This window comes from Atopobium sp. oral taxon 416 (assembly GCF_018128285.1).
Taxonomy (GTDB): Bacteria; Actinomycetota; Coriobacteriia; order Coriobacteriales; family Atopobiaceae; genus Olsenella_L.
Genome location: NZ_CP072380.1, coordinates 565396 through 623066 on the forward strand (window position 1 = coordinate 565396; position 57671 = coordinate 623066).

58 protein-coding genes, 1 tRNA gene and 1 pseudogene (2 of these 60 only partly in view) are annotated in these 57671 nt (G+C 56.8%); 51 read left to right on the forward strand and 9 right to left on the reverse strand.

The genetic code is table 11. The features are described from left to right. Window positions 1–1337, reverse strand: partial view of an RNA helicase gene (locus J4859_RS03055; RefSeq protein ID WP_212332715.1) — the 5' portion only. 1246 nt of this gene lie to the left of the window's left edge; 1337 of the gene's 2583 nt are visible here — the first part of the coding sequence; the start codon lies at window positions 1335–1337; its stop codon lies off the left edge, out of view. 108 nt (window positions 1338–1445) lie between these two features. Then, the gene (gene larA, locus J4859_RS03060) at window positions 1446–2708 is read right to left on the reverse strand and encodes a nickel-dependent lactate racemase (RefSeq protein ID WP_212332717.1); all 1263 of its coding nucleotides are present in this window, start codon (window positions 2706–2708) and stop codon (window positions 1446–1448) included. A gap of 140 nt (window positions 2709–2848) precedes the next feature. Here larA and J4859_RS03065 point away from each other — a divergent pair, with 140 nt between their 5' ends. Next, the gene (locus J4859_RS03065; RefSeq protein ID WP_212332719.1) at window positions 2849–3700 is read left to right on the forward strand and encodes an HAD family hydrolase; all 852 of its coding nucleotides are present in this window, start codon (window positions 2849–2851) and stop codon (window positions 3698–3700) included. On the opposite strand, the gene J4859_RS03070 is transcribed toward J4859_RS03065, so the two are convergent. Further along, window positions 3694–4179: a GNAT family N-acetyltransferase gene (locus tag J4859_RS03070; protein WP_212332721.1), complete on the reverse strand. Its 486-nt coding sequence runs from the start codon at window positions 4177–4179 to the stop codon at window positions 3694–3696. The two genes, J4859_RS03065 and J4859_RS03070, sit on opposite strands and share 7 nt — an antisense overlap. 9 nt (window positions 4180–4188) lie before the next feature. Beyond that, window positions 4189–4650, reverse strand: coding sequence for a hypothetical protein (locus J4859_RS03075; RefSeq protein ID WP_212332723.1), 462 nt, complete (start codon window positions 4648–4650; stop codon window positions 4189–4191). A 190-nt stretch (window positions 4651–4840) separates the two neighbouring features. On the opposite strand from J4859_RS03075, the gene J4859_RS03080 reads away from it, so the two are divergent. The 4 genes from J4859_RS03080 to J4859_RS03095 are packed head-to-tail and all read left to right on the forward strand — an operon-like array spanning window position 4841 to window position 9519. Further along, complete coding sequence (locus J4859_RS03080) at window positions 4841–6022, forward strand: hypothetical protein (protein ID WP_212332725.1); 1182 nt, start codon at window positions 4841–4843, stop codon at window positions 6020–6022. A 10-nt stretch (window positions 6023–6032) separates the two neighbouring features. Continuing rightward, window positions 6033–7625 (forward strand): VWA-like domain-containing protein, encoded by a 1593-nt coding sequence (locus tag J4859_RS03085; protein WP_212332727.1) that lies wholly within the window; start codon window positions 6033–6035, stop codon window positions 7623–7625. Further along, window positions 7622–9148: an AAA family ATPase gene (locus tag J4859_RS03090; protein ID WP_212332729.1), complete on the forward strand. Its 1527-nt coding sequence runs from the start codon at window positions 7622–7624 to the stop codon at window positions 9146–9148. Before J4859_RS03085 ends, J4859_RS03090 begins: the two co-directional genes overlap by 4 nt. After that, window positions 9145–9519, forward strand: coding sequence for a hypothetical protein (locus J4859_RS03095; protein WP_212332731.1), 375 nt, complete (start codon window positions 9145–9147; stop codon window positions 9517–9519). The genes J4859_RS03090 and J4859_RS03095 overlap by 4 nt, the downstream gene beginning before the upstream one ends. A gap of 79 nt (window positions 9520–9598) precedes the next feature. On the opposite strand, the gene pyrE is transcribed toward J4859_RS03095, so the two are convergent. Further along, complete coding sequence (gene pyrE, locus J4859_RS03100) at window positions 9599–10264, reverse strand: orotate phosphoribosyltransferase (RefSeq protein WP_212332733.1); 666 nt, start codon at window positions 10262–10264, stop codon at window positions 9599–9601. Window positions 10265–10427: 163 nt separating this feature from the next. Here pyrE and nhaA point away from each other — a divergent pair, with 163 nt between their 5' ends. Beyond that, the gene (gene nhaA, locus J4859_RS03105) at window positions 10428–11825 is read left to right on the forward strand and encodes a Na+/H+ antiporter NhaA (protein ID WP_249113734.1); all 1398 of its coding nucleotides are present in this window, start codon (window positions 10428–10430) and stop codon (window positions 11823–11825) included. A 13-nt stretch (window positions 11826–11838) separates the two neighbouring features. Here the strand turns inward: nhaA and J4859_RS03110 are convergent, their stop codons facing one another. Beyond that, window positions 11839–12117, reverse strand: coding sequence for a hypothetical protein (locus J4859_RS03110; RefSeq protein ID WP_212332735.1), 279 nt, complete (start codon window positions 12115–12117; stop codon window positions 11839–11841). 115 nt (window positions 12118–12232) lie between these two features. Between J4859_RS03110 and J4859_RS03115 the strand changes: the two genes are divergently transcribed. From J4859_RS03115 to J4859_RS03295, 37 genes are all read left to right on the forward strand, one after another. Continuing rightward, window positions 12233–13525 carry an aminotransferase class I/II-fold pyridoxal phosphate-dependent enzyme gene (locus J4859_RS03115; RefSeq protein WP_212332737.1) on the forward strand — a complete coding sequence of 431 codons (1293 nt, stop codon included), beginning with the start codon at window positions 12233–12235 and terminating at the stop codon, window positions 13523–13525. 165 nt (window positions 13526–13690) lie between these two features. After that, the gene (locus J4859_RS03120) at window positions 13691–14644 is read left to right on the forward strand and encodes a tetratricopeptide repeat protein (RefSeq protein WP_212332739.1); all 954 of its coding nucleotides are present in this window, start codon (window positions 13691–13693) and stop codon (window positions 14642–14644) included. A 17-nt stretch (window positions 14645–14661) separates the two neighbouring features. Continuing rightward, entirely contained in the window at window positions 14662–14973 is a 312-nt protein-coding gene (locus tag J4859_RS03125) for an STAS domain-containing protein (protein WP_212332741.1), read from the forward strand. A 37-nt stretch (window positions 14974–15010) separates the two neighbouring features. Continuing rightward, entirely contained in the window at window positions 15011–15820 is an 810-nt protein-coding gene (locus tag J4859_RS03130) for a twin-arginine translocase TatA/TatE family subunit (protein ID WP_212332743.1), read from the forward strand. Then, window positions 15820–16611, forward strand: a complete 792-nt coding sequence (gene tatC, locus J4859_RS03135; RefSeq protein WP_212332751.1) for a twin-arginine translocase subunit TatC — start codon at window positions 15820–15822, stop codon at window positions 16609–16611. The genes J4859_RS03130 and tatC overlap by 1 nt, the downstream gene beginning before the upstream one ends. Window positions 16612–16622: 11 nt before the next feature. Further along, the gene (locus J4859_RS03140) at window positions 16623–19157 is read left to right on the forward strand and encodes a DNA topoisomerase I (RefSeq protein WP_212332753.1); all 2535 of its coding nucleotides are present in this window, start codon (window positions 16623–16625) and stop codon (window positions 19155–19157) included. Continuing rightward, window positions 19154–19795: a dTMP kinase gene (gene tmk / locus J4859_RS03145; protein WP_212332755.1), complete on the forward strand. Its 642-nt coding sequence runs from the start codon at window positions 19154–19156 to the stop codon at window positions 19793–19795. The genes J4859_RS03140 and tmk overlap by 4 nt, the downstream gene beginning before the upstream one ends. Continuing rightward, complete coding sequence (locus tag J4859_RS03150; RefSeq protein ID WP_212332757.1) at window positions 19788–20921, forward strand: ATP-binding protein; 1134 nt, start codon at window positions 19788–19790, stop codon at window positions 20919–20921. The genes tmk and J4859_RS03150 overlap by 8 nt, the downstream gene beginning before the upstream one ends. After that, on the forward strand, window positions 20918–22453 hold the full coding sequence (gene ricT, locus J4859_RS03155; protein ID WP_212332759.1) for a regulatory iron-sulfur-containing complex subunit RicT: 1536 nt from the start codon (window positions 20918–20920) through the stop codon (window positions 22451–22453). The genes J4859_RS03150 and ricT overlap by 4 nt, the downstream gene beginning before the upstream one ends. Window positions 22454–22858: 405 nt before the next feature. Beyond that, window positions 22859–23287: a 6-carboxytetrahydropterin synthase gene (locus J4859_RS03160; protein WP_212332768.1), complete on the forward strand. Its 429-nt coding sequence runs from the start codon at window positions 22859–22861 to the stop codon at window positions 23285–23287. A 175-nt stretch (window positions 23288–23462) separates the two neighbouring features. Continuing rightward, complete coding sequence (locus J4859_RS03165; RefSeq protein WP_249113735.1) at window positions 23463–24461, forward strand: glycoside hydrolase family 5 protein; 999 nt, start codon at window positions 23463–23465, stop codon at window positions 24459–24461. Continuing rightward, window positions 24461–25312, forward strand: a complete 852-nt coding sequence (rsmI, locus tag J4859_RS03170; protein WP_212332770.1) for a 16S rRNA (cytidine(1402)-2'-O)-methyltransferase — start codon at window positions 24461–24463, stop codon at window positions 25310–25312. The genes J4859_RS03165 and rsmI overlap by 1 nt, the downstream gene beginning before the upstream one ends. 63 nt (window positions 25313–25375) lie before the next feature. After that, window positions 25376–26989, forward strand: a complete 1614-nt coding sequence (gene metG / locus J4859_RS03175; RefSeq protein WP_212332772.1) for a methionine--tRNA ligase — start codon at window positions 25376–25378, stop codon at window positions 26987–26989. 5 nt (window positions 26990–26994) lie between these two features. Beyond that, entirely contained in the window at window positions 26995–27885 is an 891-nt protein-coding gene (rsmA, locus tag J4859_RS03180; protein ID WP_212332774.1) for a 16S rRNA (adenine(1518)-N(6)/adenine(1519)-N(6))-dimethyltransferase RsmA, read from the forward strand. Between the two features lie 16 nt (window positions 27886–27901). Beyond that, the gene (locus tag J4859_RS03185) at window positions 27902–28960 is read left to right on the forward strand and encodes a TatD family hydrolase (protein ID WP_212332775.1); all 1059 of its coding nucleotides are present in this window, start codon (window positions 27902–27904) and stop codon (window positions 28958–28960) included. Between the two features lie 28 nt (window positions 28961–28988). After that, entirely contained in the window at window positions 28989–29723 is a 735-nt protein-coding gene (locus J4859_RS03190) for a ComF family protein (RefSeq protein WP_212332776.1), read from the forward strand. Window positions 29724–30105: 382 nt separating this feature from the next. Further along, window positions 30106–30996 (forward strand): ABC transporter substrate-binding protein, encoded by an 891-nt coding sequence (locus J4859_RS03195; protein ID WP_212332777.1) that lies wholly within the window; start codon window positions 30106–30108, stop codon window positions 30994–30996. Between the two features lie 120 nt (window positions 30997–31116). After that, entirely contained in the window at window positions 31117–31701 is a 585-nt protein-coding gene (hpf, locus tag J4859_RS03200; protein WP_212332778.1) for a ribosome hibernation-promoting factor, HPF/YfiA family, read from the forward strand. Between the two features lie 25 nt (window positions 31702–31726). Next, window positions 31727–32749, forward strand: a complete 1023-nt coding sequence (locus J4859_RS03205; protein WP_249113736.1) for a DegV family protein — start codon at window positions 31727–31729, stop codon at window positions 32747–32749. A gap of 23 nt (window positions 32750–32772) precedes the next feature. Continuing rightward, the gene (locus tag J4859_RS03210) at window positions 32773–33846 is read left to right on the forward strand and encodes an NAD(P)-dependent oxidoreductase (protein WP_249113737.1); all 1074 of its coding nucleotides are present in this window, start codon (window positions 32773–32775) and stop codon (window positions 33844–33846) included. Between the two features lies 1 nt (window position 33847). Continuing rightward, on the forward strand, window positions 33848–34414 hold the full coding sequence (locus tag J4859_RS03215) for a hypothetical protein (protein WP_212332780.1): 567 nt from the start codon (window positions 33848–33850) through the stop codon (window positions 34412–34414). Window positions 34415–34416: 2 nt separating this feature from the next. Then, window positions 34417–35442, forward strand: coding sequence for a hypothetical protein (locus J4859_RS03220; protein WP_212332782.1), 1026 nt, complete (start codon window positions 34417–34419; stop codon window positions 35440–35442). A gap of 77 nt (window positions 35443–35519) precedes the next feature. Further along, complete coding sequence (locus tag J4859_RS03225; RefSeq protein WP_212332784.1) at window positions 35520–36710, forward strand: purine-nucleoside phosphorylase; 1191 nt, start codon at window positions 35520–35522, stop codon at window positions 36708–36710. Between the two features lie 87 nt (window positions 36711–36797). Further along, window positions 36798–36873: transfer RNA gene (locus J4859_RS03230), tRNA-Thr, on the forward strand. 186 nt (window positions 36874–37059) lie between these two features. Continuing rightward, window positions 37060–38796 carry an ABC transporter ATP-binding protein/permease gene (locus tag J4859_RS03235; RefSeq protein ID WP_212332786.1) on the forward strand — a complete coding sequence of 579 codons (1737 nt, stop codon included), beginning with the start codon at window positions 37060–37062 and terminating at the stop codon, window positions 38794–38796. After that, window positions 38783–40435, forward strand: coding sequence for an amino acid ABC transporter ATP-binding/permease protein (locus J4859_RS03240; protein ID WP_249113738.1), 1653 nt, complete (start codon window positions 38783–38785; stop codon window positions 40433–40435). The genes J4859_RS03235 and J4859_RS03240 overlap by 14 nt, the downstream gene beginning before the upstream one ends. A gap of 17 nt (window positions 40436–40452) precedes the next feature. After that, complete coding sequence (locus tag J4859_RS03245; RefSeq protein ID WP_212332788.1) at window positions 40453–40845, forward strand: YbaN family protein; 393 nt, start codon at window positions 40453–40455, stop codon at window positions 40843–40845. After that, the gene (locus J4859_RS03250) at window positions 40842–41198 is read left to right on the forward strand and encodes a nitrous oxide-stimulated promoter family protein (RefSeq protein WP_249113739.1); all 357 of its coding nucleotides are present in this window, start codon (window positions 40842–40844) and stop codon (window positions 41196–41198) included. The genes J4859_RS03245 and J4859_RS03250 overlap by 4 nt, the downstream gene beginning before the upstream one ends. A gap of 870 nt (window positions 41199–42068) precedes the next feature. Further along, window positions 42069–42326, forward strand: coding sequence for a hypothetical protein (locus J4859_RS03255; RefSeq protein WP_212332792.1), 258 nt, complete (start codon window positions 42069–42071; stop codon window positions 42324–42326). A 919-nt stretch (window positions 42327–43245) separates the two neighbouring features. Further along, window positions 43246–43650 (forward strand): hypothetical protein, encoded by a 405-nt coding sequence (locus J4859_RS03260; protein ID WP_212332794.1) that lies wholly within the window; start codon window positions 43246–43248, stop codon window positions 43648–43650. Window positions 43651–43725: 75 nt separating this feature from the next. Next, the gene (locus J4859_RS17440) at window positions 43726–43935 is read left to right on the forward strand and encodes a transposase (RefSeq protein WP_371812281.1); all 210 of its coding nucleotides are present in this window, start codon (window positions 43726–43728) and stop codon (window positions 43933–43935) included. 37 nt (window positions 43936–43972) lie between these two features. After that, window positions 43973–44239: a helix-turn-helix transcriptional regulator gene (locus J4859_RS03270; RefSeq protein WP_212332798.1), complete on the forward strand. Its 267-nt coding sequence runs from the start codon at window positions 43973–43975 to the stop codon at window positions 44237–44239. Between the two features lie 508 nt (window positions 44240–44747). Beyond that, a complete protein-coding gene (locus tag J4859_RS03275; protein WP_212332800.1) occupies window positions 44748–45023 on the forward strand; it encodes a hypothetical protein in 276 nt (91 codons plus the stop codon). Continuing rightward, the gene (locus J4859_RS03280; RefSeq protein ID WP_212332802.1) at window positions 45020–45292 is read left to right on the forward strand and encodes a ribbon-helix-helix protein, CopG family; all 273 of its coding nucleotides are present in this window, start codon (window positions 45020–45022) and stop codon (window positions 45290–45292) included. The genes J4859_RS03275 and J4859_RS03280 overlap by 4 nt, the downstream gene beginning before the upstream one ends. A 70-nt stretch (window positions 45293–45362) precedes the next feature. Then, window positions 45363–45764 carry a hypothetical protein gene (locus tag J4859_RS03285; protein ID WP_212332804.1) on the forward strand — a complete coding sequence of 134 codons (402 nt, stop codon included), beginning with the start codon at window positions 45363–45365 and terminating at the stop codon, window positions 45762–45764. Next, a complete protein-coding gene (locus J4859_RS03290; RefSeq protein ID WP_212332806.1) occupies window positions 45757–46449 on the forward strand; it encodes a nucleotidyl transferase AbiEii/AbiGii toxin family protein in 693 nt (230 codons plus the stop codon). Before J4859_RS03285 ends, J4859_RS03290 begins: the two co-directional genes overlap by 8 nt. A gap of 121 nt (window positions 46450–46570) precedes the next feature. Then, window positions 46571–46750: a hypothetical protein gene (locus J4859_RS03295; protein ID WP_212332808.1), complete on the forward strand. Its 180-nt coding sequence runs from the start codon at window positions 46571–46573 to the stop codon at window positions 46748–46750. An 851-nt stretch (window positions 46751–47601) separates the two neighbouring features. Here the strand turns inward: J4859_RS03295 and J4859_RS03300 are convergent. Further along, window positions 47602–47748: a transposase gene (locus J4859_RS03300; protein ID WP_212332811.1), complete on the reverse strand. Its 147-nt coding sequence runs from the start codon at window positions 47746–47748 to the stop codon at window positions 47602–47604. A gap of 190 nt (window positions 47749–47938) precedes the next feature. On the opposite strand from J4859_RS03300, the gene J4859_RS16695 reads away from it, so the two are divergent. The 4 genes and pseudogenes from J4859_RS16695 (at window position 47939) to J4859_RS03320 (ending at window position 50512) form a co-directional block, all read left to right on the forward strand. Continuing rightward, on the forward strand, window positions 47939–48433 hold the full coding sequence (locus tag J4859_RS16695) for a DNA-processing protein DprA (RefSeq protein ID WP_212332814.1): 495 nt from the start codon (window positions 47939–47941) through the stop codon (window positions 48431–48433). Between the two features lie 37 nt (window positions 48434–48470). Further along, window positions 48471–48812, forward strand: a pseudogene (locus J4859_RS16700) (DNA-processing protein DprA); the annotation flags it as partial. Further along, entirely contained in the window at window positions 48809–49465 is a 657-nt protein-coding gene (locus tag J4859_RS03315) for a hypothetical protein (protein ID WP_212332816.1), read from the forward strand. The pseudogene J4859_RS16700 and the gene J4859_RS03315, both read left to right, overlap by 4 nt. Window positions 49466–49753: 288 nt before the next feature. After that, complete coding sequence (locus tag J4859_RS03320) at window positions 49754–50512, forward strand: ATP-binding cassette domain-containing protein (protein ID WP_256436905.1); 759 nt, start codon at window positions 49754–49756, stop codon at window positions 50510–50512. 567 nt (window positions 50513–51079) lie between these two features. Here J4859_RS03320 and J4859_RS16705 read toward each other — a convergent pair. Beyond that, a complete protein-coding gene (locus J4859_RS16705) occupies window positions 51080–51202 on the reverse strand; it encodes a transposase (protein WP_256436812.1) in 123 nt (40 codons plus the stop codon). Window positions 51203–51285: 83 nt separating this feature from the next. After that, window positions 51286–51525 (reverse strand): transposase, encoded by a 240-nt coding sequence (locus J4859_RS17445; RefSeq protein ID WP_212332818.1) that lies wholly within the window; start codon window positions 51523–51525, stop codon window positions 51286–51288. Window positions 51526–51883: 358 nt separating this feature from the next. On the opposite strand from J4859_RS17445, the gene J4859_RS03330 reads away from it, so the two are divergent. From J4859_RS03330 to J4859_RS03345, 4 genes are all read left to right on the forward strand, one after another. Then, window positions 51884–52480, forward strand: a complete 597-nt coding sequence (locus tag J4859_RS03330) for an AAA family ATPase (protein ID WP_212332826.1) — start codon at window positions 51884–51886, stop codon at window positions 52478–52480. A 115-nt stretch (window positions 52481–52595) separates the two neighbouring features. After that, window positions 52596–53756 (forward strand): iron-containing alcohol dehydrogenase, encoded by a 1161-nt coding sequence (locus tag J4859_RS03335; protein WP_212332829.1) that lies wholly within the window; start codon window positions 52596–52598, stop codon window positions 53754–53756. A gap of 497 nt (window positions 53757–54253) precedes the next feature. Next, window positions 54254–54703, forward strand: a complete 450-nt coding sequence (locus J4859_RS03340; RefSeq protein ID WP_212332831.1) for a hypothetical protein — start codon at window positions 54254–54256, stop codon at window positions 54701–54703. Between the two features lie 1288 nt (window positions 54704–55991). Beyond that, a protein-coding gene (locus J4859_RS03345) for a hypothetical protein (protein ID WP_212332833.1) crosses the window boundary here: on the forward strand, window positions 55992–57671 show its 5' portion. It continues 483 nt past the right edge of the window; the window shows 1680 of its 2163 coding nt (coding positions 1–1680); it begins with the start codon at window positions 55992–55994; its stop codon lies beyond the right edge, outside the window.

Here is a 57671-nt window from a genome sequence, read left to right on the forward strand (position 1 = left end):
GGCGTCAGGGTCTCCGGCGTCGCTTCGACGAGCCGGGTGAAGGTCTGCTCGTTCCAGGTGACGAAATCCTTCGGTGGAGTCTTCGTCTTGACCTTGCGTGCTTTCTTCGGGTCGCCGCCGCCTTTGAGGAGCGCCCGGGCTTTCTCGATCTCGTAGGGAGTGGCCTCCGCGAGGACGATCCCCTCCGTATCGAACCCCGCGCGGCCGGCGCGCCCTGCAACCTGATGGAACTCACGCGCACTGATTCGGCGGCATCGGCGCCCGTCGAACTTGGTGAGCTGCGCCAGTATCACCGTGTGGATCGGGACGTTGATGCCCACCCCTAAGGTGTCGGTGCCGCAAATGACGGGGAGGAGTCCCTGCTGCGCGAGCTTTTCAACAAGCAGGCGGTAGCGGGGCAGCATGCCGGCATGGTGGATCCCGACACCGGTGATCAGCAGGCGCTTTAAAGCCTTACCGAAATTCGTGGTGAAGCGGGTGCCTTTGATCGCCTCTTTGATCTTGGTGCGCTGCTCTCTGTCGCTCACGCCGTAGCTGGCGAGTGCCTGGGCGCTCTTGAAGGCTGCATTTTGGGAGGAGTGCACGATGTAGATCGGGGCCTGCCCATTTTTGAGGGCGAGCTCCACGGTGGATTCCAGCGGGGTATCGACAAACTGATAGTGCAGGGGCACTGGACGTGGGGCGTCGTCGATCACATCGACGGGGCGCTTCGTGAGCTCCTGCAGCTTATTTCGGATTGCGGTGGTGTCCCCTAAGGTTGCGCTCATCAACAGGAAGTGGACATGGGGAAGCGTCAGCAGCGGTACCTGCCAGGCCCAACCGCGGTCCTTATCCCCGTAGAAGTGGAACTCATCCATCACGGCGTAGCCGATATCGGCGCCGGTACCGAAACGCAGGGAGTCCTGTGCCAAAATCTCCTCGGTGCAGCAGATGATCGGGGCGTCTGCGTTGATTACGGTATCCCCGGTGATCATCCCGACATTGTCCTTACCGAAGAGGTCGACGAGTCCGAAGAACTTCTCTGAGACCAAGGCTTTGATCGGGGCGGTGTAGTAGCAGCGTTCACCGGCGCACAGCGCGATGAAACACATGCCGAGCGCCACCATGGTCTTTCCGGATCCGGTGGGGGTCCCTAAGATCAGGTGGTCGCCGGTGGCGATATCCAGAAGCGCTTCCTCCTGATGGGGCCACAGCTCCAGGCCTTGTCCCTCCACCCAGGTGAGGAAGGTATCCAGGGCATCCTCCGGTCTGATGTGAGGATCCTCGACGTTCCAGTTAGGGCCCAACTCTCCCAGGGTGGGCCTCTCAGTTGCTTGATTCTCTTCGTTTGATTCCATCGGTCGCTAAACTCTTCTCATTGCGCCTCTATCAGGGTTAAGGATACGCCCTTGCGGGTGTCCGGCGTATGACTCCATAGTTTTAGCGTGCGAGGGAGTAGGTGCGCTCTACTGGGCGTTCAGCTGCATCAGGGGGAGCGTCGAGCCGCCGGCGGGCATCACAAGGATGCGGGGTGTGCGATGCGTAGCGCTCTTGACTGACCCACGTGCGGCATCCAGGGCTTTCTGTAGCGAGTGGTAGGGCGTCATAAAGCAGTCCAGCGCGGCCTCGTCAGGGAGATCGGACACCAGATAGACCGAGGCTTTCTGCTCGACGCGGGCGATTGCCGCGGCTTTGTGGCCACCGAGAACAAACTTCTTGTTGAGCCGATCGATCACATCTTGAGGAGCTTTCGCTTCGTGCATCCACTGCTCAAAGGTGGGGTTTCCCAACCCGTCCTGGCAGGAGCCGACGAGGATAATGATGCCGCCGTTGCGGACCGGATACTTGGCATTCTCGAGGGCTTTCTGCAGCTGGTAGAGATTGAGGTCTTTGGGGGCGCCGCCTTGGGAGTCCACCACGATGTCCGCCTGCTCTGAAAGCGGACAGCCAAAGAGCTCATCGAGCTTTTTGCAGGCGACGCGGTGCGCCTTGACGACCTCTCCGGCTGCTGCAAAGACCACATGGTGATCCTCGTCGAGGACAGCATTGACGATAAAGTTGAGACCGACGGCGCGGCAGGCTTCCTCCACATCGAGCCTCACGGGGCTCTCCATGTTGCCCGCGTGTGCGGCATCGTCGAGCATGAGGGAGTGATTCTTCTCGATCGCTGCAGAGGTGGAGACGCCGGGCATGATGGCCTTGGCGCCGCCGGAGTAGCCCGCAAAGTAGTGGTACTCGACATTGCCTAGGGCGATCCGGAACGTGGACTCAGCGATCGGCGTCAGGATATCGATCGGGGTGCCGTGCTTGGTGTGGCCGAAGGAGATAAACTCGTCGCCGCCGTTGACGATCGAGTAGTGACCATAGTAGGGCCCGAAGATCGTCTTGAGCTCTTCCTCAGTCTGGGGGCGATGGGAACCCAATGCCACAGCGAATGTGATGTGGGAATCTGCCACGCCGGCCGCATGCAGCTCGTCGAGGACCGGTCCCAAGAGGACCGGGGTAGGGAGCGGGCGGGTGCAGTCGCTCGTTATGATCATCACCTGATCGCTTGGGTGAACCAACTGATCGAGGCGTGGGGTGCCGATCGGGTGTGCGAGGGCGGACGTGACGGCCTCCTGCTCAGAGACGGACGATGTGAGCTCGCGCGCGTGCATCACTTCAATGAGCTCGTCGTCCGGGACCTCGAAGCGCTCTTCCCGCTGTCCGATTTTTACGCTGGTCTGCATAGCTCTCCTTCGGTTTGTTTTTCTCTATCCTACCCGTGCGGGCACATGGTGGTACACGTTGACCTTATTCGGTAACCCAGAGCTCAAACCTCGATTACAATGTGGGAAGGACACATTCAGCTAACGTGAGGGGAGCCACCGTGATTCGTTTAGCACTCTCAGATATGGATAACACCCTGGTCCCGTTCGGGAAGCCCTATGTATCGACCAGAACCCTCAAAGCGATCCACGCCGTGCAGGATGCGGGCATCGAGTTTGGCCCGGTGACCGGCCGAGATTACTTTGAGCTCTTCCGGTTCTTCCAGGGGGATATCCAGGGCTTTCAGACCGGGGTCATGTCGAGCGGGAAAAAGGTTTACGTCGACGGGCTGTGCGTCTATGAACGAGATATCGACTACGAGGCATTTGTGCGGCTCAATGACTGCGTGAAAGAGTTCGATGGCCTCTTCTGCGTCGGCTTCCCGGCCGACACCAGCATCGAGAACCCGGTGTGGATCGTGGATGACAACCACGATGAGGTGGCGCCCTTTGAAAGGAAGTTCGGCTTCAAGGCCAACTTCGTGGAGAAGCTGCCGCAGATCCCCTACATTGCGGCGACGATCGGGATGCCGATGGGAAAGCCCGGCTACAAGGTTGTGCAAGAGCAAGTCGCCCCGCATTTCAAGGAGTTCTACTTCGTGTCCGCCGCCCCCAACTGGTTCGACGTGGTACCGCGGGGCGTCAACAAGGCGAGCGGCCTCAGGATTTTGATGGGGGAGCTCGCGGTATCCTCCAATGAGGTCGTGATCTTCGGGGACTCCGCTAACGATGTGCCGGGGTTCAGGCTCGTGGGCAACACCGTGGCGGTGGCTAATGCTACCGATCAGATCAAGGAGCTTGCCCGCTACCACATCGGCACCTCAACAGATGACGGGGTCGCAATCGCGCTTGAGGATATCGCGTGCAATGCGAAGCAGGGGCAGCTTCCCGATTTTATGCGCAACCCTCAGTGATTGTCCTTATTCAAGATCTGCTCCATGCATAGGCAGTAGGTCTGAAGGCCTAAGTGCTGGTAGAACTGGACGGCCTCAGGGTTTAGGGTCCAGGCGTGCAGCGTGAGGCGGTAGCAGCCCTCACGCTGTGCGAAGCCTGCCACGTACTTGTAGAGCGCTTTGCCGATGCCTTTCCTGCGTGACTTTTCGTCGACGCACAGATCGTCGAGGTAGAGGGTCTTGATGTGCGTCAGGTTGTTGGCCCCGGTGTTGTTCTGGAACTCGCAGAAGGCGTGGGCGACGACGCTTCCGTCCTCGTCGAGTGCCACAAAGATGGGGCGCTTAGGATCCCTGAGGAGGACTTTTAGGTCCTCACCGGTGTACTTCACGCTGTTCGGGACAAAGAGGTCCGGACGTTTGTTCGCATGGATCGCTAAAACCTGCTCGAGCAGGTGATGGATCGCGGGGATGTCTTGTTCTTCTGCAGGCCTGATCTGCATAGGGATCACCTACTTGCTGGTGTCTTTTATCAACTCGGTGTGGGCGTTCACGTAGTCGACCAGTTTGTCGAAGTTGGTGCTTGAGGAGTGGAAAGTCCTGACACGCCCGCGCAGGATCAGCTCAAGTGAGTGGGATTTCTCACGGATATCGACGGCAGTGACCTCGCCCCAGCCGAAGGTGCGGGTCTGCCCGATGCAGTTGGTGTAGTGCACGCCTTCCTCGTCGACACAGAGCTTGCGGTTGAAATAGTTCAGGATCTGGATCCAGGCCATCACCATCAGCACCGCGCAGAAGGCAGAGCCAACCCACCGCAGAAGCAGGAGCCGGAAGGATCCATTGAAAATCGGCAGGAACAAGAGAAAGATTGCGAAGGCTGCGACCAGAAGCACCCCGATCCCGTAGCGCAGATTGGAAGAGACGTGCTCGGTCGAAGTGATGCTTTCTGTGGTGTGCGTATCTTCCTCAGCCACGTGGTGCCTCGATAGATCTTTAAGTGCGCGAACGATATGCCGCTCACAGGGTGGTGCGTGTGCACTTTCCCCATACAACGGGTGCGCACGGTACCTGAAACAGGTACCATTGTAGCTGAATTACACTAGAGATACGACGGTGCAACAGAGAAGACGGCCACACAGGCTGTCGAAAGAGGCTATACGATCCATGGAACTCACGTGCGAAACCCGCCGGTATAAGCGGTTGATGGCGGAGGTACGCATACAGATTGTCAATGGGAACGACGAGGAGACCCGCGCGGCCTTGAAGGCCGTCGAGCCCTATCTGTCCCAGATCTCACCTTTCGAGAAGGTCGATCTTTTGGAGCGTGCCTGCCTCTGGTCGAGCAAGGAGATCGTGGATACTCTCTTCGATACGCTCGCTCCCTTTGTTTACCGTGGCTGGGCGCTCGCATTGGCGCTGCGCTCAGGCCGGGAGGAGATCGCGCGCGACCTATTGAGGCGCGGGGTTGACCTGCTGGAGGATCCGACGATCCCGCTCGGCACCCCTAACCGCGACGAGCTCGTGAGGCGTCTGACGCGAGGAGGGTTAACCGAAGTCTCCAAGGAGCTCTTCGAGAATCCCTTTGCGGTCTCGGTGACCCGCGGCGCCTTTGTGCCGCCTTCGAACTCTGAGGCGCTTCTGGGTGCCAACTACTCACGCGGCTACTCGATCGTCACTACGGTGGCGCTGATTGAGAAGATAGCAAGCGAGGGGCGTTTCTCCGCAGTGGTCTTCGACGACCTGCTGCGCACTGCCCTGCTTCTAGCTTCCTCGGCGCACCGGAACCCCGCCTCCTATCAGCCGGAGACTGCGAAGAGCTGCCTTAAGTTGGCCCGTGCCCTGCTCAAGATGTGCAGCAACAATAAGGGTGACACTGAACGGATCGATGCGGTAGCCGCCAGGTTCATTACGCCGGATACCGATGAGAATACGATGGCGTTTATCTGTGAGTGTGCCCCACAGGTCTTCTACCAGAAGCTTGCCGGGGCTGACTGGCTCCAGAAGAATACCGATCTGGTGAGGGCGATGGTGAACCACCTGACGCCAGGTACCCAGTACCAAAACGGCGTGTTGCTCAGGGTCCTTGCCCGGGGAGCCTGCCTCGACGAGCTGAAAGAGATGCGTCCCTGGAAGGACACCTTCACCCCCGCTAACATCAATGCGGCGATCGACGCCGCCAGTGAGGCAGGGCACGCCGAAGTCGCAGCGTGGCTGCTGACGGTGGCGCAGGGGGTCAACGACAGCAAGAAAGGTGCTGCGCCGCACACAGAGCCGCAGGCAAAATCTGATCAGGACGAGGGAAACGACAGGGACGACCTCGGAGATCTCTCGGACCTGCTGCTGTAAGGATATGGCCGTGGAAGTAAACGATGCACAAGGTATAGATCTCGCGACGCAGCGCAAAAAGCAGTTTGCGCTCGCAAAGCAGGTCGTGGAGCTTGCGAAGGGGTTGGTGGTCTCAGATAACCACTTTCTGGCGCTTGCAATCGGGCAATTGGACATTGTGATGGCGCCGGCGCCTATGCCCCTGAGTTTTGCAACTGACGGTGAGAAGCTCTACATCGACCCCACCCGGGTGCTCGACGACTTTGTCAGGACCAAGGAAGCCCCGATCCGTGACGTCGTCCACACCCTCCTGCACTGTATTCTGATGCACCCCTTTGTCACGAGGGACATTGAACAGGGCCCTTGGAGCCTAGCCTGCGACATTGTGGTGGAAAACCTGGTGTCGGAGATCTGTGGGCCGCGACCCGCAGAGCGCGGCGACTCGATCGAGCTCACGATCCAGCATCTCAAATCGAACATGCACCAGCAGCTCTCAACGCAGAGCCTCTATCGGGTGCTGCAGACGCGTAAGTACCGGCCCTACATTCCTGCCTGGGTCGATATCTTCCAGAGTGATATCCATGACCTGTGGTACCCAAAGCCCCCGAATGGGGAAGAGGAATCCGGCTGCGCGCACATTGAGCGCGATACCACCGATGAGGCCAACGAGTTTGTCGAGCACCACCACGAGCAGATGAAGACCGCCGGTGAGACCCGTGAGGGGAGCGAACGGCAGACGCAGACGAGCGGCTCCGGAACCCAAGCCTCAGAGGCTGAGGGGGGTAGCTGCACCGCGGAGCAGGCAGCGGAAGAGGCGGCGCGCGAACAGCAGCGCAAGCGTGACGAGCACGAGTGGATGCGGGTAGCCAAGACGATCAACGTCGACCTGCAGACTATCTCCAAGCAGCGCGGCGACGCCTTGGGCGATCTGATGGAAGAACTCGAGATCCGCACGCACCGACCGGTGGACTACCGGCAGTTCCTGCGCAAGTTCGCTTCGGTGCACGAGAGCATGCATGTCTCACAGGACGAGTTTGACTACATCTTCTATACCTACGGCATGCAGCTCTACAAGAATATGCCGCTGATCGAGCCTCTGGAGTACCGCGATGAGCGGACGATCAAAGAGTTCGTGATTGTCCTGGATACCTCAGGATCGGTCGCCGGTGAGACCCTTCAGCGCTTCGTCGATGTGACCTTCGATGTGCTGACTTCGAGTGGGGCCTTTGCTGACAAGGTCAACATCCACCTGATCGAGGCGGATGCAGGCGTTGAGTCGGATACGAAGATCACCAGTGAGCATGACCTGAAGCGGTGGGAATCCCACATCGCAGTGAAGGGCTTCGGGGGGACCGACTTCCGCCCGGCCTTCACCTATGTCAACGAGCTGCAGGAGCAGGGGGAGTTCTCCCACCTCGATGGGCTGATCTACTTTACCGATGGGTACGGAATCTATCCAAAGCGCCGTCCGCGCTACAAGACGGCCTTTGTCTTTCTGGATTCCACCTACCGAAAGGAACTAGTACCTCCCTGGGCGATCCAGCTTGTGTTGCCGCCGGAAGAATTGACGCGTGAGGCGGAAGAGCTGGATCGGGACACGACATACGTTAGGAAGCAAGCATGAATCTTAAAACCGCGACAGAGCAGATCAAAGGCGCCGTGCGGGCCTACCTGGCGAAGGATGACCAAGGTCTCTATCTGATCCCGTCCCAGATGCAGCGTCCGCTGATCCTGATGGGGCCTCCGGGCATCGGCAAAACCGCAATCGTGTCACAGGTAGCCCAGGAGCTGCACATCAACTATGTGTCGTACTCCATGACGCACCACACGCGTCAGAGTGCGCTGGGCCTGCCCTATATCACCGAGGCGACCTATGGGGGTTCGACCTACAAGATCTCACGCTATACGATGAGTGAGATCATCGCCTCCACCTACGACGCAATCAAGGCTTCCGGCATTCAGGAAGGCATCATCTTTTTGGATGAGGTGAACTGCGTCTCTGAGACGCTGGCGCCGTCGCTGCTGCAGTTTCTGCAGTACAAGACCTTTGGCCAGCATAAACTGCCGACCGGCTGGGTCATCATCACCGCCGGCAACCCGCCTGAGTACAACAGCGCCGCCCGTGAGTTTGATGCGGCGATGCTCGACCGTATGAAGGTGATCGATATTGAACCGGATCTCGATGTGTGGATGGACTATGCCCACGCCCACGGCGTCCACCCTGCGATCATCACCTACCTCACGAACAAGCCGCAGAACTTCTACCACGTACAGGCTCAGGTCGACAGCACTTCAATCGTGACCGCACGTGGCTGGGAAGACCTTTCCCGCATGATCCAGGCTTATCAAAAGCTGGGACTCAAGATCGACCTCGACCTGATCGGCCAGTACCTGCAGGATCCGGAGATCGCGGAGGACTTCAGCCTCTACCTCGAGCTCTTTGAGAAGTACCAAGACGACTACCAGGTCAACATGATCCTGGCAGGCTCCGCTTCAAACGACCTGGTGACCCGTGCAAAGCAGGCGCCGTTCGACGAGCGTGTGGCCCTCATCAACCTCCTGATCGATGTCCTGCTGCGCGATGCGCACAAGATCGCCTATCGGAAGCAGGCACTGCTTGAAGTCAGAAGCGTCCTGAAAGACCTCAAGGGCGCTGAAAATGGTGCGGCGATCCTGAAGGTGATCCAGCAGGCGGAGAGCCTGATAAATTCAGAGCTCAAGCGCCTGAAGACAGAGGGCGGGGCGACCGTCAGGCGCCAGGAGGTCCTCTCACGCGAGTCACGTACCTTGGCGCAGCTGCGCCAGGACGTCTCTCGTGCGATAACCCAGGGCTGCGGCGAGCTTTCCGGTGAGGAAGGCTATGATATCGTGAAAGGAATCTTCAACGGACTCGTGGGAGACCTTTCCGCTTCCTCGAAGAGCCTGAAGCACTCGATTGACGCTGCGATTGACTTTGTCGGTGCCGCCTTCGGAGACTCGCAGGAGATGCTGATCCTCACAACTCACCTCGCAGTGGACCACGACTTCACCCACTTCGTGGCGGAGAATGGCTCCAAGAAGTTTGTGGATCACGCCCAAGGCCTGATGTTCCACGACAGAAGCGCGCAGCTGCTCGAGCAGGCACAGAAGCTGGGGGGACTGTCATGAGTGAGCAGGATCCCAAGCACAGTCTCGCTGACGATATCGCGGCCAGCGGCCTGCACATGTCAAAAGAACTGAAGGAATCTCTGTGGGAACAGGATGTAGAAGAGGTACAGGGAACCGCACAGCCTGCTGCCTGCGGTGCGGCCTTCTCATCCTCCACACAGGAGGTCAGAGAGACCGTCACAACGGACACACAGGACACTGATCCTGGGGATCCGACGGGAACTGCCTTCTTCAAGGCGATGAATGCCTATCGGGCTGCCCGCAAAGAAGGGGACAAAGATAGACTTGCAGAGGCACAGAAACATCTGCAGGACGTGGTGCGTTCGGAGCTGAGCGGGGACGCTGGCTGCGAAGCTGTCGGTAAGAAATAAGGGGTATATGAACAGGCACCGCATCGAGAGATGCGGCTCCTGCCATTCCAGCTGTATTCGATGCTGCAAGGATAAAAACTTAGGCTCTCACACCGTACTTGGCATAGTACTCGTCGAGCGCATGATCGATCTTGGGGGTGATGAGCGTACCGGTGAGGGCTTCATGCACCTCCTGCATCGTGGTGATGCTTGCAACCGGGAAGCCGTAGCGCTCGTGAATCTCATCCTGCGCGCTCTTGACGCCGCCACGGCCAACCTCCATACGGTTGAGGGAGACGATCAGGCCCACAATCTCGATATCGGCGGCCGCCTTGATCTTCGGCAGGGTCTCATCGATCGATTTGCCGGAAGTGGTGACGTCTTCGACGATCACGACCTCATCCTCATCGTGCAGGGTAGCACCGAGGAGCTGCCCCTTGTCTGCCCCGTGGTCTTTGGCCTCTTTCCGATCGGCGCAGTAGGAAGCCTCTTTGCCATACAGCTCATCGAGTGCGATGCACGTGGTGACTGCCAGTGGGATGCCCTTGTACGCGGGGCCGAAGACGACGTTGAAATCGAGCCCGAAGTGCTCTTTGATCGCCTGAGCGTAGAACGTTCCCAATTTGTGGAGCTGCGAGCCGGTCGTATAGGCTCCGGCATTCATAAAGAAGGGGGAGATACGGCCGCTTTTGAGCGTGAAGGTGCCGAACTTCAGCACGTCGCTCTGAACCATAAAGTCAATGAATTCTCGCTGATAGTCCTTCATAGGGTGACCCTTTACGACGAAGTCTTTGCAAAACCGTATCCATTGTACGCACAAACCTCTCACAGTGCCTGGTTCCCAAAGGTCTTGACACTCCCTTTTGTACGGCGCTGCAAAATTCGGTAGGCTAGAGGGTGGCAGCTTTATATGAGAAGAAATGGGGAGTATGGCTAAACGCGACACACACAATCCCAGCGCTACGATGAACTTGAAACCGATCATCAGCGAATCGGAAGTTCTAAAGCGCACCCGCATGCGGCATCGGATGCACCAGGTGACTGAGAACTCAGTGATCGCTGCAGGGGTAATGGTGCTCGCCACGCTTGCGGCGGTGCTCGTGGCCAATACCCCGGCGGCCGACGCTGTTCAGACGGTGATGCAATGGCCGGTGGAGCTGCGCCTTGGGGATCTGGTCGGCAAGCTCTCCTTTGAGAGCTGCGTCAATGATTTTTTGATGGCGATTTTCTTTCTGGAAGTGGGGATCGAGCTCAAATACGAGATGGTTGTCGGCCATCTTCGCTATCCCCGCCAGGCGATGGTGCCGATGCTCGCTGCGGTGGGCGGCGTTGCAGTGCCCGCAATCATCTTTACCTGCCCCAACTGGGGTGGAGCGTCCCACGGCTGGGCGGTCCCGATCGCGACGGATATCGCCTTTGCCCTAGGCGTGATGTCACTGGCGGGGGAGCGGGTGGTCCCGGCAACGAAAGTCTTCTTCCAAACCCTGGCGATTGCCGACGATATCCTCGCAATCGTCGTCCTCGCCCTCTTCTACGGGCAGTCCCCGAATATCGCTTGGTGCGCCGCTTCCGGTATCGTCGTGGTGGTGCTGGCCTGGTTGAACCATGCAAAAGTCTATTCGCTCAAGCCCTACCTGATCATCGGCTTCGCCCTGTGGGTGTGCATGTACAACTCCGGCATCCACTCGACGCTGGCCGGGGTTATCTTGGCCCTCACGCTTCCCGTGAAGAGCGATGTGAAGCTTTTAAGCCTTTCAGATTGGCTCAAAGGGCAGTCCAGAGAGTTGGATGAGACCTACGATGAGGATTATGCGATCTTAGGGCAGCGGGAGTTCACCGACTCCACCTACCAGATCGAGCGCATTTTGCACCGTGTCACCCCTCCGCTGCAGCGCGCGCAGCGCTACTTCTCCACAGCGACCAACTTCGTGATTTTGCCCCTCTTTGCCTTTGTGAATGCCCAGGTCCGCTTGGTCGGGGTGGATATGGCAGCAGTTGTCAGTTCGCCGATCACCCGTGGTATCTACTTCGGTGCGGTACTCGGCAAGCCGATCGGGATCATCGGTGTGACGCTGTTGCTCGAGAAATTAGGATTTGCCCAGCTGCCGCGTGAGATGGATACGGTGCAGGTCGTGACGATGGGACTTATGGGCGGCGTCGGCTTCACGATGTCTATCCTGCTTTCGAACCTGGCCTTTGCCGAGCCTGAGCAGGTCCTGGCGGCCAAGTGCGCGATCATGGCGGCATCGGTGACTGCGGCGATCTCAGGGTTGGCCTTCCTCCACATCGCGGATGCGGTGCGGGGCTCCCGGCGATCACGGGTATAGCGCTCAAGCGTGATCAGGACAGCGTGCCGTAGGTATAACCCCAGCCGTGTGCGGTGATGATGGAATTGAGCTGCTCGACGAGGCGGGCGCGCTTGTAGTTACCTGCCGGCAGCAGCTGCAGGACTTCCATCAGATCCGGGTTCAGGTCATCCACTTCGCCGCGGGTGATCACATCGATGCTCGAGATGGAGCCGGACATATTGCCCTGGTAGAGCTCATCGACGAGCTTCTGGAGCTCTCCGTATTCGTCCGAGCGGGTGTTTTCATGTATGGAGGTGTATTTCCTTTTCATGAGGACATAGTAGCAGCTTTGCGTGAGATAGAAAACACAGGTTTTACGGAGTTGGTTTACTATGGGAGCACACCTAAAGCGACGGCACACCACCGTGCCTACAAAGGAGGACCGTATGAGCAGTGCTTTTGCAAAGCTCTCGGATGCTGAACTTGATACAGCGATCAGCGATCTCGAAAGACAAGCCCAAGATTTGAAGGCTCAAAATCTCAAATTGGATATGGCGCGTGGCAAGCCGTCTGAGGAGCAGACCGATCTCTCCCGCCCGATGCTTGACTGCGTCAACTCAAAGTCAGATCTCGTTGACGGTGGAATCATGGTGAACAACTACGGCGGACCGGACGGCATCCCCTCTGCGCGCAAACTCGCGGCAGAGTATTTGGATGTCGATCCTGCCAATGTGATCGTCAGCGGCTCATCCAGCCTGAACCTGATGTATGACCTGGTAGCGAACGGCTACATGCACGGTATCGCCGGCAACAAGCCCTGGAGTCAGCAGGGGAAAGTGAAGTTTCTGTGCCCCTCCCCGGGCTATGACCGCCACTTTAAGGTAACCGCTTCGTTTGGCATCGAGAACGTCCCGGTCACAATGGAGGATGACGGCCCGGATATGAGACAGGTCAAGCAGCTCGTAGAGGAAGACCCCACCGTCAAGGGCATCTGGTGCGTGCCGAAGTACTCCAACCCGACCGGTGCGGTGTATGCGGATGAGGTAATCCGTGAGTTTGCAGCGCTGAAGCCTGCTGCCCCTGATTTCAGGATCTTTTGGGACAACGCGTACAAGGTACATACATTCAGAGGCGACGGTACTGATCAGCTCAACATCTTTGATGCCCTGAAGGAAGCGGGACAGACGGATCTGGTCTACGAGTTCGGCTCCACCGCGAAGATCACCTTCCCATCCAACGGTATCGCCTTCGTGACCGCATCGCCTGCGGATATGGCAGAGATCCGTGAGGCCTTCTCGGTCATGCGCGTCTCCCCGGAGAAGATCTCACAGCTGGCGCACGTGAAGTTCCTGAAGAATATGGACGGAATCAAAGCGCACATGAAGAAGCATGCAGAAATCGTGCGCCCGCACTTTGATCTGGTCGAGAAGAAGCTCTCCGAAGGCCTGGGCGATCTCGGGATCGCGACGTGGACCCACCCCGACGGCGGCTACTTCGTCTCGTTCGACGGGCCGCAGAATTCGGCGACGGCGATCGTGTCGATGTGCGCGGGCCTCGGCGTAAGGCTCACCGCTGCCGGCGCGACCTGGCCCTACGGTAAGGATCCGAAGGATACCAACATCCGTATCGCCCCGACGTTTCCGAGCCTTGAGAGCTTAGGTGAGGCCCTCGACGTCTTCGTTGTGGCGGTCAAGCTCGTCTCTGCCCGCCTCGAGCGGGAGTCCCGTCAGACCAAATAGGCCTGAAAGGGTTGCGCACCTCACCGACGCTTCGGACATGGAGTAGTTGTATATAATTTCTAGATGCAATCCTGCATAGTATATATGTAGGATTGCACTGTTAGAAGTGCAGGCGTCGTATCATTCACAGGATAGCGGGGCGCGCAAAGAGGAGAATGTTAGAGGATGGCAAAGCAGTCAAAACATGTACGCAAACCGGCGAAGAAAGCAAAACACAAGCAAGTAGCTTCGCAGGGCGCCCATGGGACCGGAACGATCACCGATAGGGATCTGAAGCGCGCGGAGCGCTCCTTGAGCAAATCCAGAGGCCTCCAGACGAGCAAGTACAATACCCTCCATCTGAGCCTGCCCGTCAAGATCATCCTGATCATCTTTGTGGTGATCATCTCCATCTCGATGATGGTGCCATCGCTTGCCTCTGTCGTTGCGGGAAACCGGAAACAGGAAGAGCAGAAGCAACAGCGGCAACGGCAGAGCGAGGACACCGATGCCGCCGATGCCTCCGAGGGTGAGATCGACCAGCGCTACCAGGCGCTCGTCGGCGAGCAGCAGCAGAAAGTGGGTGAGGACTCCTCAAACCTTGCTGCACTTCTCAACGTGGGTAATACCTATATGCGGTGGGGTCATGCGCTGATGACAAGCGACCAGGCTTCAGGCGATGCCGACCACATCCACGATATCTTTAACAAGGCGGTCGCCGCGTATGACCAGTACCTGTCGCAGAATGATTCTGACGCCGTGCGGGTCAATCGGGCGTACTCTCAGTATTACGGGGGAGACACCCAAGGTGCGATCGACTCACTGGTGACGCTGACGCAAAACGATGCCAACTTCGGTCCGGCCTGGCTGGCGCTCGGTACCCTCTATCAGGGACAGGGCGATATCGATGACGCAAAGAATGCCTACAACCAGGCGATCGCGGTTGAGCCGAACGATGAGTATGGATCTAAGTCGGCGGCGCAGAGTGCCCTGCAGGCAATTGCACAGAGAGAAAGTGCAGCCCAATCGAAGCAGCATGCACAGGGCGATGGTGACAGCTCTCAGAGCACTCCTTCTGGTGACTCCTCAGGCGGATCGCTGCAGGGCGATCTCTCTGATGCCACCGGTACGGGTGAATAGAAAGGAAACGTACGGGTATGCCTTTACAGATTAGCGTTGCAGCGAAGGACACCGGCTCTAAGGTTACGGTAGCCGGGGAGGTGGACGTCTCGAATGCCTCAGAGCTCAGGGATGCCCTTAAGAAAGCTATGGCGCAGCACACAGGCGACGTTGCAGTCGATATGGCCGACGTCTCCTACATCGATTCCACCGGGATCGGCGTTCTCGTCGGAGCGGCTCACGCGGCTTTTGACAAGGGCACAAAGCTTATCATTCAGAAACCCCAGAGCAATGTTGAACGCGTCCTCAATCTGTTAGGGATTGAAGACCAGCTCAATATTGAACACTAACGTGTCGGAAGCGTGTGGCATGGCGGAGGTATAGCGCGTGTTTGGTATTGGTGAAACCGAATTTGTAATCATCTTGATCTTTGCCTTCCTGATCTTTGGCCCGGACAAGCTGCCCGGAATGGGGCGTACTATCGGCCGGGCGTTCCGTCAGTTCAGGGATGCGCAGGACAATGTGACAAAAGTGGTCCAGTCTGAGATCGTGGACCCGATCAACTCCGGCATGAATGAGCCGGCGGCAAAGAAGCGGGCTGAAGCTGCGAAAGCAGCGCAGGCCGAGGATGCGGACATCGAGTCTGCATCTGGTGCGGCTACGGCGAGCGCAACGGCCGCAAAGCCCGAAACCTTTGCGCAGCGCAAGGCGCGCCTCGAGCGTGAACGCAAGGCTAAGGAGAACAGCGAAGCTCAGACAAATGCCGCGTTCGATAGGAGCGATACGGATGAGGCAGGGGAGTCACGCCCCGGTGCGGATTCGGATGAGGATCTCCCTGCTGCGGCGAAGACCAGGCCGGTCAAGCCCTCGCTTGCTGACCTCTATGCGATGACTCCGAAATCCCATGCAGCGCTCGGCGCGAAAGAGGAATCTGTTGCAAAGCAGGCTGGGGCACCGTCTGCCGCTGAGGCGAAGCAGCCTCAAGCGGAGACACCGAAACCTGTTCAGGAAGAGCAGCCGGCTGCAGGGCAGGCAGCACCTGCCGATCAGCAGACATCTGCCCCTGCGGCGCCACAGGCTCAGCCGGCAAAGGAGAGGGTAGGCGAAAGCGCTTCAAAACCGGCCGGTGCAGCCCCAGAGTCTGAAAGCACTGCGACCAGCGAACCTGCTACCACAACCGGAGAGGAGGATGACTGATGCCGATCGGTCCAGCACGGATGCCCCTGCGCGATCACTTAGGAGAGCTCAGGCGGCGTCTCACGATTGTTATTGTTTCTGTGTTGGCGACGGCGGTCGTGATCTACTTTGCTACCCCGACGCTGATCGATATTCTGCTCGACCCATTGCGCAGCGTGATGGGCGCAGACGCAAGGCTGACGGTCCTCACGATCCTCGGTGGCTTTACGATCCGCTTTAAGGTCGCGTTCTTCTTCGGGCTGATCATCTGCACCCCGATCATCATCTGGGAGATCATGGCATTCTTTCTGCCTGCACTGAAGGAGAGTGAACGCAAGTGGGTCATCCCGACGGTGGCTGCCCTCGTTATCCTCTTCTTCCTAGGTATGATCTTTTGCTACTTCGTGATTCAGCGTGCCGCCTTCGGTTGGCTGCTCCAGCAGACGAACGAATTTGCCGATCCGCTCTACAACGCTGAGGATTACCTGGACATCTTTATGAAATTGGAGGTCGGTTTCGGGATCGCCTTTGAGATCCCTCTGGTGATCTTCTACCTCTCGATCTTCCACATCGTGCCCTATTCGAAGTTCCGCGCGAACTGGCGCTATATCTACATCGGTCTCATGACCCTGTCAGGTATCATTACGCCGGATGCCTCCCCGGTCACGATGCTGCTGATGTTCGGGGCTCTGATCGGCCTGTACGAGATCGCGCTTGCGATCGCCCGCCGGATTATCATCAACCGTGACGGCAAGGCGGCGCTAAAATGGACGCGCGAAGACTACGAAGAGCATGAATTTGATGAAGAATAGAGGATAGATCCTTGATACTGGTCGTTACCGAGAAAAATGATGCGGCGACGCAGATCGCGCGGCTGCTGAGTGAGTCGGGAAAACCGAAAGCTGACAGAGTCTACAGCACACCCATCTACTGCTTTAAGCACGACGGGGAAGATTGGGTGACTATCGGACTCAGGGGCCACATTATGGCTCCTGGTTTTCCTCACGAGCTGAAATACTCCAAGAAAGAAGGCTGGTACGGCTTAACTGACGGCGGGGAGAAGCTGCCGGCGCACCTGCCGGACACCCTGGCGAAGCCGCCCTACCCGAAAGCAAAAAACGGCCGCATCAGGAAACCGTTTGAAGCCGACGGCGTGGACATCAAGGGCTGGAAGATCCCGGCGCTGCCTTACCTGGTCTGGTCCCCGATCGAGAAAGTCCCCGCTGAGAAGGAGATCATCCGCTCGCTCAAGAACCTCGCCAAAAAGGCAGATTCCATCATCATCGCCACCGACTTCGACCGAGAGGGCGAGCTGATCGGCTCTGACGCGCTGCGCCAGGTGCGCCAGGTCGCTCCGAATACCCCAGTGTCCCGTGCACGCTATTCTGCTTTCACGAAACAGGAGATCACCCACGCCTTTACGCACTTAGTGCCGCTCGACCAGGATCTGGCGGATGCCGGCGAGAGCCGCCAGTACATCGACCTGATCTGGGGCGCCGCGCTGACGAGGTATTTGACGACGGCGAGATTCGCAGGACTGGGGAACACCCGCTCCGCAGGCCGCGTTCAGACCCCGACACTGGCACTGGTCGTACAGCGCGAAAAAGAGCGTGAAGCCTTTGTACCGAAACCTTACTGGGTTATTTCCGGAGAGCTCTCGCATGCGGATGACACCTTTAAGGTCCGCCACACGACGGCACGCTTCTGGGATAAGGACAAAGCCGACGTGGCCTACAGCGCTGTCAAAGACGCGAAAAAGGCTAAGGTCGTCGACGTCACGAAGAAGAGCCGCACCGTGCGTCCCCCTGCGCCGTTCAACACCACCTCACTGCAGGCTGCTGCAGCCGCAGAGGGGCTGGCACCGGGCCGAACGATGCGGATCGCTGAGTCGCTCTATATGCGCGGCCTGATCTCCTATCCGCGTGTCGATAATACCGTCTATCCGCATTCTCTTGACCTCAAGGAGACGGTCTTTGCGCTCTCGGGCGTCCCGCAGTACTCCAAGGTGTGCCGTGAGCTGATGGCACAGCCAAGGCTGACCGCGACCCGTGGCCGGCAGGAGACTACGGACCACCCGCCTATCTATCCGACCGCAGCCGCCGATCCCACTACGCTGACCGGTGCAGACTGGAAACTCTATAACCTGATCGCCCGTAGATTCCTGGCGACCCTCATGGGTCCCGCTACGATCGAAAGCACCAAACTCACCTTTGATATCGCCAAAGAGCCGTTCCAGGCCACCGGCGATGTGCTCGCCAAAGCAGGCTTCAGGGCGATCTACCCGTACGGCTTAAAGAAGGACGAGCAGCTCCCGCCCCTTAAGGTTGGGGACGTCTGCACAGTCGAGCATCTCAATATGGATGCCAAGGCGACGGAGCCGCCGGCGCGTTACAGCCAGGGCAAGCTGATCCAGGAGATGGAGAAGCACAATCTGGGAACCAAATCCACCCGCGCCTCCATCATCGATAGACTTTACGAGGTCAAATACCTCAGGAATAACCCGATCGAGCCTTCGCAGCTCGGTATGGCGGTGATCGAGGTGTTGCATACCTACGCCCCGCACATCACGACGCCGGACATGACGAGCGAGCTTGAGCAGGATATGAATCAGGTGGCCGAGGGCAAAGAGACCCAGGCTGAAGTCGTAGACCACTCCCGTGCACTGCTCGCAGGCATGCTCGATGCGCTGATCGTGCACGAGGAGGATCTGAGCGACGCAATTGCGGATGCGCTCACCGCTGACGCAAGGATCGGCGTGTGCCCGAAGTGTGGGCACGACCTGGTCGTGAAGAGCTCTGCGAAGACCCACTCCAGCTTTGTGGGCTGTACGAATTGGCCTGACTGTGACGTCACCTATCCGCTCCCCCGGGGACGCATTGAGGCCCTCGAGGGGGATGCCGCAGTTTGCCCCGAGTGTGGCGCGCCCCGCATCAAGGTACACCCGTTCCGCAGCCGCGCCTACGAGATGTGTGTCAATCCCAAATGTCCAACCAACTATGAACCGGATGTGGTTGTGGGAGAGTGCCCGGCCTGCGCCAAAGAAGGCAAGAAGGCTAAGCTGATTGCGCACAAGTCAGAGAAGACCGGCAAGCGGTTTATCCGCTGTGAGAACTATGAGGAGTGCGGGACGAGCTATCCGTTGCCGGCCCGTGGTAAACTGGAAGCGACCGGGGAGACCTGCCCTGCCTGTGGTGCCCCGTCTGTGATCGTCCACACCGCGCGCGGGCCTTGGAAGCTCTGCCCGAATCCGAAGTGCCCGGATAACCAGAAGCGTGTTGCGGCACGGGGTAGTAGACGGCGTGGAGGTACCCGTACGCGCAGAAGTGCGCGTACTTCCAGGAAGACGACGAAGGCATGAGAGACGGGCTCTTTATCAGCTTTGAGGGGATCGATGGGTGCGGCAAGTCAACCCAGGTAGCGCGGCTCGCTAAATGCCTGAAAGGCCAAGGCCATGAGGTGGTGTGTACCCGTGAGCCGGGTGGTACGCGCATCTCAGAGAAGATCCGCATGATCCTACTTAACCCTGCCAATACAGAGCTGGCACCGATAACCGAACTTCTGCTCTTGGAAGCCTCACGGGCACAGCTCGTACAGGAGGTCATTCTCCCCGCACTTGAGCGGGGCGCGATTGTCCTGAGTGATCGCTATGCGGATTCGACCTCAGCCTATCAGGAGGCGGGTCGAGCCCTTCAGCATGCAGAAGTGGTGCAGGCAAACAAGCTCGGCACCTGTGGGGTTGAACCTGACATCACCTTTCTGATGGATATGAACCCTCACGAAGCGCTCGCGCGCGCTATGGAGCACGGGGCAGACCGAATTGAAGCAGCAGGGATCGCTTTTCAGGAGCGGGTTCGGCAGGGGTACCTCACGCTGGTCAAAGAGTATCCTAACCGTATTCAGGTGATCGACGCCTCCATGTCGCTCGAGGAGGTCTCCATATCGATCGATCAGGTGCTTGCGAAAGAACTTGACAGACGCGAGGTTCACCATGACTGACGTGCAGGAGAAGCGGGCGCTACCTCCCGCGCTGGCACGGCTTCGCTATCAGCCCCTGGCTCAGGAATTTTTGGCCCATGCGGTGACCGAAGACCACATCGACCATGCTTATCTTTTCGTCGGCGAGCCGGGATCGGGGAGCAGCGAGGCGGCGGAAGCCTTTGCGCAGTGTCTGGTGTGCCCCCATGGGGGAGACGGTAGCTGCGATGAGTGCATCCGTGTCCACCATCACACTCACCCCGATGTGCACTGGATGAGTCCGGACAGTTCGGTGGGGTATCTGGTCGCGCAGATCCGTGGGGTGATCGAGGACGCACAGCTGACGCCGGTGCGCGCTAAGACTAAAGTGTACATCCTCACCAATGCGGCGCTGCTGCGGGGAGCGAGCGCCAATGCGCTGCTCAAGACCCTCGAGGAGCCGCCGGCACACGTGGTCTTTATCCTGATCGCTCGCTCGGCTGAGGCGTGTATGGAGACGATCGTCTCCCGCTGCCAGGTCGTTGCCTTCCGTTCCATCCCGCAGGAGGTGGCGGTCAAAAGCGTCGTCAATGAGACTGGCGTGAGTGAGCGAGACGCCAGAATTGCGCTGGCGGTCGCTCAGACGCCGGAGACTGCCGTGCAGTATCTCGGGGCGCCTTCACGGCGCGACCTGCGCGCTAAGCTGGTCCATACGCTGGGGGATCTTCACGGCCAAGACGACTGGGATGTGCTGTGCGCGGCGGACAATGTGGTGTCGATCGTGCAGGATCCGCTGGCCCAGATGCGCAAAGAACAGAAGGCGGCGCGGGATGAAGCGGCTGAGTATCTGGGTGCCACCGCCCTGAAGAAGCTTGAGAACTCACAGAAACGTGAACTTTCCGCTCGTGAGCGTTCAGGTATGATGGAGGTGTTCACCGTGACGCAGTCCGTGTTGCGCGATGCGCTCCTCGAGAGCGAAGCTTGTGAGCACGATCCTGTGAACAGTGACTTTACCCAGGTTGTCGATACGATCGCTGCCGCCGGCACACAGAAAATCCTTCGTGCGCTGCAGGCGGTCGACGAAGCTCGCGGCAATCTTGAACATAGCGTATCACCCCAGCTGACCTTAGAGGTCATGCTGTGTGCCATCAAGGAGGCACTCTCTTGACCACTATTATCCCCGTCAAATTCAAATATTCGCTCAGAGAGCTGTGGTTCGATCCCAAGAAGACCGGCGCCCAGCAGGCTGACCACGTGATCGTCGAGACCGAGCGGGGCACTGAGATCGGTCTGGCCGTCGGGGATACGACCGAGGTCGACGACGAGACCCTGAAGGCGACGATCGGTACCGCCCCGCTGCGAAATGTTTTGCGTATTGCCACCGATCAGGACCTTGCCCGGGCAGAGCACCTCTCGAAGCTCGGTGAAGAGGCCCTGCCGGTCTTCCGGAAGCGGGTTCATGAGTCCGATCTCGATATGAAGCCGGTCGGCGTGGAGTACCTGTTCGGCGGCGAGAAGGTCGTCTGCTACTTTGCGGCACAGGACCGTGTGGATTTTCGCCAGCTTGTGCGTGACCTTTCCCGTGACCTGCACCAGCACATCGATATGCGCCAGATCGGGGTGCGTGAGGAGGCAGCCCTGATCGGGGGCTACGGGCACTGTGGCGAGGAGCTGTGCTGCCGCCGCTTCGTGCACGAGTTCCAGCCGGTCTCGATCCGCATGGCAAAAGAGCAGGATCTCCCGCTCAACTCCTCAAAGATCTCCGGCGCCTGTGGGCGCCTCATGTGCTGCCTTCGCTATGAATTCGAAGCCTACCGTGACTTCAAGAGCCGGGCGCCGAAGCGCAATGCGGTGATCACAACCCCGTTGGGCAAGGCAAAGATCGCCGAGTATGACACCCCCAAAGAGGAATTGATATTGCGCTTCGAGAACGGCAAGAGCTTTAGGGTCGCGCTCAAGGATATGACCGCAAGCCCCGCTGCGATCAAAAAGGTGAAGGAACAGGGTTGCCCCTGCAGACCGGATACCGTGGAGCGCTCGGTTCTGGATCGACTTGAATCCCCGGATATCCAGATGGCGCTGGCGGAACTTGACCGCCAGCACGGTGTCGTCCCGCCAAAAGAGCGCGGTCTCGCGGCAGAGGATGACCTGCTGAACGGGACAACTACCGCCCGCCGCGGACGCACCGTCTCGTTGCGCCCGTCCCACATGGTGCGCGCAGAGATCCCTGAAGGGGAAGAGGCTCCTGCAACGCCGCGTCCCCGGCGTCGGAAAGTCCATGCTGAGCGCGATGTAGACAACCATGGGGAAGCCGCCCAACAGACCCAGGAGAAGGCAGCGGCGCATACCCGCCGCAGACGCCACCATGTGGCCGAAGGCGCGCAGAAGCCGAATGCCGTCGCACACGTACGGCAGGGTGACAGACAGAAGGGCCAGCAGAACAACAAGCCCGAGCGCACGCGCAGAGATGAGTGCCGGATCGCCCTGAATGCCCGCCATCTTCGTGACCATGGCGGCAATGCTGAGACAGCGCAGCGCTCGACGTCGAGACGGCGCCGTCACACGGCAGCGCCGCAGGCCCAACAGGCTAAGCCTCAGAGTCAGGGGAACAGCGCAGACCATCGGGCCCACCGTCGTCGGCACAGCTCCCCGCAGGGGAACAGCGGCAACAGTGCCGGTATCGGCACGCAAAAGAGGTAGCTGCATTGTGGCTTGTGCGTGAGCGCAAGCCACATCCATGCCGCAGCTCTCTGGCATACTAGAACATATGTTCTAGACTGAAAAGGTCGGAAGGGACTTGTGGCAGCTATGAATGCAGGATAGCAAAGAGGCGAACGGCATGTCGGCCTCATCGCCCAAACCGATGGGAAGGGGGAACCGTGCTGTTCATGACCCTGTGGGACCATGGGGGTGCACTGCGGTGTGGACAGGGCCCTCGAGGTCAGGCAGGCCTATTCCTCTGTAGCCGGCGGATGCGGCATGCGTTATACCGTGAAGGTCGAAGGCTACCCACCTATCTCCACTGTGAAGGGCTCACGTGGTTCGTTAAGGCAAAGGTGGGGCTGTAACTGAGGGCAATGAGACGTAAGGATCTGGGGGCATACCATGTATCAGCTCAAGACAGAAGCTTCCTTTAACGCGGCACACTTCCTGACCGACTACCACGGGAAGTGCGAAAACCTCCACGGGCACCGTTGGCGGGTAGTGGTCTATATCAGACAGAAGGAGCTTCAGGCCGCTGGCACGATGCGTGATATGGTCGTTGACTTCGGTGAGTTCAAGCGCCTTGTGCGCGCGATCGTCGGGGAGTTTGACCACATGTTCCTCGTGGAGGCAGGCTCGCTGAAGCCGGCGACGGTCGAGGCGCTCGAGGGGGAAGGGTTTGTCCTAAAGATGTTGCCCTTCAGGACCACCGCTGAGAACCTGGCGCACTATTTTGCCGAACGCTTTGTTAGAGCGGGGCTCCCTATCTCACAGGTGGATGTGTATGAGACGCCGCTTAACTGTGCTACGTACATCCCCGAGGGGGATTGAGTGCTGTAGCAGGTACCGGCTATGATCAAGTGGTAAACATTAGGTAAGAAAACGCGGTGAGCAGGATACCGAGCGTATACTTTTTTAGGAAGATAGACTCATACAGGTAAGGGACGGTGTAAACGTGGAGAGTCCAACGAAAATCCATGGGGTTAACTTGACAGGCTGGCTGACCTTGGAGTCATGGATCACGCCGGAACTCTTTGCCGACTCGGGGGCGCTCACGGAGCGCGACCTGGCGCACTCACTGGGATCTGAGCGCTATAAGGCGCTCGTCCGTGTCCACCGCACAGCCTTTATCACCGAGAGTGACTTCGCTTCGATTGCCCTGCGCGGCTTCAATGCGGTGCGCCTTCCGGTCCCGTGGTACGTCTTTGGAGATGAAGGTTCCAATTCGGGAATGTATCAGGGCTGCCTGGAGCAGGTTGACAATGCGATGGAGTGGGCCGAGAACGCCGGCCTTATGGTGCTGCTGGTATTCTCAGTGTCACCGGGTTCGACGGTGGCGCAGTCAGACCACGCCACGAGCGGCCAGGAAGTGGTTGCGCATCGACCTGAGGCGATCAAAATCACCCGGGAGCTCACGCACCGTTATGTGGGCAGCGATGCCTTCTTGGGCATCGAGCTTGCGGATGATCCGGTGGCACAGCGCCGTCAGGGGCTGCATCTGAGCGAAGGGATCCCCATCCATCTGCTGAGAAACTACTACCGTGCAGTGTACAGTGCCCTGCGTGAAGCTGAGGGCCCGAATTTTCTGATCGTGCTCCCCGATGCTGGCGCCGAAAATGGCTGGGATAAGTTCCTGGCCACGCACCGCGATCAGAACGTGTGGCTCGATTGCCATCTCTATCAGTACCTCGACGACCTGAGCGTCACTGCCAGTGAGCTGGATGTGCGCGATCTCGTGAGGAAATCCCTCAAGAAGCTGAACCGTGCGCGACGCTCACGCCTGCCGGTGATGGTCGGCAAATGGTCAGGGGCGTTGCCCTACGCTGATTCGGTTTCGACGCCGGAAGGGCGTATCGCGCTTGAGCGCGTCTACGTCTCAGAACAGCTCCATGCTTTCAGGGAGTGCCCCGCCTGGTTCTTCCAGACCTGGAAGACCGAAGGAAAGATTGCCGGCTGGGATGCTCGCATTGCCCTCTCCAGCTTTGAGCGGAGGCTGCTCGACTGATGGGTGGCGTTCTGTCGATGGTTGGGACCCCGATCGGAAATATGCAGGACGTCTCGCAGCGGGTGGTCCACACTCTTGAATCCGCAGATACAGTGCTGTGCGAAGATACCCGGGTGACCGGGAAGCTGCTCAGCCTCTTGGGTGTACACACCCGGCTCGAGCGCTGCGACGCGAATGTCCTGCCCTTGGAGTTGCCGCACATCTTGGAGCGGCTCAAAGCGGGGGAGCGTATCGCCTTCGTCTCAGACGCAGGCATGCCCGGAATCTCCGATCCGGGGCAACAGCTCGTTGATGCTGCACGTGCAGCGGATCTGCCGGTGGAAGTCGTCCCGGGTCCCACGGCCTCTGTCGCCGCGCTCGTAGCCTCAGGCCTTCCCTCGAACCATTTCTTCTTTGAGGGATTTTTGCCGCGCAAGGGCGGGGCACAACGTTCTCGGCTTGAGATGCTTGCCGCGATTCCTGCGACGCTTATCGTCTACGAATCACCGCGCCGGGTGGTGTCCACCCTGACCGTAATCGGTGAGGTGATGGCTGACCGTCAGGTGGCACTTGTGCGGGAACTCACGAAGGTACATGAGGAAGTCCTGCGGGGCACTGCCCAAAACCTGATTGAGACACTGAATGCACGCGATAGCCTCAAGGGGGAGTGCGTCCTTGTGATCGCCCCACCCTCTGAGGAAGAGCAGCGCGCACGGGCAGCAGTGCCCCAGATAGGTTTTGAAGAGGCGCTGAAGCAAGGCCTTAACTCCAAAGAATCGACGAGCGCGCTTGCCAAGCGTCTGGCCAAAACCTACGGGAAACCTCGCTCTCGGGTCTATGAGCTCATAGTATCTGTACGTGAAAAGCTATAATGGTGCGTGCTTGAACATTGGTACTATGTGTGCCCGGATGTGGCGCGCTGAGGAGTTTTTATCATGGCGAAAGAGCCTTCTTTTTACATTACGACCCCAATCTACTACGTGAATGCGGCGCCGCATTTGGGAACGGCCTACTGCACGATCCTGACGGATGTCCAGGCCCGGTTCCGTCGGCTGGAAGGCTACGACGTTAAATTCTTAACCGGTATGGACGAGCATGGGGAGAAGGTCGCTGATGCCGCCGAGGAGCACGGGATGACTCCGCAGCAGTGGTGTGATGCCCAGGCTCCGCTCTTCCAGAAGCTGTGGAAGACCCTCGAAATCTCAAACGATGACTTTATCCGCACGACCGAGCCGCGTCAGTACCATGCAGTCCAGTATCTCTGGGAGCGCATGGAGGAATCCGGTTATCTGTATAAGGGCTCTTACGACGGTTGGTACTGCGTGCCGGAGGAGACCTACTTTACCGAGAATCAGGTGAGGAAGTCCGACGAGGCGAGCCACACCGAGGGGCAGCACCTCTGCCCGGACTGCGGACGTCCCCTCGAGCGGGTGCAGGAGGATTCCTACTTCTTCAAGCTCTCCGCGTTCCAGGACAAGCTGCTCAAGCTCTATGATGAGCATCCCGACTTCGTGCAGCCGAGCTTTCGCATGAACGAGGTGCGTTCCTTTGTAGCGGGAGGGCTTCAGGACCTATCTGTCTCCCGTACGAGCTTCGATTGGGGTATTCCGGTCCCGTTCGATAGGAAGCACATGACCTACGTCTGGTTCGACGCGCTGCTCAACTATATGACCGCCGTGGGCTATGGCCTGGACGATTCGAAGTCCAAGGAAGAGTACGCCTACCGCTGGCCGGCGCAGTACCACATCGTCGGTAAGGATATCATTCGCTTCCACTGCGTGATCTGGCCGGCGATGCTGATGGCGATCGGTGAGCCGCTGCCCGAGCATATCTTCGCGCACGGCTTCCTCACCGTGAGGAACAAGAAGACCGGCAAAGCTGAGAAGATGTCCAAGAGCCGTGGCAACGGTATTGACCCACAGGAGGTTATCGACTTCCTGGGCGTCGAAGGCTACCGCTATTACTTTATGACCGACGTTGAGCACGGTGAAGACTGCGCGATCTCCTTTGAGCGTATGGAACAGGTTTACAATGCGGATCTGGCTAACAGCTGGGGCAATCTGGTCTCCCGCTCGCTCAACATGTCCGCCAAGTACTTTGACGGGAAGGTCCCGACGATTCCGGAGGGCTGGAAGAGCCAGGACAATCCGCTGCAGACGATCGCTCAGGGCATCTGTGAGCGCTACTGCTCCCACATGGAGAAGTTCGACTATGCGGGCGCTAAGGATGTGGCGATGGAGCTGATCCACGCTGCCAACCACTACATTGAGGACACGACGCCGTGGGCTGTCGCTCAGGATCCGGCGCGTAAGGATGAGCTCACGTCGATCATCCTCAACCTTTTGGAATCCATCCGTATCGCGGCGCATCTGATGACGCCATTCATGCCGACGACCTCCGCAGAGGTCCTGTGCCGCCTGAGTCTCGAGGATGAGGTTGGCTCCGATGAGACGCTCGCGACCCTGTGTGAGTGGGGACGCCTTAAGGGCGACGTACCTGCCGCAAAGGGCAAAGCGCTCTTCCCGCGCCTGCCCAAACTGGACAGATAGGATCTATGTATTCATACCTGGCAAATCCCCGTGCGACGCGTGAGGTGCTCGATCAGTTTGGCTTCACCACCAAACATCACCTGGGGCAGAACTTTCTGGTCAGCGATGCTGTGATTGGGCACATCCTCGAACTTGCCGATCTCAAGGATACCGATACGGTGCTGGAGGTCGGACCGGGGATCGGGACGCTGACCTGTGCGCTGCTTCCCCGGGCACAGGCGGTTGTCTCACTTGAGGCGGACCGATCACTTGAGCCGGTCTTGCAGGAGACCTGCGCGCATCGGCTCGATCACTTGCGGATCCTCTGGGGTGATGCGCTGAGACTGGACCCTCAAGATATTCAGAAAGCCTTTGCAGAGCTGGGGTGCCGTGAGGCTCCGGATGCCTTTGTCTCCAACCTTCCCTATCAGGTAGCGGCAACGGTACTCCTGCGCTTCTTCCAGGGATTAGATCCGCTAAAGCGTGCCGTGGTGATGGTCCAGTGTGAGGTTGCTGATCGCATTGTGGCTCAGCCCGGCTCCAAAGAGTATGGCGCCTACACGGTAAAGCTGAGGCTCTTTGCGCGGGTGACTGGCCGCTTCAATGTCTCACTGAGCAACTTCATGCCCCAACCGCACGTGGAGTCCTGCGTGGTACGGCTGGAGAGATGTCCTCAGAAGGCACTGACGAACGAAGAGCTGCAGAAGGTCTTTCAGGTGGTGAACGCTGCCTTCTGCCAGCGCCGCAAGACCATCCGTAACGCAATGAGCTCTGCCGGGTTTGACAAGAATATGCTCGATGTGGCCTTTGCAAAGGCAGGGATTGAGCCTTCCGCACGCGCGGAACGGCTCGAGGTTGATCAATTTATTGACTTGGAACGCGCCTTGGACAAGGCGGGATTTCGCATCACACCGTAAATAAAGGGGGATAGAGATGGCTCAGACTGCACAAGCTGTAGCACTCTTTCACGATAAAAAGGGAAGAGCGAAGGACTACCCCGTGGCTTTGTTGCCCCTGATCGATACGCATGGGCACCTCACTGACTTCGACGAAAACACGCCGACGCGGGCCCTTGCCCGCGCTGCACAGGCAGGCGTCTGCCATCTGGTCTCACCGGTGGATCCCACTGACGATGCGACTGACCCGAGGCATCTGATGTATGCCTTCCATATGTGGTGCAAGGATGCCCACACGCTGATCGATGCTCAGCGCCAAGCGGGGGTGAGCTTCCCCAAGTTTGAAGGACAGGAAGCCCACGGGCGTACGGCGGATGCCGCCGAAATCGCGCACTTTGTCCGTATCGTCGCTGGCGTGCACCCCTATGGGGCTAAAGCTTACCTGGAGGATCCCGAGGTGAAAAAGCATCTCATCTTCATTCTTAGATGTCCGGTGTGCGTCGGCGTGGGGGAGATCGGGCTGGACTACACCTGCGGCGTGGACCACGAGGAGCAGAAACGCGCTTTTATTGAACAGCTCGATACCGCGCAGGACTGGGGTTTGCCCGTCGAGCTGCACATCCGGGATGCACGGGCAGACAGCACCGCCGAGGCACACCGCGATGCGTTGAAAATTCTGAAGCAGGTCGGCATACCAAAGGCGGGCTGCGATCTGCATTGCTTTACTTCGACGCTGGACGTCCTGCGTGACTTTGTCGCGATCGGCTGCTCGGTGGCCTTTGGTGGGGCGCTGACCTTCAAGAGCTCTGATGAGATCCGTGACGCAGCGTTGGTGTGCCCGCAACATGCGCTGTTGTCAGAGACCGACTGCCCCTACATGGCGCCGGTGCCGCTGCGCGGCATGGAGGCAGAGCCTGCGATGGTGGCCTATGTAACTGCAGCGTTAGCGCAGCTGCGCTTGGAGCATGGTGAAGCCGACAGCCTCAACCAGACGTATCAGGCACTCTGGGACAACGGCAATGCCCTCTTCTTCTCCAACGCCTCGAAGCTCGATCTGTCAGATCAGGATGCATGGTATCCTTGCCTCACGAGCTAGATTCGGTAGGGGATAAGGGTATGCCGATATGGAGAAGGACCGCTCATACCTTGAGCGTGCATTAGACGCTCTGGAGGAGACACTGTGGCCGACACGGTGCGTCGGGTGCGACGCTGTGGGTGAGCTTCTGTGTGAGTCCTGCCGCAGCGAGCTTCCCTGGATCGATCAGAGTCGGGCGTGCTCGGTGTGCGGGGCTCCCTACGGGCGGATGGTCTGTACGGAATGCAAGCGTGACTGGCCGGGCGATGGGGTAGCCTGTGCCCTCTCCTATGAAGGGGTCGCGCGTCGCATCGTGACCACCTACAAAGACCACCATGAGACTCGGCTTGCGGCGCTCATCGCCCAAGGGCTCTGGAAGTTGTTGCAGGAACTGTCGGAAACGGCGGATGCAGAAGGCTCCCCGCGGCTTGATCTCTCCTCACTCGATGGGATCGTCGTGGTGCCGGACACCGCTGAGGCGCGGACTCGTCGTGGCTTTGACCATATGGAGCTCATCGGAAAGCATCTCTCACGCCTGAGCGGGCTGCCGCTTTTTGCTCTGCTGGAAAACAGGAGCACAGCGGATCTCAGACACTTGGGGAAGGAAGAGCGCGCTCGGCAGATGGAGAGCGCCATTGCGTGTACGCAGAGCACGTTTGGGATGCGGTTGTTGCTTGTCGACGACGTGATCACAACCGGCACGACTGTGAAGTCCTGTATGCGCTCGCTCAAAGCGCAAGGGGCGCTGTACGTCTTTACCGCCGCCTTCGCGCGGGTGTGGTAGAAGTGTTGGGCGTACACCGTTTTTGCCTGCTTTTAGCTGCCTTTGAGTCCCCGTTGACACTTCGTAAGCCCTTACCGGATCCTGTGCAGTTTGTGCGTAAGCGATAAATAGTATAATCAGTACATCCCTTCTAGGTCTGTGGTTGCGAGCGTGAGCACGTGCTCTAGTCCAAGGCAGACGAGGCCAAAGGGATCCACGTAAGTCGGTGTGTGCGCACGTCGGCGATCATGGTTCGTCCTAGAAGTAAGACGTACCGCCTGTCAGTTGGGGACATACCTCCCCCAGGCGAGAGAACACACGTGGGAATGCCGCAGCATTCGAAGCGAACGTTCCGGTACGCGAGTGTGGGGTCAAAAACCAGGTCAGCTGGAAGGGATAGTCCTTGGCAGAAAAGAGCAAGGTTGCCAGAGTGGCAAAGGAGGTTACCTGTGCTGTCGCACTTGTGACACTCTGCGTGGGGCTCTGTGCGTGCTCTGCGCGCTCCGTCATCGACTCAATCCGCGATGACAGCAGCTATCCCTCAGCCTCACAGGCCCGTATCGACGATGCTAACACCCTTGAGCCACAGGTAAGTGTCCCCACGATCAAAGAGAACGGCTACCTCACCGTCGGCATCAAGGCAGACACGGGCGTGCCTTTCAGTCAGACAGACAGCCAAAACCGCTATTGGGGGCTTGATATCGACCTGGCAAGCGCGCTCGCCTCTGAGCTGGGGCTACACGTTCGGTTTGTGGGTGTGTCCGATGCCACCGCAGTGCAGAAAAGCTGCGACGTGGTGATGAATGTTGAAGATGGCGAAGCCGAGGGGGTAGCGCAGACCGCAGTCTACGCACAGCAGTCGATCAGCTTATTCGGTCGCGGTAAGCAGGGCTCCCTCACGCAGGAAGAGCTTGTCGGCAGGACTATCGGGGCCCGTGATGCGATTGCAGTGCAAACTACCCTGTCTCAGCTCTTTCCCACCGCCTCAATAGAAGTGTTCGGCAACATGCAGGACTGCATGGAGGCGCTCGCCTTGGGCAAAGTGGACTATGTAGCGGCGGATTCTGCTACCGGCAACTATTTTGCGGAACAGACCGGAGATATCTCTCAGATCGGGACGATCGACGATCCGGTCGATATCGGCTGTGGCATCGTGGATTCAAATGCGGACTTGGCGCAGGCCCTGCAGACGTCGCTGGATGATCTCAAGGCGAGCGGAAAATACCAGCTTATCCGCAATCGATGGCTCAACAGTACCGAGGAGGCAGACGAGGAGAAACCTGCAGTTCAATAGAGCGAAGCAGACATTTTCAATCGTTGGGTGATACAGGAGGCTCATCACACCATATTTGGGTATCTAGTTAGTACATGCACGGAAGGGCGTGCATGCGCGTGTGATCCTAAGGAGGATGCTATGGCAGACATCACCGTATCAGGACGTAAGATCCAAGTGACCGACGCATTGAGAAGCTATGCGACCGAGAAGATCAGCAATGCCCTCAAGGTCTTCAATATTGAGCCTATGACCTGCGATATCATACTGCGTGTTGATCGGAACCGCTCCAATCCGGACAGAAAGACGGTCGAGGTCACCGTACACGTTCGCGACAGTGTTGTCAGAGCCTCTGAGAGCGATCCGGATATGTATGCCGCGATCGACCTGGCGGCAGAGAAAGTTGAGCGCCAGCTCAGGAAATACAAGACCCGCATTATCGACAAGCGTCAGCACCGCCAGAAGGTCCACAAGCTGACCTCTGCGGAGGACCTCGATAAGCTGATCGAGCCGAAGAACGATGACGACGATCTGCTGGTCCGGGAGAAAACCGTTAAGTTGATTCCGATGTCCGAAGACAAAGCCCTCGTAGAGACCGATCTGTTGGGCCATGATTTTTACATGTTCTTAAATGCAAATTCAGGACAGATCAATGTCATCTATCATAGAAAGAACGGTGGATACGGAATCCTGAAACCTGAGATCGAGGACGTGGATGAGCAATAAGCCGCAAGGCGCACCAGATACCAAGGTGGATAGTACAGAAGTCGCGGCACTGGTGAAAAATGTCACTGGTGTCGCGGCGCTCAGCTCATACGCACAGGCCTACCAGAAGCGCCTCGGGGTCACGATCGTGGCCGACACCGGCGCCGATTTCAACCCGGATGTGGCCAAAGCGCTGAGGATTGAAGTCATCCCCTTCCGCTATGTGGGGCCAGACGGGGAGCATGCGGATGATATGTGGCAGAGCATCAGCCCACACGACTTCTACGAGTACATGCGTAAGCACCCCGATGAGCGGTTCCGCACACAGGCGGTGACGCCGGGTGCCTACATGGAGATCTTCAAGGGCCTCTATGAGAGATGGCACCGCCCGATCATCTATCTGGGACTGACCGGGGGACTTTCCTCTTCGATCGATGCAGCTCGTCAAGGGGTTGAGCTTGTCAAAGAGGACTACCCCGAAGCCGAGATCTACGTGGTGGACAACCTGTGCCCTTCTGCAGCCGCAGAGCTCCTCGTTATCGAGACTGTCCGTCAAGCAGCCCTCGGCCTGACAGCCAAAGAGCTCGTCGCCTGGGCGGAGGATGCCCGTTACTTTATCCAGGGTTACTTCACGCTCGACTCCCTCCACTGGCTCGCGGCAGGCGGCAGAATTCCGCCGGCAGCAGCACAGGTGGGTGGCAAGCTCGATGTGAAGCCTGAGCTCTCCTACGATGTGAATGGATCCTTATCGCTTAAGGGCATGTGCCGCGGGCGCAGAAAGGCGCTCAGGGCGATCCTCAAGGATTTTGAAAATAACTACGCGCATGACCCCTCACTCCCGATGGTCATTATGGATGCGGATGCTCCGAAGGATGCCGAATGGCTCGAAAAGAAGATCCGCGAAATGGAGGGGTGCGCCGATATCACGGTCGTGAGAAGCTCCATCTCACCGGTCATCGGCTCCCATGTGGGGCCGGGCATGGTCGCGGCGGCCTTCTGGGGCACCGATCGGCGTGAGAAGCTTTCGTTGACTGATCGGATCGCACGCAGGGTCCGCGCAAAAGAATAAGCAGTTTTTCAAGGAAGATATACATGGCAACAAATACAAAGGTCGCTTTCATCGGTACCGGCATTATGGGTGAGCCGATTGCAGAGCACATACTGGACGCTGGCTATGACCTCACCGTCTACAACCGCACTGAGAAGAAAGCCGAACCGCTCATACAGAAGGGCGCCCACTGGGCACCTTCAGCAGGTGACGCCGCTAAAGGTGCGGGTGTGATCTTCACGATGCTCGGCTATCCCGACGAGGTGGAAGACACGTATCTGACGAAAAACGGACTCATCCGCCGTTCGAAAAAGGGCGCCTACCTGATCGATTTGACCACCTCCTCGCCGCAGTTGGCTCGGGATATCCACGACTCCTGTGAGATCGATGACAAGCATGCCTTTGACTGCCCGGTGACGGGAGGAGAGGGCGGCGCCAAAGCCGGGACCCTGACTCTCATCATAGGTGCGACCGAAGATACCGCAGAGCCGGTGCTGCCGATCCTGAAGACCTTTTCAAAGAAGATCTACTACTTCGATGAGGCAGGGAGGGGGCAGATCGCCAAGCTCTGCAACCAGATCTGTGTCGCCGCAAACCTGTTGGGCGGTGCGGAGGCCCTGGCACTCGCGAGGTGGTCCGGGCTCGACCAACGCAGCGTGCTCGACATGATCAGCGATGGCATGGGTTCCTCACGTCAGCTTGAACAGCTGCTGCCGAAAGCGATCAGCGGCGATTACAGACCGGGGTTCAAGAATATACATCTCAGAAAAGATCTAGCCTTAGCTCTGCGGCAAGCCGAGGAAAAACATCTGGAGATTCCTCAAACCGAAGCGGCCTTCGCGCTCTTTGACACGCTGGTACATATCGGTGGGGCGAAGATGGGTACCCAGGCGGCCTCATTGCTGTTTGAGGATGATGACACGACCAAGAAGGCAGGCCTTGACTGGGCGCTGCTCGAAGAGGCGGACGATCCGATCGACCCTGACGATGAGCGTGCGGTGCAACAGATTTCTACACCATCGAGTAAAAAGAGGAGCGGGACACAGAAAACAGCAGGTCCCCAACAGAATCCGAAACACGAGCGAAAAGGGCGCAGAGAGCGGTTAGAGAGGCAATGAGATGGAGCAGAAATCCCTGGAAGCATTGATCGAACGATTACATGCACATTCACGCAGGCAGCGCCAGAGCGCGGCACAGGGGATCTATGAGGGGATCAAGGACGATCCGAAGGAGATCCTGCCGTATCTCAACCAGCTGGAGGATGCGCTTGGCTATCCTGAAGCGCAGACCCGCTGGGAGATCTTTGATATCCTTACGCTGGTGGCCCCGAAGCACCCCGACAAGGTGGAATCGGCACTGGAGCCAGCGGAGAACTCGCTTTTCGATGAGGAGAGCGCTCCGGTTAGACTCGCAGCCTTCAGTTTCCTTGCAGTGTATGGGTCAACAAGTGAAAAACGTTCCGATACTGTGTGGCCTCTCTTGGATGAAGCCGTGCAATGCTACCATGGGGATGCTGAATATCGGGACATGCTCGTCGCACTGCTCGATATGGCAAAGGGCACCATCTCAGCAAAGACTGCTCAAGAGCTGAAAGAGCGTATCTCGTTCGACGTGAAGAGCGGATCGGGATACATTAGGGCGCTCTCTCAGGATATCGAAAAAGAACTGGACAGAAAGGCACAATAGGCATGGAAACTCCGAGCGACAACGAATCGAAACAAGAGCCAACGACGAAACCGGACACGCAGGAGGATACGGCGCAGGAAGCGCCCGAAAAAGACACTGATACGGACACTGCGGAGGCCGAAGAGCCAGAAAAGGTCGAAAAGGCCAAGCCTGAGCATACTGCGGACAAAAAGGCTAAGGCTCCGAAAGAGAACAAGCCGGCACAGAAAGTGACAATGCCGATCTACTTTGTCGCTATTATCGTCGCGGTATGCCTCGTGGTCGGCGGACTCGTGGGCCACTACGCCCTCGGCGGCGTGCACTCCCTGAATGTGACTGCCGTGAGTGAGAATCAGCTCGATACCCCGATCGCACGCTACAACTACAACGGCCAGCATAACGTCACCGTCCGTGACGTTATCTCCCAGACCTCGTCGCTCGACTCCGCGAAGAACGATGACGGAACGTACAGAATGCCGACCGCGGGGAACACGATCGATACCGCCCGTACCCAGATTCTGCAGGACATCGTCCAGCAGCGCAATATCCAGGTCTCCGACGATGAGCTCGACCAGTACGCTCAGCAGTATCTCGGCACCAACGATTACAGCCAGATTGCCTCTCGGTACAACATGGACGAAGACGCCGTCAAGAATGTTCTGAGACAGTCTGCAGCGCTGACCAAGCTGCGCGATCAGGTCGTCACCGACGTAACCCTGCCGGCACAGCCGACTGCACCGTCTCAGCCTGCGGATGGCCAGCAAGATACTCCGACGCAGGACTATGCGACCTACATCATCAACCTTGCCGGCGATGAGTGGGACTCCGACAACAACACCTGGAAGGATTCCAACAGCGATTATGCGCAGGCGCTCACAGACTATACGATTACGAATGACAGTGCAACCTATGCTGCAGCTCAGGCTGCCTACTATGTGGCGTATCAGAAGTACGCAAGCGCACGGCAGCAGATGAGCTCTGAGTGGACCAACTTCGTGAACGGCGAGCTCAGCAAGGCAAGCATTCAGGTCTATACGCTCGAGGCGTAAAATTCAGCCACGATATCACGTATGATGTTGGGTGGGCCGTTAAGGCCCATCCAACATCTTTATTTCAGGGGGTCTGCGTGCGCGTCGCAATCAGCCGATGCCTTTTGGGGGATAACTGCCGCTACAACGGGAAGACCAAACCGAATGCCGCGGTCATTCGGTCTGCCAAGAACGTGGAAGTGGTGCCGGTCTGCCCTGAATCCGCAGGTAAGCTGCCTATTCCGCGTCCCGCGGCGGAGCAGCGCGACGGTGGGGTGTACATGAGTGACGGGACCGATGTCACCAGGCAATTTCAGGCTGGGGCATGTAAAGAATTTGATCGGGTGAAAAAATCCGGGGCGCCGCTTGCCATATTAAAAGCGAAGAGCCCCTCGTGTGGATCCGATCTCATTTACGATGGTACCTATAGCGGTACGCTGACAGCAGGCGATGGGGTATTCACCCGTCTGCTTAAACAGGAAGGAATCACCGTGGCAACTGAAACTATGGTTGAAGAGATGCACCCCTCAGTAGAACACCCCGTAGCGATCGTGTTGGGGACCGGGCTGGGTTCCATCACAGATCTGGTACACGTGGTGCGAAGGATCGACTATCACGATATTGAAGGGTTTCCGGACAACGCCCAGCCGATTGAAGGGCACCGATTCGAAGCGGCGATCGGCGCGCTCGATGGGGTACCGGTGATCGTCTATCCGGGCCGTATCCACCTCTATCGTGGGTATTCTGCAGCAGAGGTCACCTCTCTTGTCCGCCATGCCTTCCGCCTCGGCTGTCGTGACATTATCTTTGCCGGCGCAACCGGCGCGATCCCCGGGAAGGTTGAGAAGGGTCTCGGCATTCTGACCGACCAGATCAACCTTACCGGCAGAAACCCCTTGGCTGAGTGGGAAGGGCTCAGGGACGTTGAATCTCCCTTTGTGGATATGAATGACCTCTACTCGCCCTATATGAGCTCGATCGCCCGCGGCGTAGCAAAAGACCAGAACATCACGATTGGTGCAGGCGTCTTTGCAGGTGTGCTGGGGCCCTCCTTTGAGACACGGGCGGAGGTTAGCGCGCTTCGCCAGCTCGGCGTCTCCTATGTGGGTATGTCCACGGTCAATGAGGTGATTATGGCACACGCGCTCGGTATGCATGTCTTAGGGCTGACCTTGGCAGCAAACTACAGTGGCGGCTGCGATGTGGACCATCAGAGCGTATTGGCGACAGCTAAGAGGTATGAGGACGACTTCCAGCGCTGGGTACGCGGGATTGTCCATCTGCTGTAGTGTCTCGGTGAATGGCCAGAAATTGGGGATTTTGGACTTGCAACTTCTCGCGCGCATCTCTATAGTTAGACAGCGTTGCAATTGTGTGCCAGCTTAGCTCAGTTGGTAGAGCACCGCTCTCGTAAAGCGGGGGTCATCAGTTCGAGTCTGATAGCTGGCTCCAGTGAAGGTCAAAGGCTACGGTCGCATGATCGTGGCCTTTTCGCGTATGTAGGGAGCTCTGCTCCCAACCGTGCATTTTTGGATGGTATTGTTCTCTGACCTCGACAACAGTCGTTTGTTCTATTAAGCTAACTTTGAGTAATAAGTAAGCTATGGATAACACATAGAGACTGTTGAGTGAGGGGCCATGATAGATAGGAGGCTTCTGACGCTGGTGCCGGGAGTGTTTCGTCACGTGATACTGGTGGTGGTCTGGCAAGTCGTGGGGCTTGCCGCCAATATCTGCCTGGTCTGGGGCGTGGCGACGGTACTCGCATCAAGTATTACCGGCACAGCAGTATCGCTTGCAGTCTGCGTGATGCTGATTGCGATCGCTGGTGTGGGGAAGTGCATCAGTTCCTACGGATGCGGAGGGGAGCGGGTGCGTGCCTCACAGGATGTGAAGCGGACACTACGGAATCGTATCTTTGAGAAGATGCTGCGGTTGGGCCCCACTTTCGATACAAAGGTCTCCACGGCGGAGGTCGTACAGCTCTCGGTTGAGGGCTGCGAACAGCTGGAAACCTACTTTGGGCAGTATCTGCCGCAGCTGTTCTACGCGATGATTGCACCCTTGATTCTCTTTGCGATGATTGCGCCGATGGATCTCGCTACTGCAGTGGTGTTGCTGGTCTTTGTACCGTTGATCCCACTCACGACTGTGGCAGTACAGAAGATCGCGAAACGGATCCTGTCGCAGTACTGGGACCAATACACGCAGCTGGGCGACTCATTTCTCGAAAATCTGCAGGGCCTGACGACACTCAAGATCTATGAGGCGGATGCGGCGCGGCACAGGGCGATGAACCACGAGGCGGAGCACTTCCGTATTGTGACGATGAAAGTGCTCACGATGCAGCTCAACTCCATCATCGTGATGGATGTTGTAGCGCTGGGTGGCGCTGCTGCAGGTATCTCCGTGGCGATTGGGCAACTGCAGGCCTCTACGATCACCCTTCAGCAAGCCTTGATCATCGTCCTGCTCTCAGCGGACTTCTTCTTACCGATGCGGCAGCTGGGCTCCTACTTCCATGTTGCAATGAACGGGATCGCCGCCTCACAGAAGATCTTTAAGCTCCTTGAACTGCTGGAACCAGAAGAGAAGAAGGAGCTGCCGGTCCCCGGCAGCGTACCCCGCTTTGAGCAGGTGAGCTTTGCCTACGACGGAAAACGGGATGTGATCCACGGTGTAACCTTACGGGTCGCTGAGAAGGGCGTCACGGCGATCGTTGGCGCTTCAGGATCAGGGAAGTCAACGCTGGCGGCGCTCGCCGCAGGAAAGCTCTCAGGCTTTCGTGGCTCCATTTGCTTCGGCGATAAAGACCTGAGTGGACTCAATCAGGCAGCATGTGCGAAACACCTCACCTATGTCGGGGCGAATGCCTACTTATTCTCCGGAACGGTCCGGGACAATCTGCTGATGGGAAATCCAAACGCAAGTGACCAGGAACTTTGGGAAGCGCTCGACGCCGCAAACCTCTCCGGCTTCCTTAGGACACAGGAAGGCTTGGATACCAAGCTCGAGGAGGAAGGCAACAACCTCTCTGGTGGACAGCGCCAGCGCCTTGCCTTTGCGCGGGCCTGGCTGCACGATTCCTCCGTCTATGTCTTCGACGAAGCGACGAGCAACATCGATGTGGAGAGTGAAGCCGTGCTGCTCGACTCCATCTATCGGCTAGCACAGGACCATGCGGTGGTCCTGATCTCACACCGACTCGCGAACGTGGTGAATGCACAGAATATCTACGTCTTGGACAAAGGCTACCTCATTGAATCCGGTACGCACCAGGAGCTATTTGATATCCACGGCGTCTATGCGCGGCTGTGGAAGACCCAACAGAGACTTGAAGCCTATGGAAGGGGTGAGATCTGTGAAGAAACTTAGGATCATGGGGCGAATGCTCGGGTTTGTACGCCCCCTGGCAGGAGTGATGGTGATATCAGTGGTGGCTGGCATCGCCGGCTTTGTCTGTGCGACCGCACTGCCGGTGGTCGGCGTTGAGGCGATGCTCGCCGTGAACGGCACTGCAACACTTATCTGGGGTATCGCAACCTTCTGCCGCGTACTGGTCATTCTGGCTATCGCCCGTGGTGTGCTCCACTATATCGAGCAGGAATGCAACCACTACATCGCCTTCAAGCTTTTGGCGCATATCCGGGACCTTGTCTTTGGGAAGCTCAGAACGTTGGCTCCCGCCAAACTCTCCGGCAGGGACCGCGGAGATCTAATTTCGACGATTACAAGCGATATCGAGCTGCTAGAGGTCTTCTTTGCTCATACGATCTCCCCGGTTCTGATTGCGATCGGTACGGGAATTATCCTGATGTCCTTTTTGGCAAACCTGTCATGGGCCTTTGCACTGATTGCCTTGGCAGGCTACCTTGCGGTGGGCATCGTAGTGCCGCTCGTGGTATCGCACGCTTCCGGTTCAGTCGGTGTAGACATCCGTGAACAGCAGGCAAGCCTCTCCAGTACCATGCTCGACAACCTGCGTGGGCTTGATCAGATCATTCAATATGGTATGGGAGTCAAACGGGGAGCAGAGCTCGATCAGAAAAGCCGTAGCCTTGCAGCCGAACAGAAGCGGCTCCACAGGGTAGCGCGTGGCGGCAGCATTGCGGTCAATGTGATTATGGTTCTGGACGCCCTGGCGCAGCTCTTTGTGGGAATTTATGCCGTCTCGCAGAGTATGGTCACCCCGGAAGCCTTTGTGTTGGCTGAGGTGACGACGCTCTCCTCGTTTGGCCCCTTTATCGCTTTAGCGAATCTGGGATCGACGCTGCAGCAGACCCTAGCTGCCGGAGAGCGGGTGCTGGCGATCCTCGATGAGGAACCTCTGGTGCAGGAGCGTGCTAAGGGTACCGAGCCGGTCTTCACCGGAGCCTCAGCCGAACAGGTGGGCTTCTCCTACGGTGAAGAGCAAGTCTTAAACAATGTGAACTTTATGGTCCCCAAAGGCGGCATCGTTGCGCTGGTAGGCAAGAGTGGTTCCGGTAAGTCTACCCTCTGCCGACTCTTTATGCGCTTCTGGGATGTGGACTCAGGCGCCATCTGTATCGGCCCAGACAATATCAAGGACATCACGAGTGGCTATTTGCATCAGCAGGAAGCGTTGGTCGAACAGCAGACCATGCTCTTCCACGACAGCATCCGCAACAACCTGCTGATTGCAAAACCGGACGCTACGCAGGAAGAGCTGGAGGAAGCCTGTCATAAAGCTTCCGTCCTTGACTTTATCGAAAGTCTGCCAGAGGGCTTTGACACGATAGTGGGAGAGCTCGGTGGCACCCTCTCTGGCGGTGAGCGCCAACGCTTAGGCCTGGCCCGTGCCTTTCTGCATGAAGCACCGTTTGTGTTGCTTGATGAGCCAACGTCGAATTTGGATGCCCTAAACGAAGGGGCAATCCTCAAGGCGCTGGATATGCAGCGCTCCAAGTGCTCCATCATGTTGATCACGCACCGTCCAAGTTCCGCCGCTATTGCGGACAAGGTAGTCTCAATCGATCGGGGCCGTGTAAGTTAGAGAGTGGGGAGGCGACTATGCGCTGCATCGTTTTTCTTGTCTTGGGCTGTTTCTTCTTCGTCCTCGGTACTGTCGGTATCGTCCTGTCCTTGCTGCCGACGGTCCCGCTGTATCTTCTGACAGTGTTCTTCTTCAGCCAGAGCTCGCCTTCCCTGAGGGTGTGGCTCTGCCCTACACAGTTCTATAAGAGCAAGATTGCTCCGGTTGCTGCGGACGAGGGCATGAGCGTACAGGATAAGATAGCCGCCTTCGGTGCTCTGACCCTGCTTTTGAGTATCAGCTTTGCCTCCATGTCCCGTATCGTATGGGACCACGTGATCCTCGCCGGGGTGTGGCTTTTCCACCTCTGGCTCTTCTGGGTGAAGATCCCTACCAAGGTGCAGGATGCAACAGAAGGGGAGGAGCTGTGAGAAAGCAACGCACAGTGGAGGAGACGGAACGCAAGCGGGCACGCGAGTGTGAAGTGGTCCTCCAGATGATTCACCTCTACTGCCACGATCACCACCATACCCACGATGCACTCTGCCCTGTGTGTGCTGAGCTCGCCGCCTATGCCTGCAAGCGCATTGAGCGTTGCCCTTTCATGCAGACCAAGAGCTTCTGCTCACAGTGCCCGGTGCACTGCTATGCGCCGAAGCAGCGTGAACAGATCCGTGAGGTGATGCGCTATGCGGGGCCGCGCATGCTGCTCGACCACCCGGTGATGTGTCTTCACCATGGCTTCGATGCACTGGCTGCGGCCATCAAGAGCAAGGGCCACTGAATACTATATCGGATGCTGCTAGTGCACCGCAGATCAACCGTATCAGGTTAATGATTGTTCTCAGTCCTACATAGCGTGCCTATTGTGTGCTGTGATTTTAGACCGCCGAGCATTAAATATGGTGCCATATCGAATATCAGAGATTTTCCGCCTCAGTAAAATCGTGTCTTGTAAACGATGCCGGCTTCGAATTATAGAAGATTTGTGGCGCGAAAACCCATGGAACTTCAGCTCGCAGGATGAAACGTCGCCCAATCATGTCTGCCTTAGCTCTCAAGTGTTTGAGGGTTTTAGCGCTGACTTCACCTGTGGTGGCAATGAAGTATCCATTTGACCAGAACGTATGTTTATGCCAGCAGACATGGTACAACTATGATGCGTGGGTCTCCCATATGTGGAAGGCGATGGGTGGATCATGCAGTGGATATGGTCTTTGTCGGTTTGCATGTGGAGTATTTGGATGGTGTGCTGCAGAGCGATTTTTTAGTTGAGAGCTAAGTGATGTTTGTGATCATCACCTAAGTGATGAGTGTCTTCCTTCGATAGTTGGTGGAAAGGATGAGGTGGCAGCAAAGCAGGTATCTCGAAGGGTTTTCTGGCTCACAGTGATTGTTCTTAGGCGTCAGTGAATATATTGCATACAGCAAGCTATCGATATAATGGCTAAGGACTTGCGGCACAGTTAGGCTCCATGAATTGTAAGCTGCTTAGACAACTTTGGCTGCAGTGTGGCCGCGATGCCTGCGAGCGGGATGTGTGTGAGGCACATCCCGTGGAGGAGATCGGCACCAAGCATCAAAAGAATCCCTGTGGCTGTATCTTTAGCTGAACGAGTCGGTATACGACTTGTATATGGGCCTTCGGAAGGTCGTGGAACGCTCCCTCGACATATGCCTTGATATTCGAGATGAGCCTGCAGACCTCAGGGAAAGCGAGGCGTCATCGTCTGAGCTGTCGTACTTTTTCTGGACGAGCCCGCAGAAGCAATCCAGCCCTGCCGATATCCCGCTTCCAGGCATCGGCACAGATCTTGGACATATGACAGAGGTGGTCGTGTTCGAACTGCCGCTAGGAAGCTGCTGCTTTGTGCCGCATCCCCTCGTGCCTTTTGATCTTACTTCTATGTAGAAGTCGTCGACTTCTACGCAATCAGCAGAAAGGACGCTGGAGGCACTTCGATCTTGCCATGGCGCAGCGGATCCTTACCAGCACGTACCCGGCTATCTTGTAGCTGCATCCTGTCTGGCGCTGATCCCTGCCTTTTAGCTGGTTATGAACCACATCGCGACGAACCACTTCCTCAGGGCAAGATGGGTACCCTCTATCATCGTCTTCGCGCTCACGCTGAACTGGTGCGAGCAGCTCGTGGGGCCGCAGATAGGGCAGACGAACCCCTTGCGGGAACTTCTCCTCGATAAGCCTTTGCCTGCAGGACTTGCTCGTCTGAGAACCTCTCCAGAAGCTCCATCAAAGGTCCTTCTGCTCTCACATTCCTTCATGCTTAAGTTCGCCTGCATGCCCCTTGGCCATATCTTCCCCCGATCTTTCGGATGCATCAGCCCTTCATCTATAGTATGCAGCTCGAAACCAACAGGAACTGCTGGGCTTATGCTTAAAGTCCTCAGCACCGATAATTTGAAGTTGACCTGTCCACGTGGGCAGGCCAGATAATTGGTCCGTGGTGCGACGACTCATCTTTGCAGCTTACGCCCCGAGGGGGCTGCACTCAAATGGACCTGTCCTGTGCCACGGGCCGAAGCTAAGGCCTGGCGATGACCTGATAGGAGCCTAAGCGCAGGCTTGGGGCCCACACAACCCTATGTTAGCGCTCCCTTCGCTGCTTTGTCTCGCCTACCTAGGCCGGCAGGCAAGGCGCGAGGAAGGGATAGCAGGAAGATGTCGAAGGGCATAGAGCTCACAGACAGAAAGCTCGAGGGGAAGATCGTCGCCGGCATCGACACACACGCGGACACGCACTGGCTGTGCGTCTTGGACGAGAGGTAAAGGGTCGCGCTGTCACGCGAGTTTCTGTCCACGCCGGACGGCTTTGAGGGCACGTGGCTCCTACGGTGCGGGCCTCACGGACGCGCTGATGGCGTGCGGCTTTAAGGTGCTGGAGGTCTTCAACAAGAAGAAGGACCAAAGAAGGAGGCACGGCGAGGGCAAGGACGACGAGACCGACGCCGACGGGACGTCCATCCCCAAGCTGCGCGGTGGTAGGCTCGATGAGCTGAGGTCGCTGCTCGTGGCGCGCAAGCGCTGCGTATCCTGTGCGCTCGAGGTCCATGTGGCCACGCTTTCGCTTACCGGGACAGCCCCCGACGATGTTCGCAGTAGGTGGGAGGGCATGTCCCAGGAGAGGATGATGAGGGCGGCCCTGAAGATCGACGAGGGCGCTGCTGGCCCTGGTAGGCCGCCAGGGATGAGGCAGACACCCTCGAGCTCCTCATGAGGGGCGTGGTCGAGAAGCACTGCCCGTCGCTGCTTACAATCTAGTGCCTTAAGACCCGGGGCACCTCCGAGCTCGCTGTCGCCGCAGACGACAACCCCGAAAGGCTCAAGGAGCAAGGCTGCATTCGCGATGCTGTGCAAAACGTCTCCCATCCCGGCATCGTCTGGCAAGACATCGGGCTGCATGCGCCTCAACAAGGGCGCTGACCGGCGTGCCAACAAGGCGCTGCACACCGTCACGGCGAGGCTCATGAGATACGACCCCAAGGACAAAAGGCTACGTTAAGCGGCGCATGTCGGGGCCACACGCCCTCTCGAAAGGTGTGTGTCAAGAGATACATCGCGCGCGAGGTCTACCATACGCTCATGCACTCAGGGACGTGGGTGAGCGGGTCGACAGGCTCTCGCTTAGGGAAGCGCACAAGAGTGCCGGCCTGAACCAGGCCAAGGTCGCGCATGCCCTCGAGGTGTCGCCTTCCACGGTGAGCGGATTTGAGTCCGGAAGGTGCGAGAGCCAGATGTTCGCGGAGAGGTATTCCACCTGGGTACTCGAGAGCATGCCGATAGATGTCGAAGGCTCAGGCTCTTGACATCTATAGGAGCGTCCATTTACATGAAATACTCCTCCCGTAGAATGACAGTACCCCAAGTACATCAGCCATATCAATCCAAGTATCTGCAGATGGTGCAGGCAGGCTCTAAATTCACGCTCAGACCCCCGTCACAGCGTATAAGATCCGCTTTTGATGCGGAACAGGAAGCTATAATTGCCCACTATCACTGGATCAAAGCGCACAGTGAGAGACAAGTTGCATCTGACAGCGAAGTACCTGAATAGGCTCTTGTTCCTCAGGAAGAAGTATTCATTTCACAAATTCCCGATGCTTCGCTCTATCAGTCAGAAGAAAGGCCTCGATAGGCATCGAAATACTATCAGTGTCCACTCATATGAACGGTACAGTCGCAGCCTTATCCATCAGAAGATAGCCTGAGAAGAGAGAGCCAAAGCGTATTCATTACAGACATATGTGACTAGTTTATCTTCATGTATTATAAAAATGTGATACAATCGTGTGATACAGAGGGGAATGTTAGGAAATGAAAATAATAGTCCTTGATAGGATTGAGGAAAGACACCCAAATATTTCAAAAGCTGATGCAGCAGCTGTTTGGGCTTCAGCTGTAGCATCAATGCCTGGTTTAGATAAGGGAGATCCACGGCGCTACGTTGGCATTGGTTTCGACAGGAAGGGGCGCGAAATTGAAATTGTTGCTGTCAGAAAAGATATTGATACATGGGTAGTAATTCATTCCCAAACTCCAGCACAAACTGACATCAAACGAAAGCTCGGATTTATAGGAGGTAGACGATGACAAAAAGAGACGAAAAGATTCTTGCCAGTATTGGAATGAAAATGGATGAAGTCGATTCTATTGCAGAAGCCTGTGAAAAGGGAGATGACGGAATGTGGGATACTTCGAAAATTTCCTACGGAAGTCCTGTCACAGATGAAATGGAACAGATCAGCATCAGATTGCCTAAATCAAGGATCAATGCTTTGAAGAGAGCAGCAAAACAAAGTGGTGTGTCTCGCTCTGAATTCATTAGGAGGGCAATTGATCAAAAACTCTTAACGACATAATAATGAGGCACTGTAGCTTGAAGGCCAGAACTTCTCCGTGTATCTATGGATAGGAAGAAGTGGGGACTATATGCGCTATTTAACTGGAGTGTACGCTCTCAATACTGAACAAAAAGGTACCGATGGAGACTGGCATTGGATGTGTCTTGACTGGAACCATCCAGAGTGGGCAGATACAAATAGCAACCCCTTAGGTACATGGGGGATCATCAAGGCAAAGGCACCTCATCTAGGAGAGGTGACCTGTGCTACACATGCTCGAGCCTGTCTGGATCTGCTTATGGAGGGACAAGGAGCCCTCATTTCAGGGATGAGAAAGGATTTCATTGATAATGAAGCCCTGACCCCAGATATCCTTGCCCATGCTCTTATTGCTTACAGACATTGTGCAGATAAGGAGTCTTTCGACCACTATTTTGGTAAAGAGTACCTTATGGATTGGCTTAGGATAAAGGAAGCGGCTTATGAGTAGTAGTGACTACTCTCCACTACATCAGCGTATACTTCGAAATTTTATCAGTCAGTTAAATGAGCGTGAAGGTGAAGATTCTCCATTTGTGTTGAAGGGAGGAAACTCTCTCGTTCAATGTTATGGCCTTAATAGACTTTCAGGAGATATCGACCTAGATGCAGCTCATGAGGAATCTAACCGTAGGCGATTTCTTAGTGCAGTAAAGGCAATCTGTAGTAAGAACGGATGGGAATACCGCATTGCAAAGGATACCGATACAGTTGGCAGAGTCCTGATTCATTATTCTACGGATGAAGCTCCTCTAAAAGTCGAGGTCTCATATAGAAACCGGAATATACCAGAAAATACAATAGCAAATGTGAACGGAATTCGTGTCTACAATATTGACCGTCTTGCACAAATGAAGTGCGCTGCTTATTCAAACAGAGATAGAGTAAGAGATCTTGTAGATCTTTGTTTTATCTATCAACGATATAAAGACCAGCTGTCTGATGTAACGAAGCAGACAATGAAAACAACTCTCGAATATAAAGGACTTGACCAGGTAGAGTACCTGTTAGCAACACAGCATGAAGATGTTTCATATGATGATGATAAGGTCATTGATCTTTTTCTCAATACCTGTGATGGTCTAGGGCTCATCGAAGATAGACCATCAACTCATAAAGGAAGACCTGCTATTTAAAGTCAAGGGGTAAACCCAAGAAATGACTGAGGACCTCCAGCATAACCGCAGGAGTTCCTGTCGCCTCCAAACCGTACAATGAGGATGCAAGGTTGATGCATCCGAGAGGGCAAAGAAAGAGATGGCGAAGGGGCACTCAGACGCTCTGAGTAGGCGCGAATGCGAGAGCAAAGAGACATTGATGGGCCTTCTGGAGAGGTTCTCAGACGAGGAGTCGTGTGAGGGGAGGCTGCTCGAGGAGAAGGTCTCCGGCGGCTTTGTCTGCCCGGTGTGCGCCAATACGTCCTGCTCGAAGGTCTGAGGCCGCGCACACAAGTGGCAGTGCACGAAGTGCTCGCACCAGGTGAGCGTGAGCGCAGGGACTATTGATGGAGGGGACCCACCTCGAGCTCAGGAAGTGGTTCGTAGGCGATATGGCTCATGTCCGCCCAAAAGGCCGGGATCAGCGCCTGCGCCCTGCAGAAGGCAGATAGGCTGCAGCTTAAAGACGGCAGGGCGGGTCCTTTTAAGGATATACTCGCCTGGGCCAGATCGCAGTGCGTTCAGTGTCCTTGCAGCTGACACACACGAGGTGGACGACTTCTATATCGGTGCCAAGGCACCAGGCAAAAGCGGGCGCGGCACAAAGCAGCAGCCGATGCTTACGGCGGCAGGCAGGGCTCCTGCCCCCTGCGCTGCGCAGAAGGAGTGCTCGAAAGATTCCTGGCGCCAGGTGGGGCATGACCAGCTCTGCCATACATCGAAGATAAGGGCGGATGGCTGGAGCGGCAAAGCTTGCCGGCCTCTCCTCGTTTTGCGCGCTCGTCTAAAGAAAGTACGACAGAGCGGACGGGGATGTATCCCTTCCCATGGTCCACAGGGTGATATCCAACTTCAAGGCCTACGTTGAGGGCGCCTTCCATGGCCTTCCCAAGGCCCACATGCACTCCTTGCGGACTCGTTCAGCTAAAGATACAGCCACAGGGATGTAAGGGATGCCTGCATGGAGCTGCTGCACGAGATGTGCCTCATCCATGTCTTGCTCTTCGGCATCGCAGCCACCGCGACGGTCCAGCCGAAGATGCCTTCGATCTTGCCTTAAGCCGCTTACAGTTCAGGGAGCCTAACTATGCTGGAGGTACTCAGCCATTAAGTCCGAAATATTGACGCAGGTCACTCGTCCCTCCATGCAGCGGCAAGCGACGGGCTCACGCCGTGCTTGGCTGCCACCTGCGAGAGCGTCTCCTGCTCCTTCGCCACCTCCAGCGCGGCGGCCATCTTGAAGCTGGCGCTGTATGTCTTCCTCGTGATCTTGGACATCTCTTCCTCGCAATCCGTACCCCCTGGAAACATCTCTACGGGATTCGGAAGGATGGTCAAATCCGTGTCTCAAAACTGGCAGCCACATCATATTACGTGGCCAATATGCCACGAAAACATAGAACAATTGTACTATACAGCAGATGCTTGAGCCGTTAGAATGAAGACACGAGAGCATAGGAGGTGCGACATGGTGCCGGCAATCAGCGAAGAGGAGGTCATTTCTCCCTATAAGGAGCTCATGGCGTATGAGTATCTCTATGTGGTCGAGGGAACTTCCCGAAGCAAAGTATCGAACCTCATACAGCGAAATGGCGGATTTCCGAGTACGGCTGCTGATGCAATTGACGGCATCGTTCCCGACGAAGAAAAACGTTCCGAAGTGATTCAGTACGTAAAGGGAAGGCTTGGAACATTTTCTGTTCTGGTGGATGGAACACCACAGTTCCCGCATGGTCTGAGGGCGCAGAAGAATCCGCTCCCGGTCCTCTACTATCGCGGCGATATCAATCTGACGCAGTCGAGATGCATCTCTGTCGTTGGCACTCGCCATCCTAGCGAGCGTGGCGAGCGAGCGGCGTATCGTATAGCTGCTGCGCTCGTTCGGTATGACTTCACTGTCGTCGATGGACTTGCAGCAGGTATAGATACGGTAGTGGCCAAAACAGCTCTAAAGGCAAAATAATTGGCGTTATTGGCACGCCGATTATAGGTATTATCCAAAGGAAAATGAAGACCTGCAGGAGCAGGTAGCTACGGAGCATCTCCTTATTAGCCAGGTGCCCATCTACCGCTATGATCATCAGCCAATCAAGACACAGCGCTTCTACTTTCCGGAGCGCAACATAACCATGGCTGCCCTGTCCGAAGCTACTGTCATCGTAGAGGCAGGCGAAACCAGCGGAATAAGGACGCAGGCCAGTGCGTGCATCGAACAGCATAAAAAGCTTATCTTGCTGCCCTCTGTTGTCGAGCAGACAACTTGGGCTGCGAAGATGGTAGAGCATGGTGCAATCGTAGCGAATTCGGTCACCGATGTGCTTTCTGCGATTGGCTGCTCATGAATAGTAATAGGTGGCAGATGGTCGATGAACTTGATCGTCCGATGAATCTCCATGAGGGGGATTTCTGCTTCTACTACCTGATCTGCACCCCTCGGGGTGGCTACCGGCATTCGGAAGCCAACCAGACAGTTCTCAATTACAAAATACCGGTTGGTACAGAGAGGGGCTTGCGTGCCCGTCCGGATCGGACTCGTTACAAGCTGAAGGCAATTCGCCAATACTCGGATGCTCTTGTCGAATTTCTCGAAGGCAGACATCCGAAAGCCACTGACGAGAGTCTCGCATCGCTGGGATATAGGGTCGGACTCGTACCTATCCCACCATCAATGCGGCCTGATAGCCAAGATTATGATGACCGCAATGAACAACAGGTCTGCAGAGCGGTATGCAGCAAGCTGGGACTTCGTCTTTGCCATGATATCGAGACTGCAGTGCCTGGGATTGCATCTCACGTGGGTGGTACACGCAAGATAGAGAATATCGAAGATACGCTGCAGAGAGTCGCAACTGATGCGAACACCTGCGAGTTCGTCTTTCTGGTAGATGATGTTCTGGTCACTGGAGCGCATTTCTCGGCCGCGAAGTCGTTACTCTGTCGTACTGGTTTTCAGGGTCAGGTGTTTGGATTGTTCTTGGCCCGTGCACAGTACTGAACTCGGCTTATTTCTTGTGTCCTTCCGTTACCTGTGGTAGATTCTCACACGCTGCATAGGGCAGAGACGCTGTCCTCCGAGGAAAGGAATGGAGCCTTGCGCATCTAGACACTGCTCTTTAAGAGCACGCGGGGACGGTTCATGGACACCATTGTGTCCTTCATCCCTGTGTCTGCGAGGTCCATCATGCAGTTTTCTCTTTCTCACGTAAGCTATTGCTATCCCGGAAGCGCCAATCCGGTCTTTACTGATATATCCTGCACGTTTGCCAAAGGATAGCATGGCATCATCGGCGCCAATGGCTGCGGAAAGACGACGCTTGCACAGCTCATTGTAGGCAGGCTCGCACCTGATAGCGGCTCTGTCACGAAAGGACTTGTCACGGCGCTTTACGCGCAGGATGCCACGGAGGAGCTAGCAGGCCTTTCCGACTTCGCGTGCGATTGGAGTCCTCTTGCTCAGAAGGTGCGCCGTGCGCTTGCGATAGAGGACGGGTGGCTCTGGCGCTACGATACGCCCTCCTCAGGCCAGCAGAAACGCGTGCAGATAGCCTGCGCCCTGGCTGCAGCATCCAATGTGTTGATCCTGGACAAGCCAGCAAACCATCTCGATGCACTGACGAGGGTGCTGCTCATAGAGACGCTCCGGGATTTCTCTGGCATAGGACTTTTGATCTCCCATGACAGAGCGCTCCTTGATGAGCTGGCGGTTTCCTGCCTCTGCTTCGAGGGGGATGGCATGGAGATACGGCCTGGCAACTACAGTGCCGTGCGGGAGCAGGAGATGCAGGAGCATGACACATCGCTCCATGCACGGGAGGCTGCGAGAACAGAATACCGGCGTCTTGCGCAGGAGCAGCAGAGGCGCCGCGAGGAGGCAGACCGTTCTGCTTCAAAGCGCAGCCTCGATCCCCATGACCATGACAGCCGGGAGAAGATCGGATGTGCCATCGTCTCGGGCAAGGACCGGAAGGCTGCGGACAAGGTATGCCAGCTTGACCAGCGCATGCAGGGGCTTGGCAAGAAGGCGGAGGCTGCAGTCGCCTAGGGAAACGATGATTAATGCCCCATAACGTGTCAAAGGGGACCGGCCACACGGCCTTTCTAGGCCGGTATGTGGGAAAGGCAGGGAAGGATGCCCATCCAGCACGTGCAGGAGCCGCCATCCTGACATTTATCCTGCCGCATGCACCGCAATAAGGCTCCAAGACAGATCAAGCGACGCTGAGAGCCGGGAGGTGCAGCCTGCCGGCAAAAGATGCACATGGCAAGGTTTGCAAGGGCGAGGCAGACCCGAGCATACAGGAGGTCTTCTCTATCCCCTGTAGCGCTTCCTTAAGTGGCAGAAGCGCCGCTTCACGATAAGGAAGGGATGCTTCTGCCTTTGAGCGAACGGATGCCTTCCTGGACTCGATACCCTTTTCGGACAAGAGTGCACAGGTAAGGCCTTCTCTAGTCGAAGGCTTCCTTGCAACGCTTTAGCGCATAGATGAGAGGTGTGGGTCTGCTGTGACCTTAAGGGCGCTTCGCTATACCTATATAGCCTAAAGTCTGCATAGCAGAACCTGTCATCTTCCCTTACGAGTGCATGTGTCTGGGATATGTCAGATACATTCTAAGCGATCGTCTCTACAGCATGCACAAGGCTACCTGCGGCATCCACGCCGATATGCGCCTTGTATCCGAAATGCCAGTTCTTCCCTTTCTTGGACTGGTGCGCTTTAAGGGTCGCGCGCATGGTCGTGGTTCTTCGTGGAGCTCGGGGCTTCGATAAAGGTCGCATCCACAATGGAGCCACCTTGTACCGTGATCCCTGCCTTTTCAAGCTTCTAAGTTCAGGCGTGAAGCATAGCTTTGTCGAACTCCTCTCGCTTTAAGGCTATGGCGCATCTTCGCAAGTGTCGTAGCATCTGGCACCTGCTCAGACATGAGGCCCAAGTGCATGAAGCGCTGCCAGGAGCGACAATCCAGGATAGCATCTTTAAGTTCTCTTGTCTTAAGAGAGCAAACATAACCTAAAGCAGGATACATCCTAAAGCTTTGTCTTTGCAGTGCGCACATGCCTGACAAGAGCCTGTCAGTGGTAGCTGGTATCTACCAGTGCAATCCAGCTATCCCACACAACGATTGTATCCATCCGCTCCAGGTGTGCCTCCCGCCCAGTCTTTCTCCTTAGACCTTAGGATTTAAGGTCCTAAAAGCTCATCTATCTGCCCATATCTTCCTTTTGGATATGCTGGAATACGTTGCTGTAATTATAACATATCCGCAGGCAGATAGGCATCTATGTGGATATGGGCACTGTGTGGTTCGAGACATTTTAAGCCGATGTCATACAGCGTACAGCCCCAGCTACCTCATCGAGGCGAATTAATCATCGTTTCCCTAGGGCTATGATGGAGAGCTTCTTGCCTTGGGTGTGCGCTCGAAGAGAAATGCCGTCGCGCATCTTCCGGCCCAGACGATTCCTTTCGGCGATGCAGGGTATGGTATAGAGATTCCGGAGTTCTTCGTGGGGCTAGATGAGCACAGAGCGCTTGTCGGTGCCAACGGCACGGGCAAGTCGACGCTCATAAAGGCACTCGTGGCACGTGGCATCCCTGAAGGCGTGAAAGCGGTCTACTTTCCACAGGAGCTCTCGCCCGAAGAGGCAAAGGCTCTGCTTCTGCGCCTTCAGAACCTTGACCGTGCAGAGCGGGGAAGCGTGCTCTCGCTGGCAGCGCAGCCCAACGCGGAGCCTGAGAGCTACCGCACAGGCATAGCGGTGAGTCCGGGCGAGCTCAGGAAACTTGCGCTAGCATTTGCAGCGCTCGATGGGGCAGAGCTCCTTGTGCTCGATGAGCCGGCAAACCATCTCGATGTGCATGCTGTGGAAGCGCTCGAGCGTTTCCTGGCGAGCTTTGCAGGCGCGCTTGTCCTTGTCTCCCATGACCGACATCTCGTGGAGGCGGTCTCTTCTGCCATCTGGCGCACGGAAGCTTTGTCGGATGGGGGAACGAGGCTCCTTCTGTCCTGATTATGCAATGCAGCCGTTTCTTTCAGACCGGCATCCATTCGGCCTTGCCGCGTTTCGATGCAGGTATGAGGGGGACAGGGACAAGCGGCAGAACCATGCCGGCTAAGGAGTAACTATGTATAATTTCACGTTCCATGTACCTACGACCATCCACTTCGGCAAGGGCCAGATCTCGCATCTTGCAGATCTTGCGGGATATGGCAAGAAGGTTCTCCTGTGCTACGGCGGAGGCTCCATCAAGCGCAACGGCATCTATGATCAGGCAACGAAAATCCTCTCCGATGCAGGCCTTGAGATCTTCGAGCTCTCTGGCATCGAGCCGAACCCACGCATCCAGACCGTGCGCCACGGTGTCGAGCTCTGCCGCAAGGAGTCCATCGATATGGTCCTCGCTATCGGCGACGGCTCCACAATCGACTGCGTAAAGGTCGTTGCAGCCGGCGCAAAGTACGACGGCGATGCCTGGGATCTCGTGATCCATCCTGAGCTCATCAAGGATGCCTTGCCGATCTTCTCGGCGCTTACGCTTGCTGCTACGGGCTCCGAGATGGATGCCTTTGCCGTCATCTTGGACATGACAAAGAACGAGAAGTGGGACACGGCAGGAGAGTGCCTGAAGCCGACAATGTCTGTGCTCGATCCGACCTATACATTCTCGGTTCCGGCACGCCAGACCGCAGCTGGCATGACAGACATGATGAGCCACGCGTTCGAGAACTACTTCTCGATGGATGATGGTGCATACGTGCAGAAGCGCATGGCAGAGGCCCTGCTTAAGACCATGATCCACTCTGGTCCGATCGCACCTGAGAAGCCGGATGACTACGATGCCCGTGTAAACCTCATGTGGTCTGCAAGCCATACAATCAATAGCCTCGTCGGCGAGGGCTGCGCTCCTGTGTGGTCGTGCACCCGATGGAGCATGAGCTCTCTGCCTTCTATGACATCACCCACGGCGAGGGCCTTGCCCATCCTTACGCCCGCATGGATGGAGCATGTCCTCTCTGAAAAGACGGAGAAGCAGTTCGCGATCTACGGCCGCAATGTCTGGGGCCTTACTGGCACAGACGATGCACCGGTCACCCGCGAGGCCATCGCCCGTACCCGCCAGTTCTTTACGGAGACCATGCATATGCCGGCAACGCTTCATGAGGTGGGGATCACTGACGAGAAGCACTTCGATGTGATGATCCAGAAGGCTGCAGATGGCTCGAAGGGCTCGTTCGTGCCGCTCACGAAGGAAGACATCGTCGAGATCTACCGTGCTGCGAAGTAGCAGGCAAACAGGTAAGATTTCACCAGAAACTCTGGCGAAGCAGGAGCTGCTGTTGGAAGGCCTGGCGCCATAGACGGCAGCTCCTTCTATATGGAGCATGATGAAGCCCCGTCTGTCCTGAAGCAATTCAGGAGGGACGGGGCTCTGTTGCAACGGTCGCACATGCATGCCGGAGCATGAGCATTTGTTGAGCCTTCGGTAGTTTCTGTGGGTGAGAAGTTCATCTAAGCAGCCTTTTTCTTCGTGCTTTCCTCGGCCCTTCCCGGAAGCGTCGAGGCACTGTCGGACGAGGAGTTCTCCCTCCTGGAGCGCGCCTGGGCGGTGCGAGGATGCAAAGGAGAAGATCGGGCTTGAGACCTTCGAGGAGGCCGCAACACGCCACAGGCCCGCGCCGTTGTGCCCCTCATGCGGCGGGAAGCGCTACGGCGCCTTCTCGGGTGCCATATTCGACGACTCGAAGAAGGACCTGCCCACCTTTAGTCTTCTTCATCGAGCTGATGTGCTACAACGTGCCTTTAAGGGGCATCGCAAAGATTTGTGGGCTGAACCACAAGATTGCCTACGAGTGGCGCCAGCGCGTGTTTGCGACCGTGGATGGCTACCAGGATTGCACAATCCTGCGCGGCCAGGTCTGGATAGACGAGACCTACATCAACGACACGGACCTGGCGCACGCCTTCGGGCAGGCCCGCAAGCGCGGCCTGTCCAAGCAAAAGCTGTGCATCGCCATGGCTATCGACGCCTGCAAGTACGCGCTCGCCGTCAGGCACGGCAAGCCTTCCCGCGTATCAGGGATAGCCTGCGAGTGCACATCGCCAAGGGATCAACCGTGGTCGGGGACATGGAGAAGTCGCACGAATCCCTGGTCAGGGTGGTCAAAGGTATGCACGAGGCCTACAGGGCACACGTCAGTGACCCGCAATACCTCGAGTGCATGGCTGTCGTGAACAAGCTCTGCTTTTAGCTCAAACGCTACCTGTGGCGCTTTACCGGTATGGACCCGAAGAGACTGCAGAGCTACCTGAACTGGTAGGTGTACCTGTTCGGTGTCAACCAGTCGTACGACAAATGGCCGAGATTGGAAAGGGGGTGCGCCATCTGATGATGGAGGACGCGACTTACCGCACGTCAGAACCTTGCTAGGCACACCACACTTCTAAACTGTTAGATTGCAGTAAAGGCGATAACGATGGTAGCCATTGCCTTTCCCACACTTAGGCCTCCAATCTATCGTTGCATCGACATCGGAGCACAAGGCGGTGTTAACACCGGACGGCATTCAGCATCGTCTGCACGCTCCGCTGGACAAAGGTTTTATACCTGGTCGATGATTTCAGTCCTGTCCATATTGGGGGTATTCGCTGTGATAGTGGGGTATCGGGCTGGGTGACCGCATTTGAGGACCTGCCTGTACCTGCATCGATACCCCCGGATACGAACGTTGCGGTGCCGAGATCGACTTCTGCCTGCATCGTACCGACATTGCAGAGCTATGGCCGCTGGTTGTAGTCGCAGCATCAATGCAAGCGAAGCAGCACTCGATGTACGGTTGCTGTCGCGGATCCGGAGCGTCTCAATGCCACTGTTGTTGCGGATGGGGTAACAGATATGTGGTCGGTCATTAGGACGGTAGCAGCTTGATGCAAAACAGCGTTGTCGCCATGAGTTCCTACCCCCGGACTTGGTGCGCGGAAAATGCTATAAATCCCTACCTATATGCTGCTGCTTTGCAGACCACATGTCTACCACACACCGTTCCCATCTATACGTTTGTCCGGCAAGTGATCTACTGAATCGTTCCGCCAAGCGGGCAGATGGCAGAATGTCTTTAAAGCACCGCCATTGCTTGAGAACGGAGGGAATCATAAGGGGTAAGAGAACAATCATTATTGCCATATTGTGCTGTCTGATGTGCGCGGGAGCGCCGGCGATTGCGTTGGCTGACACCGTTTACTACAAGGGTTCAGCGGTGTATTGGAATTATGGACGTAATGCTGGGGTATTTGGGTTCTCCGATTGCAATTCTGCCCACTATGAGCACCATTCGTCTTGCAACGGATACACGTCTGGCTGGAAGAACCCTGATGTTCTTTCCCAGGCATGGGGCTTTATTGGGACGGATACCTTGGAGGCATACTGGAGCTGCAGAGGATAGCTTCTCCTGGAATTTGAAATGGCATTTGCTCTTTGATTTACCCAATCGAATAAGCAATGGGATTGCAATGGCGGTGTAATATGAAGAAAGCCTGGTCAATTGTCAGCCTCTTGTTAATAGCCCTATTGGGTGTCACCTCAGTCATCTGCGTCAAGGGAGTCTTTGAAGCCCTTGTCTCCAGGCAGGTTGATGACTGGCTTTCAGATCAGCCAACGATTTTCACTTCGCAGCTCACGGATAGGCAGAAGGACAGTCTCGTCGCTGAACTTCAGAATTTGGCGAACAAAGGCACGTTTACGGTAATTAGTCTTGATAAGGAATCGCTGCAATCCGGAGCGAACCTCTACACGTTTAGCATATTGCCGGCATCGATTGACGGAGAGACCTCCATCGACCCACTCGTTGTTCTCGGCACCACGCTTATAGATGGTACCCTCATAAAGAGAGTGGGCTCCGGAAGTCCGAATAGCTATGCCGGGTATGGGAACGACATCTACTCGCGAGTGTCCGATCTGCCCAGTATTCGCTCTGGCATATATTTCCGCGTTGACAGGATGGATGCTGGGAGCGATCTAGGAAGCTCCTGCACGCTCCTTAACCTTGGAAGCGCTGACTTTAAATCAACGGTAGACAGCCTGTCATCTGCTGTCGGGGTAACACCTGAGACTCTGACCACGAAAATGTCAGGCTCGACCTCGGAACCCGGTCTGATCTACCTGTTCTGCATAGGGGCGTTTGCGCTCCTTTCATTTATCCTTTGCCTGGTCATGGTAACGCACTCTCTACTCGAGTTAAAGACGCTGGGGATACACCTGATGCTTGGGTGGAGTAAGGTCGACTTCGTAAGCGAGCTGCTCTCCTCGCAAGCTCTCCAGATTCTTGTTCTCATTCCAATCGGAATGGTGGGAGTATATGCTTACTTGGACGGGTTCACGATTAACGCTGCCTTTGTAGGGCTTGCCCTCGTCTCTGTACTTCCAGCGGTCGTCATGGTGCTTGTCGCTGCGATGGTTTCCGTTGCTCCACTTATCGCAACGAGGCCGGTTGAGGCCATCCACGGGCGATATTCACGGCGGGGTTTCTATGGTCTGACCGTTGCGGTCTATCTAGTGTGCTTGGTCGCCATTTTTGCCGGCTGCCTCTATATAGATCAACCCCTCACCATGTATGCGGACCTTGCTCGCACGCGCTCAGCATGGCAGGAGTATGAAGGGTGGTACGTGGTAAAGGACTTCAGCATCGGAAACACTCGGCTCACTGATAATCCAATGGAGCTCTCAGAGGATATGTACACATGGTACGCCGAGCACGAGCATGATGATGGTGTTTACCTTGCGAACGCCATCAACTACAACGAATCGACCATTAGAGCATATTCCGGTTCAGATACGACGCTCAAGCAGCTCTGGTATCTCGCGGCATCCCCCTCTTACCTTGAGTTGATGGGGGTGGATATACCTGCGGACGTTGTCGAGAGGGCAGAGCAAGGAGTACGTGTCTACCTCCTGCCAGATTCGCTAAGCGCTAGCGAAGTGAACGAAGTGAAGGACTTCCTTATTGCCGCACGGAAGCCCTCTGACTCGAACATCGTCACTCCCTTCATGGAGAGCCCTGAGTACGAGTTCATCTCTTATGACGCTGATAAGGAGCTCTTCACGTGGAGTACGAACCCTGAAGAGCCGGTCACATCAAGCGGGTTTGCTATTGCGGTTGTTACTGCTGCGAACATGGTGCCCTTTGAGTCGGAAAGCCTCGTCGCC

Excerpts from the sequence above, each read along its gene's own strand:
- larA (WP_212332717.1), bottom strand. The coding sequence starts at position 2,708 with ATGCAGACCAGCGTAAAAATCGGACAGCGGGAAGAGCGCTTCGAGGTC.
- J4859_RS03115 (WP_212332737.1), top strand. The coding sequence starts at position 12,233 with ATGAGCAGTGCTTTTGCAAAGCTCTCGGATGCTGAACTTGATACAGCG.
- J4859_RS03070 (WP_212332721.1), bottom strand. The coding sequence starts at position 4,179 with ATGCAGATCAGGCCTGCAGAAGAACAAGACATCCCCGCGATCCATCAC.
- J4859_RS03160 (WP_212332768.1), top strand. The coding sequence starts at position 22,859 with ATGTATCAGCTCAAGACAGAAGCTTCCTTTAACGCGGCACACTTCCTG.
- J4859_RS03125 (WP_212332741.1), top strand. The coding sequence starts at position 14,662 with ATGCCTTTACAGATTAGCGTTGCAGCGAAGGACACCGGCTCTAAGGTT.
- tmk (WP_212332755.1), top strand. The coding sequence starts at position 19,154 with ATGAGAGACGGGCTCTTTATCAGCTTTGAGGGGATCGATGGGTGCGGC.
- J4859_RS03095 (WP_212332731.1), top strand. The coding sequence starts at position 9,145 with ATGAGTGAGCAGGATCCCAAGCACAGTCTCGCTGACGATATCGCGGCC.
- J4859_RS03215 (WP_212332780.1), top strand. The coding sequence starts at position 33,848 with ATGGAGCAGAAATCCCTGGAAGCATTGATCGAACGATTACATGCACAT.
- nhaA (WP_249113734.1), top strand. The coding sequence starts at position 10,428 with ATGGCTAAACGCGACACACACAATCCCAGCGCTACGATGAACTTGAAA.
- tatC (WP_212332751.1), top strand. The coding sequence starts at position 15,820 with ATGCCGATCGGTCCAGCACGGATGCCCCTGCGCGATCACTTAGGAGAG.
- J4859_RS03080 (WP_212332725.1), top strand. The coding sequence starts at position 4,841 with ATGGAACTCACGTGCGAAACCCGCCGGTATAAGCGGTTGATGGCGGAG.
- rsmI (WP_212332770.1), top strand. The coding sequence starts at position 24,461 with ATGGGTGGCGTTCTGTCGATGGTTGGGACCCCGATCGGAAATATGCAG.
- J4859_RS03190 (WP_212332776.1), top strand. The coding sequence starts at position 28,989 with ATGGAGAAGGACCGCTCATACCTTGAGCGTGCATTAGACGCTCTGGAG.
- hpf (WP_212332778.1), top strand. The coding sequence starts at position 31,117 with ATGGCAGACATCACCGTATCAGGACGTAAGATCCAAGTGACCGACGCA.
- J4859_RS03340 (WP_212332831.1), top strand. The coding sequence starts at position 54,254 with ATGTGCTACAACGTGCCTTTAAGGGGCATCGCAAAGATTTGTGGGCTG.
- J4859_RS03220 (WP_212332782.1), top strand. The coding sequence starts at position 34,417 with ATGGAAACTCCGAGCGACAACGAATCGAAACAAGAGCCAACGACGAAA.
- J4859_RS03335 (WP_212332829.1), top strand. The coding sequence starts at position 52,596 with ATGTATAATTTCACGTTCCATGTACCTACGACCATCCACTTCGGCAAG.
- J4859_RS03295 (WP_212332808.1), top strand. The coding sequence starts at position 46,571 with ATGGCGAAGGGGCACTCAGACGCTCTGAGTAGGCGCGAATGCGAGAGC.
- J4859_RS03275 (WP_212332800.1), top strand. The coding sequence starts at position 44,748 with ATGAAAATAATAGTCCTTGATAGGATTGAGGAAAGACACCCAAATATT.
- J4859_RS03245 (WP_212332788.1), top strand. The coding sequence starts at position 40,453 with ATGCGCTGCATCGTTTTTCTTGTCTTGGGCTGTTTCTTCTTCGTCCTC.
- pyrE (WP_212332733.1), bottom strand. The coding sequence starts at position 10,264 with ATGAAGGACTATCAGCGAGAATTCATTGACTTTATGGTTCAGAGCGAC.
- J4859_RS17445 (WP_212332818.1), bottom strand. The coding sequence starts at position 51,525 with ATGTGCGCACTGCAAAGACAAAGCTTTAGGATGTATCCTGCTTTAGGT.
- J4859_RS03300 (WP_212332811.1), bottom strand. The coding sequence starts at position 47,748 with ATGTCCAAGATCACGAGGAAGACATACAGCGCCAGCTTCAAGATGGCC.
- J4859_RS03280 (WP_212332802.1), top strand. The coding sequence starts at position 45,020 with ATGACAAAAAGAGACGAAAAGATTCTTGCCAGTATTGGAATGAAAATG.
- rsmA (WP_212332774.1), top strand. The coding sequence starts at position 26,995 with ATGTATTCATACCTGGCAAATCCCCGTGCGACGCGTGAGGTGCTCGAT.
- metG (WP_212332772.1), top strand. The coding sequence starts at position 25,376 with ATGGCGAAAGAGCCTTCTTTTTACATTACGACCCCAATCTACTACGTG.
- J4859_RS03235 (WP_212332786.1), top strand. The coding sequence starts at position 37,060 with ATGATAGATAGGAGGCTTCTGACGCTGGTGCCGGGAGTGTTTCGTCAC.
- J4859_RS03315 (WP_212332816.1), top strand. The coding sequence starts at position 48,809 with ATGAATAGTAATAGGTGGCAGATGGTCGATGAACTTGATCGTCCGATG.
- J4859_RS03285 (WP_212332804.1), top strand. The coding sequence starts at position 45,363 with ATGCGCTATTTAACTGGAGTGTACGCTCTCAATACTGAACAAAAAGGT.
- J4859_RS03110 (WP_212332735.1), bottom strand. The coding sequence starts at position 12,117 with ATGAAAAGGAAATACACCTCCATACATGAAAACACCCGCTCGGACGAA.
- J4859_RS03150 (WP_212332757.1), top strand. The coding sequence starts at position 19,788 with ATGACTGACGTGCAGGAGAAGCGGGCGCTACCTCCCGCGCTGGCACGG.
- J4859_RS03290 (WP_212332806.1), top strand. The coding sequence starts at position 45,757 with ATGAGTAGTAGTGACTACTCTCCACTACATCAGCGTATACTTCGAAAT.
- J4859_RS03185 (WP_212332775.1), top strand. The coding sequence starts at position 27,902 with ATGGCTCAGACTGCACAAGCTGTAGCACTCTTTCACGATAAAAAGGGA.
- J4859_RS16705 (WP_256436812.1), bottom strand. The coding sequence starts at position 51,202 with ATGCGCGCGACCCTTAAAGCGCACCAGTCCAAGAAAGGGAAGAACTGG.
- J4859_RS03090 (WP_212332729.1), top strand. The coding sequence starts at position 7,622 with ATGAATCTTAAAACCGCGACAGAGCAGATCAAAGGCGCCGTGCGGGCC.
- J4859_RS03120 (WP_212332739.1), top strand. The coding sequence starts at position 13,691 with ATGGCAAAGCAGTCAAAACATGTACGCAAACCGGCGAAGAAAGCAAAA.
- J4859_RS03210 (WP_249113737.1), top strand. The coding sequence starts at position 32,773 with ATGGCAACAAATACAAAGGTCGCTTTCATCGGTACCGGCATTATGGGT.
- J4859_RS16695 (WP_212332814.1), top strand. The coding sequence starts at position 47,939 with ATGGTGCCGGCAATCAGCGAAGAGGAGGTCATTTCTCCCTATAAGGAG.